Annotated in this window: 52 protein-coding genes, 2 tRNA genes and 1 pseudogene (1 of these 55 only partly in view); 23 read left to right on the top strand and 32 right to left on the bottom strand. The window is 71.0% G+C overall.

The window, feature by feature from the left end:
* Positions 1-9: 9 nt before the first annotated feature.
* Genes WG212_RS07420 through WG212_RS07410 form a run of 3 tightly spaced genes read right to left on the bottom strand, consistent with a single transcriptional unit; the run spans position 10 to position 2,379 of the window.
* On the bottom strand, positions 10-906 hold the full coding sequence (locus WG212_RS07420; RefSeq protein ID WP_337186441.1) for a pirin family protein: 897 nt from the start codon (positions 904-906) through the stop codon (positions 10-12).
* A 29-nt stretch (positions 907-935) separates the two neighbouring features.
* Complete coding sequence (locus tag WG212_RS07415) at positions 936-1,901, bottom strand: hypothetical protein (protein ID WP_337186440.1); 966 nt, start codon at positions 1,899-1,901, stop codon at positions 936-938.
* A complete protein-coding gene (locus WG212_RS07410) occupies positions 1,882-2,379 on the bottom strand; it encodes an Lrp/AsnC family transcriptional regulator (RefSeq protein WP_293382937.1) in 498 nt (165 codons plus the stop codon). Before WG212_RS07410 ends, WG212_RS07415 begins: the two co-directional genes overlap by 20 nt.
* Before the next feature lie 142 nt (positions 2,380-2,521).
* On the opposite strand from WG212_RS07410, the gene WG212_RS07405 reads away from it, so the two are divergent.
* Complete coding sequence (locus WG212_RS07405) at positions 2,522-5,959, top strand: indolepyruvate ferredoxin oxidoreductase family protein (protein ID WP_337186439.1); 3,438 nt, start codon at positions 2,522-2,524, stop codon at positions 5,957-5,959.
* A 389-nt stretch (positions 5,960-6,348) separates the two neighbouring features.
* Here the strand turns inward: WG212_RS07405 and WG212_RS07400 are convergent, their stop codons facing one another.
* The 4 genes from WG212_RS07400 to WG212_RS07385 form a co-directional block, all read right to left on the bottom strand.
* Positions 6,349-6,879 carry a hypothetical protein gene (locus WG212_RS07400; protein ID WP_337186438.1) on the bottom strand — a complete coding sequence of 177 codons (531 nt, stop codon included), beginning with the start codon at positions 6,877-6,879 and terminating at the stop codon, positions 6,349-6,351.
* Between the two features lie 237 nt (positions 6,880-7,116).
* A complete protein-coding gene (locus WG212_RS07395; protein ID WP_337186437.1) occupies positions 7,117-7,602 on the bottom strand; it encodes a YkgJ family cysteine cluster protein in 486 nt (161 codons plus the stop codon).
* Positions 7,599-8,285 carry a spermidine synthase gene (locus WG212_RS07390; protein WP_337186436.1) on the bottom strand — a complete coding sequence of 229 codons (687 nt, stop codon included), beginning with the start codon at positions 8,283-8,285 and terminating at the stop codon, positions 7,599-7,601. The genes WG212_RS07395 and WG212_RS07390 overlap by 4 nt, the downstream gene beginning before the upstream one ends.
* Positions 8,286-8,333: 48 nt before the next feature.
* On the bottom strand, positions 8,334-8,510 hold the full coding sequence (locus tag WG212_RS07385; RefSeq protein WP_337186435.1) for a hypothetical protein: 177 nt from the start codon (positions 8,508-8,510) through the stop codon (positions 8,334-8,336).
* 166 nt (positions 8,511-8,676) lie between these two features.
* Between WG212_RS07385 and WG212_RS07380 the strand changes: the two genes are divergently transcribed.
* Positions 8,677-9,885 carry an acyl-CoA dehydrogenase family protein gene (locus WG212_RS07380; protein ID WP_337186434.1) on the top strand — a complete coding sequence of 403 codons (1,209 nt, stop codon included), beginning with the start codon at positions 8,677-8,679 and terminating at the stop codon, positions 9,883-9,885.
* Positions 9,886-9,888: 3 nt separating this feature from the next.
* Here the strand turns inward: WG212_RS07380 and WG212_RS07375 are convergent, their stop codons facing one another.
* Positions 9,889-10,836, bottom strand: a complete 948-nt coding sequence (locus WG212_RS07375; protein WP_337186433.1) for an alpha/beta hydrolase — start codon at positions 10,834-10,836, stop codon at positions 9,889-9,891.
* A 130-nt stretch (positions 10,837-10,966) separates the two neighbouring features.
* Between WG212_RS07375 and WG212_RS07370 the strand changes: the two genes are divergently transcribed.
* Both WG212_RS07370 and WG212_RS07365 read left to right on the top strand, forming a co-directional pair.
* Positions 10,967-11,746 carry a DUF169 domain-containing protein gene (locus WG212_RS07370; protein WP_337186432.1) on the top strand — a complete coding sequence of 260 codons (780 nt, stop codon included), beginning with the start codon at positions 10,967-10,969 and terminating at the stop codon, positions 11,744-11,746.
* Between the two features lie 229 nt (positions 11,747-11,975).
* Positions 11,976-12,185 (top strand): hypothetical protein, encoded by a 210-nt coding sequence (locus WG212_RS07365; RefSeq protein WP_337186431.1) that lies wholly within the window; start codon positions 11,976-11,978, stop codon positions 12,183-12,185.
* Between the two features lie 82 nt (positions 12,186-12,267).
* On the opposite strand, the gene WG212_RS07360 is transcribed toward WG212_RS07365, so the two are convergent.
* The 3 genes from WG212_RS07360 to WG212_RS07350 all read right to left on the bottom strand — a co-directional run bounded on the left by WG212_RS07360 (position 12,268) and on the right by WG212_RS07350 (position 16,338).
* A complete protein-coding gene (locus WG212_RS07360) occupies positions 12,268-13,740 on the bottom strand; it encodes an amidohydrolase family protein (protein ID WP_337186430.1) in 1,473 nt (490 codons plus the stop codon).
* 76 nt (positions 13,741-13,816) lie between these two features.
* Positions 13,817-14,977 (bottom strand): serine hydrolase, encoded by a 1,161-nt coding sequence (locus WG212_RS07355; RefSeq protein WP_337186429.1) that lies wholly within the window; start codon positions 14,975-14,977, stop codon positions 13,817-13,819.
* Positions 14,978-15,045: 68 nt separating this feature from the next.
* Positions 15,046-16,338: a tetratricopeptide repeat protein gene (locus WG212_RS07350; RefSeq protein ID WP_337186428.1), complete on the bottom strand. Its 1,293-nt coding sequence runs from the start codon at positions 16,336-16,338 to the stop codon at positions 15,046-15,048.
* Between the two features lie 188 nt (positions 16,339-16,526).
* Between WG212_RS07350 and WG212_RS07345 the strand changes: the two genes are divergently transcribed.
* Positions 16,527-17,639 carry an NAD(P)/FAD-dependent oxidoreductase gene (locus tag WG212_RS07345; RefSeq protein WP_337186427.1) on the top strand — a complete coding sequence of 371 codons (1,113 nt, stop codon included), beginning with the start codon at positions 16,527-16,529 and terminating at the stop codon, positions 17,637-17,639.
* Between the two features lie 104 nt (positions 17,640-17,743).
* Positions 17,744-18,700 (top strand): annotated as a pseudogene (locus tag WG212_RS07340) (nitronate monooxygenase); the annotation flags it as partial.
* Positions 18,701-19,012: 312 nt separating this feature from the next.
* Here the strand turns inward: WG212_RS07340 and WG212_RS07335 are convergent.
* From WG212_RS07335 to WG212_RS07325, 3 genes are read right to left on the bottom strand one after another with little or no spacing between them, the layout of a single operon-like run.
* On the bottom strand, positions 19,013-20,251 hold the full coding sequence (locus WG212_RS07335; RefSeq protein WP_337186450.1) for a PQQ-dependent sugar dehydrogenase: 1,239 nt from the start codon (positions 20,249-20,251) through the stop codon (positions 19,013-19,015).
* A 22-nt stretch (positions 20,252-20,273) separates the two neighbouring features.
* Complete coding sequence (gene asnB / locus WG212_RS07330; protein ID WP_337186426.1) at positions 20,274-22,055, bottom strand: asparagine synthase (glutamine-hydrolyzing); 1,782 nt, start codon at positions 22,053-22,055, stop codon at positions 20,274-20,276.
* Positions 22,055-23,083, bottom strand: coding sequence for a glycosyltransferase (locus WG212_RS07325; protein WP_337186425.1), 1,029 nt, complete (start codon positions 23,081-23,083; stop codon positions 22,055-22,057). The genes asnB and WG212_RS07325 overlap by 1 nt, the downstream gene beginning before the upstream one ends.
* Before the next feature lie 116 nt (positions 23,084-23,199).
* Here WG212_RS07325 and WG212_RS07320 point away from each other — a divergent pair.
* A tRNA-Met gene (locus WG212_RS07320) sits at positions 23,200-23,276 on the top strand.
* Positions 23,277-23,450: 174 nt separating this feature from the next.
* On the opposite strand, the gene WG212_RS07315 is transcribed toward WG212_RS07320, so the two are convergent.
* Positions 23,451-23,669: a hypothetical protein gene (locus tag WG212_RS07315; protein WP_337186424.1), complete on the bottom strand. Its 219-nt coding sequence runs from the start codon at positions 23,667-23,669 to the stop codon at positions 23,451-23,453.
* Positions 23,670-23,697: 28 nt separating this feature from the next.
* Here WG212_RS07315 and WG212_RS07310 point away from each other — a divergent pair, with 28 nt between their 5' ends.
* Positions 23,698-24,027, top strand: a complete 330-nt coding sequence (locus WG212_RS07310; RefSeq protein WP_337186423.1) for a hypothetical protein — start codon at positions 23,698-23,700, stop codon at positions 24,025-24,027.
* A gap of 12 nt (positions 24,028-24,039) precedes the next feature.
* Here the strand turns inward: WG212_RS07310 and WG212_RS07305 are convergent, their stop codons facing one another.
* The gene (locus tag WG212_RS07305) at positions 24,040-24,594 is read right to left on the bottom strand and encodes a class I SAM-dependent methyltransferase (protein WP_337186422.1); all 555 of its coding nucleotides are present in this window, start codon (positions 24,592-24,594) and stop codon (positions 24,040-24,042) included.
* An 87-nt stretch (positions 24,595-24,681) separates the two neighbouring features.
* Positions 24,682-25,728: a DUF2125 domain-containing protein gene (locus WG212_RS07300; RefSeq protein WP_337186421.1), complete on the bottom strand. Its 1,047-nt coding sequence runs from the start codon at positions 25,726-25,728 to the stop codon at positions 24,682-24,684.
* 63 nt (positions 25,729-25,791) lie between these two features.
* Between WG212_RS07300 and WG212_RS07295 the strand changes: the two genes are divergently transcribed.
* Positions 25,792-26,331 (top strand): gamma-glutamylcyclotransferase, encoded by a 540-nt coding sequence (locus WG212_RS07295; RefSeq protein ID WP_337186420.1) that lies wholly within the window; start codon positions 25,792-25,794, stop codon positions 26,329-26,331.
* Positions 26,332-26,483: 152 nt separating this feature from the next.
* Here the strand turns inward: WG212_RS07295 and WG212_RS07290 are convergent, their stop codons facing one another.
* From WG212_RS07290 to ftsE, 4 genes are read right to left on the bottom strand one after another with little or no spacing between them, the layout of a single operon-like run.
* The gene (locus WG212_RS07290) at positions 26,484-27,188 is read right to left on the bottom strand and encodes a lysophospholipid acyltransferase family protein (protein WP_337186419.1); all 705 of its coding nucleotides are present in this window, start codon (positions 27,186-27,188) and stop codon (positions 26,484-26,486) included.
* A 25-nt stretch (positions 27,189-27,213) separates the two neighbouring features.
* Positions 27,214-27,840 carry a YdcF family protein gene (locus WG212_RS07285; protein WP_337186418.1) on the bottom strand — a complete coding sequence of 209 codons (627 nt, stop codon included), beginning with the start codon at positions 27,838-27,840 and terminating at the stop codon, positions 27,214-27,216.
* Positions 27,840-28,733, bottom strand: a complete 894-nt coding sequence (locus WG212_RS07280) for an FtsX-like permease family protein (protein ID WP_337186417.1) — start codon at positions 28,731-28,733, stop codon at positions 27,840-27,842. Before WG212_RS07280 ends, WG212_RS07285 begins: the two co-directional genes overlap by 1 nt.
* The gene (ftsE, locus tag WG212_RS07275; protein ID WP_337186416.1) at positions 28,730-29,470 is read right to left on the bottom strand and encodes a cell division ATP-binding protein FtsE; all 741 of its coding nucleotides are present in this window, start codon (positions 29,468-29,470) and stop codon (positions 28,730-28,732) included. Before ftsE ends, WG212_RS07280 begins: the two co-directional genes overlap by 4 nt.
* Positions 29,471-29,527: 57 nt before the next feature.
* Here ftsE and WG212_RS07270 point away from each other — a divergent pair, with 57 nt between their 5' ends.
* From WG212_RS07270 to WG212_RS07260, 3 genes are read left to right on the top strand one after another with little or no spacing between them, the layout of a single operon-like run.
* Positions 29,528-30,337 carry a DUF3426 domain-containing protein gene (locus WG212_RS07270; protein WP_337186415.1) on the top strand — a complete coding sequence of 270 codons (810 nt, stop codon included), beginning with the start codon at positions 29,528-29,530 and terminating at the stop codon, positions 30,335-30,337.
* Positions 30,330-30,857, top strand: coding sequence for a phosphoribosyltransferase family protein (locus WG212_RS07265; protein WP_337186414.1), 528 nt, complete (start codon positions 30,330-30,332; stop codon positions 30,855-30,857). The genes WG212_RS07270 and WG212_RS07265 overlap by 8 nt, the downstream gene beginning before the upstream one ends.
* Positions 30,854-31,315: a GNAT family N-acetyltransferase gene (locus WG212_RS07260; RefSeq protein ID WP_337186413.1), complete on the top strand. Its 462-nt coding sequence runs from the start codon at positions 30,854-30,856 to the stop codon at positions 31,313-31,315. The genes WG212_RS07265 and WG212_RS07260 overlap by 4 nt, the downstream gene beginning before the upstream one ends.
* A gap of 9 nt (positions 31,316-31,324) precedes the next feature.
* Here the strand turns inward: WG212_RS07260 and lysA are convergent, their stop codons facing one another.
* The 3 genes from lysA to argH are packed head-to-tail and all read right to left on the bottom strand — an operon-like array spanning position 31,325 to position 34,352.
* Positions 31,325-32,593 carry a diaminopimelate decarboxylase gene (gene lysA, locus WG212_RS07255; RefSeq protein WP_337186412.1) on the bottom strand — a complete coding sequence of 423 codons (1,269 nt, stop codon included), beginning with the start codon at positions 32,591-32,593 and terminating at the stop codon, positions 31,325-31,327.
* Complete coding sequence (locus WG212_RS07250) at positions 32,590-32,925, bottom strand: hypothetical protein (RefSeq protein ID WP_337186411.1); 336 nt, start codon at positions 32,923-32,925, stop codon at positions 32,590-32,592. Before WG212_RS07250 ends, lysA begins: the two co-directional genes overlap by 4 nt.
* Positions 32,922-34,352, bottom strand: coding sequence for an argininosuccinate lyase (gene argH / locus WG212_RS07245; protein WP_337186410.1), 1,431 nt, complete (start codon positions 34,350-34,352; stop codon positions 32,922-32,924). The genes WG212_RS07250 and argH overlap by 4 nt, the downstream gene beginning before the upstream one ends.
* Between argH and WG212_RS07240 the strand changes: the two genes are divergently transcribed.
* A complete protein-coding gene (locus tag WG212_RS07240; protein WP_337186409.1) occupies positions 34,353-35,024 on the top strand; it encodes a TlpA disulfide reductase family protein in 672 nt (223 codons plus the stop codon).
* A 43-nt stretch (positions 35,025-35,067) separates the two neighbouring features.
* On the opposite strand, the gene WG212_RS07235 is transcribed toward WG212_RS07240, so the two are convergent.
* Positions 35,068-35,511: a helix-turn-helix transcriptional regulator gene (locus WG212_RS07235; protein WP_337186408.1), complete on the bottom strand. Its 444-nt coding sequence runs from the start codon at positions 35,509-35,511 to the stop codon at positions 35,068-35,070.
* Positions 35,512-35,722: 211 nt separating this feature from the next.
* On the opposite strand from WG212_RS07235, the gene WG212_RS07230 reads away from it, so the two are divergent.
* Positions 35,723-35,974, top strand: coding sequence for a hypothetical protein (locus WG212_RS07230; protein WP_337186407.1), 252 nt, complete (start codon positions 35,723-35,725; stop codon positions 35,972-35,974).
* 63 nt (positions 35,975-36,037) lie between these two features.
* Here the strand turns inward: WG212_RS07230 and WG212_RS07225 are convergent, their stop codons facing one another.
* Entirely contained in the window at positions 36,038-37,066 is a 1,029-nt protein-coding gene (locus WG212_RS07225) for an endonuclease/exonuclease/phosphatase family protein (protein ID WP_337186406.1), read from the bottom strand.
* A gap of 316 nt (positions 37,067-37,382) precedes the next feature.
* Between WG212_RS07225 and WG212_RS07220 the strand changes: the two genes are divergently transcribed.
* Entirely contained in the window at positions 37,383-38,273 is an 891-nt protein-coding gene (locus WG212_RS07220) for a formylglycine-generating enzyme family protein (protein WP_337186405.1), read from the top strand.
* 97 nt (positions 38,274-38,370) lie between these two features.
* Positions 38,371-39,111, top strand: a complete 741-nt coding sequence (locus WG212_RS07215; protein ID WP_337186404.1) for an enoyl-CoA hydratase-related protein — start codon at positions 38,371-38,373, stop codon at positions 39,109-39,111.
* Between the two features lie 3 nt (positions 39,112-39,114).
* Here WG212_RS07215 and WG212_RS07210 read toward each other — a convergent pair whose 3' ends face one another.
* Both WG212_RS07210 and WG212_RS07205 read right to left on the bottom strand, forming a co-directional pair.
* Entirely contained in the window at positions 39,115-40,590 is a 1,476-nt protein-coding gene (locus tag WG212_RS07210) for an MBL fold metallo-hydrolase (RefSeq protein WP_337186403.1), read from the bottom strand.
* Between the two features lie 40 nt (positions 40,591-40,630).
* Positions 40,631-41,284 carry a helix-turn-helix domain-containing protein gene (locus WG212_RS07205; protein WP_337186402.1) on the bottom strand — a complete coding sequence of 218 codons (654 nt, stop codon included), beginning with the start codon at positions 41,282-41,284 and terminating at the stop codon, positions 40,631-40,633.
* A 92-nt stretch (positions 41,285-41,376) separates the two neighbouring features.
* On the opposite strand from WG212_RS07205, the gene WG212_RS07200 reads away from it, so the two are divergent.
* Positions 41,377-42,036, top strand: a complete 660-nt coding sequence (locus WG212_RS07200; RefSeq protein WP_337186401.1) for a DsbA family protein — start codon at positions 41,377-41,379, stop codon at positions 42,034-42,036.
* Here WG212_RS07200 and WG212_RS07195 read toward each other — a convergent pair.
* Both WG212_RS07195 and WG212_RS07190 read right to left on the bottom strand, forming a co-directional pair.
* Complete coding sequence (locus tag WG212_RS07195) at positions 42,033-42,926, bottom strand: transglutaminase family protein (RefSeq protein ID WP_337186400.1); 894 nt, start codon at positions 42,924-42,926, stop codon at positions 42,033-42,035. The genes WG212_RS07200 and WG212_RS07195 overlap by 4 nt on opposite strands.
* On the bottom strand, positions 42,923-45,451 hold the full coding sequence (locus tag WG212_RS07190) for a circularly permuted type 2 ATP-grasp protein (RefSeq protein WP_337186399.1): 2,529 nt from the start codon (positions 45,449-45,451) through the stop codon (positions 42,923-42,925). The genes WG212_RS07195 and WG212_RS07190 overlap by 4 nt, the downstream gene beginning before the upstream one ends.
* A 158-nt stretch (positions 45,452-45,609) precedes the next feature.
* On the opposite strand from WG212_RS07190, the gene WG212_RS07185 reads away from it, so the two are divergent.
* Positions 45,610-46,395, top strand: a complete 786-nt coding sequence (locus WG212_RS07185) for a hypothetical protein (protein ID WP_337186398.1) — start codon at positions 45,610-45,612, stop codon at positions 46,393-46,395.
* Here WG212_RS07185 and WG212_RS07180 read toward each other — a convergent pair.
* The gene (locus tag WG212_RS07180; protein ID WP_337186397.1) at positions 46,382-48,004 is read right to left on the bottom strand and encodes a SpoIIE family protein phosphatase; all 1,623 of its coding nucleotides are present in this window, start codon (positions 48,002-48,004) and stop codon (positions 46,382-46,384) included. The two genes, WG212_RS07185 and WG212_RS07180, sit on opposite strands and share 14 nt — an antisense overlap.
* A gap of 130 nt (positions 48,005-48,134) precedes the next feature.
* Between WG212_RS07180 and WG212_RS07175 the strand changes: the two genes are divergently transcribed.
* The 4 genes from WG212_RS07175 to WG212_RS07160 are packed head-to-tail and all read left to right on the top strand — an operon-like array spanning position 48,135 to position 53,530.
* Positions 48,135-50,795 carry a hypothetical protein gene (locus WG212_RS07175; protein ID WP_337186396.1) on the top strand — a complete coding sequence of 887 codons (2,661 nt, stop codon included), beginning with the start codon at positions 48,135-48,137 and terminating at the stop codon, positions 50,793-50,795.
* The gene (locus WG212_RS07170) at positions 50,785-51,888 is read left to right on the top strand and encodes a hypothetical protein (protein ID WP_337186395.1); all 1,104 of its coding nucleotides are present in this window, start codon (positions 50,785-50,787) and stop codon (positions 51,886-51,888) included. Before WG212_RS07175 ends, WG212_RS07170 begins: the two co-directional genes overlap by 11 nt.
* Positions 51,885-52,289 carry a hypothetical protein gene (locus tag WG212_RS07165; protein WP_337186394.1) on the top strand — a complete coding sequence of 135 codons (405 nt, stop codon included), beginning with the start codon at positions 51,885-51,887 and terminating at the stop codon, positions 52,287-52,289. The genes WG212_RS07170 and WG212_RS07165 overlap by 4 nt, the downstream gene beginning before the upstream one ends.
* Complete coding sequence (locus tag WG212_RS07160) at positions 52,286-53,530, top strand: hypothetical protein (RefSeq protein ID WP_337186393.1); 1,245 nt, start codon at positions 52,286-52,288, stop codon at positions 53,528-53,530. The genes WG212_RS07165 and WG212_RS07160 overlap by 4 nt, the downstream gene beginning before the upstream one ends.
* A gap of 22 nt (positions 53,531-53,552) precedes the next feature.
* Here the strand turns inward: WG212_RS07160 and WG212_RS07155 are convergent, their stop codons facing one another.
* Entirely contained in the window at positions 53,553-54,290 is a 738-nt protein-coding gene (locus tag WG212_RS07155) for an SIMPL domain-containing protein (protein WP_337186392.1), read from the bottom strand.
* 115 nt (positions 54,291-54,405) lie between these two features.
* Here WG212_RS07155 and WG212_RS07150 point away from each other — a divergent pair.
* Positions 54,406-54,478 (top strand) — tRNA-Ile (locus WG212_RS07150); it runs 3 nt beyond the window's last position.

Raw genomic sequence — 54,478 nt, 5'->3', positions numbered from 1 at the left:
CGGACTAGGTCAGCTCATCGGATTGGCCGGAGGCGGCGGCTCGGGCAGGGGGATGAATTCCTGGTCGTCGGCGTCGGGCAGCTTCATGCGGCCGGCGCGCCAGTCGGCCTTGGCCTGCTCGATCCGCTCCTTCGACGAGGAGACGAAGTTCCACTCGATGAAGCGCGGCCCCACCGGCTCGCCGCCCAGCAGCATGACGATGGCGTCGGTTGTGGCCGTGAACAGCACCGGCTCGCCGGCCGCGAACACCGCCATCTGGCCGGCGCGCAGGACCCGGCCCGCGGCCTCCACCTCGCCCTCGGCCACATAGGCGGCTCGTTCGGGATACTCTGCCGGCAGTTCGCCCTGGCCGCCGGCCTTCAGGCGCCAGTGGCAGTAGAACATGGGCGACCGGGTCGCCACCCGGGCCTCGGCGCCCCAGCCCTTGCCCGCCACCAGCCGCGCCCACAGCTTGCCGTCCTGGGTCTCGAAGGTGGGCAGGTCGGCCGGGCCGTGGTTGGCGAAGGCGGGGTCGGTCTCCTCCAACGCGTCGGGCAGCGCGACCCAGGCCTGGATGCCGTGCATCTTGCCGCCTTGCGCCCGCAGGGTCTCGAACCGTTCGGAATGGGTGATCCCGCGCCCGGCGGTCATCCAGTTCACCTCGCCGGGATGGATCGCCTGGATCGCGCCCACGCTGTCGCGGTGGGTGATCTCGCCGTCGAAGAGGTAGGTCACGGTCGACAGCCCGATGTGCGGGTGAGGGCGCACGTCGACCTTGCGGTCGAACCCGGCCTGGAAGTCCACCGGCCCCATATGGTCGAAGAAGACGAACGGCCCCACCATCCGCCGCTTCGCATAGGGCAGGACGCGTCCGACCTCGAACCCGCCGAGGTCCTTGCGACGCTGGTCGATGACGAGTTCGATCATGGGTCGGCTCCTTCGCAGCGTGCGGGCTGTCAGGGATTGAGCGGCGCCAACCTCACGAACGCAACCGTGGCCGCGCCGGGATCGGAGCCGCTACGCACGCCCTCGGCGGTCCAGCCCGCCCACTGGCTGCGGGTGACCACGGCGAGGCCGCCGGGCGCCGCGGCGGCGAGGGCGGGATCGGGCAGGGCCTCGCCGGCCAGTACGCTCTCCACCGCCTCCAGCCGCTCGCAGTCGGCGCTGATGCGGAGGCGCAGCAGGCGATACGGCTCGCGGCCGTTGTAGGTGGCCACGACGTCCAGCGTGTCGCGCAGGCCAAGGGTGACCAGTCCATCGAGCCCGGCGATCCGGCCCCCGGCCTTCACGGGCCGGCTGGTCCCGGCGGCCAGGTCCAGGCGGTGCAGGCCGGTGCGGTAGTCGGACACGATCATGGCGTCCAGCGGGCACAGGATCATGCCCTGCGCCGAGGTCGCGCCCTCGGGCTTGCCGACCAACCGGGGCGCCGCGCCGCCGGGGGCGAGGACCCAGACGGCGCCGGTGGCGCTGTCCGAGGCATAGACCGCGCCCGCGGGATCGATCACCACGTCGCCGAAGGTCGTCGCCGGCGCGGGGGCTGGATGGCGGGCCAGGATGCGCCCGTCGGTCAGGGAGACCTCCAGCAGGCCCGTGCGCTTCTCGCCCGACCCGCCGGGCAGGCCGTCGCCCCAGGCCTCCGCGGCCCAGAGCACGCCCCGCCGCGCGTCCACGGCCAGGCCGAACAGTCCGCCGGTCACCGGATCGTGTTGCAGGAACGGCGTCAGCCGGCCGTCCTCGATGCGGAAGATGGTGCGGGCGGCCACCGCGCTCACGAACCATTGGCCGTGGTGGTGCGCGACGCCTTCGATCAGGAGGTCGCGACGTTCGTCCGTGGCCAGGACCTCGACCGCGGGTTCGGCCGCAAGCGCCGCGGTCGCAGTCAGGAACAGTGCGGCGGCGACGCTAGCCCTGGGCGCTGACATAGGGGCTGACGAGGCCCAGGGGCGCGGCCGTGGTGTTCTTGACCGAGCGGATGACGATGCGGCTCTCGATGTTCGAGACCAGCCCCAGCGACAGGATCCGGTCGCGGAGGAAGTCGTCGAAGGCGTGCATGTCGCGGGTGACGATCCGCAGCTCGTAGTCGCAGGCCCCGGTGACGGTCGCGCACTGGACAACCTCGGGCAGCTTGCCGATGGCCGTCTCGAAGGCTTCCAGGTTGTCCTTGGTCGGCAGGCTGAGCTTGACGGTGCAGTAGACCTCGAAACCCAGACCGAGACGCTCGCGGTCAAGGATGGTCACGCGGCGCTGGATGACGCCTGCATCCTCCAGCCGCTTGATGCGTCGCCAGCAGGGTGACGAGGACAGTCCCACACGGTCGGCGATCTCGGCGACGGACAGCCCGGCGTCATGCTGGATGAGATCGAGGATCTTGGCATCCACTGCGTCGAGAGCTTCAGACAACTTTTCCTCCGCCTCACGTCACGAGAGCATATCGTTCTTGCCCCGGAACCACTTCCGGGGGGCATGCTTTTGGCAAGCAATTGCGGCGCTCTTATATGATCGTGCAGGGCGTTAGGGGAGGCCCGAAAGGAAAAAAATTGCGATGCGGCACCAGGATGTGACGCTCGACGACAAATTTCTGCTCACGGACGGTCGAGTCTTCATCACCGGCGTCCAGACTCTCCTGCGCGTCCTGATGGACCAGCGCCGGCTGGACCGGGCCGCGGGCCTGAACACGGCGGGTTTCGTGTCAGGGTATCGGGGTTCGCCCCTGGGCGGGCTGGACCAGCAGGCGCATCGGGCAAGCCGGTTCCTGAAGGACGCGGAAGTCGTCTTCAAGGAGGGCCTGAACGAGGACCTGGCCGCGACCGCCGTCTGGGGCAGCCAGCAGGCGAACCTGTTCCCCGGCGCGCGGTACGACGGCGTCTTCGGCATGTGGTACGGCAAGGCGCCGGGCGTGGACCGCACCGGCGACGTCTTCAAGCACGCCAACTTCGCCGGGATCTGGCCCAAGGGCGGCGTGCTGGCGGTGGCCGGCGACGACCACAACTGCAAGTCCTCGACCCTGCCGTCGCAGTCGGAATACGCCTTCCAGGACTTCGAGATGCCGGTGCTGTCGCCGGCCGACGTGCAGGAGGTGCTGGACTACGGCCTGCTGGGCTATGCGCTGAGCCGCTTCTCGGGGCTCTGGGTGGGCATGATCGCGCTGGCCGACACCATGGACTCGGGCGCGACCATCGACGTCTCCCTCAGCCGTCATCGCTTCGCGGCGCCCGAGGGCTTCCGCCTCCCTGCCGGCGGCCTGGGCATCCGGCTCAAGGACCAGCCGCTGGACAAGGAGCGGCGGCTGCGCACCCAGAAGATCCCGGCCGCCCTGGCCTTCGCCCGCGCCAACCGGATCGACCGGGTGATGCTGGGCGCCTCGCGCCCCCGCCTGGGCATCGTCTGCCAGGGCCAGGCCTACAAGGACGTGATCGAGGCGCTCGCGGCCATGGGGCTTTCGACCGAGGCGGCCGCCCGGCTGGGCGTGGCCATCTACAAGGTCGGCATGCCCTGGCCTCTTGAACCTGTCGGGGTGCGTGCGTTTGCGGCCGGCCTCGAGACCCTGATGGTGATCGAGCACAAGCGCCCGTTGATCGAGACCCAGGCCCGCGCCGCGCTCTACGACCTGCCCGCCCACGCCCGGCCCATGATCGTGGGCAAGGCCGACGAGAAGGGCGCGCCGCTCCTCTCCGAATTGACCAGCCTGTCGGTGGCCGAGATCGCGCTGGCCATCGCCGACCGCCTGCCAGCCGGCCCGCACATGGACGGCGTCTACGACTACCTGAACCGGGTCTCGGCCGCCTCGATGGCCGCGGTCACGCTCTCCAGCGACCAGCAGCGCAAGCCCTTCTTCTGCTCGGGCTGCCCGCACAACTCCTCGACCCGCCTGCCCGAGGGCAGCCGGGCGCTGGCCGGCATCGGCTGCCACTACATGGCCAGCTTCAGCGATCCCGCCACCGACCTGAACAGCCACATGGGCGGCGAGGGCCTGTCGTGGGTGGGCGCCTCGCCCTTCACCGACGAGCCGCACGTCTTCGTCAACCTGGGCGATGGGACCTACAACCACTCGGGCTCGCTGGCGATCCGCGCCGCCGTCGCGGCCGGGGCGAACATGACCTACAAGCTGCTGTTCAATGACGCCGTCGCCATGACCGGCGGCCAGGCGGCCGAGAGCGGCTTCACCGTTCCTCAGATCACCCGCCAGCTCGCCTCGGAAGGCGTGCGGAAGGTGGTGGTCGTGGCCTCCGAGCCCGAACGCTACGCCGACGTGCGCGACCTGGCCCCCGGCGTCGAGGTCTTCCCCCGCAGCGACCTGATGAAGGTCCAGCGCCAGCTCCGCGAGACGCCCGGCGTCACCGTGCTGATCTACGACCAGGTCTGCGCCACCGAGAAGCGCCGGCGGCGCAAGCGCGGCAAGATGGCCGCCGCCCCGATGCGGGTGATGATCAATCCCCTGGTCTGCGAGGGCTGCGGCGACTGCTCGGTGAAGTCGAACTGCGTCTCGGTCGAGCCGCTGAACACCGAATTCGGCCGCAAGCGGAAGATCAACCAGTCCACCTGCAACCAGGACTATTCGTGCCTGGACGGCTTCTGCCCCTCGTTCGTCACCCTCGAAGGCGCCGAGAACGCCCACCGCGAAGCCATGCCGGCGCTGACCGCCGACTCCACCCCGTTGCCGGCGTTCGAGACGCTGTCGGGCGTGCGCAACATCGTCTTCACCGGCGTGGGCGGCACGGGCGTGACCACCGTGGCCTCTATCCTGGCCATGGCCGCCCACGTGGACGGCCGCTCGGCCTCGGTGGTCGACATGACCGGCCTGGCCCAGAAGGGCGGGGCGGTGTTCAGCCACGTGCGCATCGGCGAGACCGAGGCGACGGTGGTGGGCGGCCGCGTGCCGGCGGCCAGCGCCAACGTCCTGATCGCCTGCGACCTGCTCTCGGCGGCCGGCGCCGACGCGCTGGCGCTCTACGCCAAGGACCGGACCGTGGCGGTGGGCAACGCCGACTTCGCGCCGACGGCCGACTTCGTCACCGACCGCGACGTGCGCTTCGACGCCGACGAACAGGGCCGGCGCATCGCCGCGGCCGTGAAGACCTACGACTCCGCGCCGGCCAGCCACCTGGCCGAGACCAGCCTGGGCGACGCCATCTACGCCAACATGATCATGCTGGGCTTCGCCTGGCAGAAGGGCGTGGTCCCGGTCTCCAGCCGTGCGCTCTACCGGGCCATCCGGCTGAACGGCGTCGAGGCCGAGGCCAACCTCCAGGCCTTCGAGCTGGGCCGCAAGGCCGCCCATGATCCCTCTGCCCGGGGGCCGCGGGAGGACGACGTCCCCACGCCCGAGACCATGGGCCTGGACGAGCTGATCGCCCATCGCGCCAGGGAACTCACGGCCTACCAGGACAAGGCCTACGCCGACCGCTACCTGGCGAAGGTGGCGCAGGTTCGCGCGGCTGAAGCCCCCCTTGGGTCGAGCGAGCTGACCCGCGCCGTGGCGGTCAGCCTCTACAAGCTGATGGCCTACAAGGACGAATACGAGGTGGCGCGCCTCTACACCGATGGCCGCTTCGCCGCCTATCGCGCCGAGACCTTCGCCGGCGGCAAGGCCAAGGTCTGGCTGGCCCCCCCGCTGCTGGCCCGCAAGGGGCCGGACGGCAAGCCCGTGAAGATGGCCTTCTCCCCGTGGATGCTGGACCTGGCGTTCCCGGCGCTGGCTAAGCTGAAGGGCCTGCGCGGCGGCCCCCTGGACGTCTTCGGCCTGACCGCGGAGCGCAAGATGGAGCGCGGCCTGATCGCCGACTTCGAGCGGGACGTCGACCGCCTCCTGGCCGACCTCACGCCCGAGCGCCTGCCGCTCGCCGCCCGCATCGCCCGCGTCCCCCAGCAGATCCGCGGCTTCGGCCACGTCAAGGACGCCTCCCTGGGCCCGGCGAAGGCCGAAGCGAAGCGGCTGTGGAAACAGTGGGAGAGCGAGGTGATGGCGCTCGTGGAGACCTAGTAGTCATCCCCTCTTCTGGAAGCCAAGGCGGCGGGGGGCGAGTGGCAGCGACTGATGTGATGATCCCGTCGAGGTAAGGGGCAACACTGGGCCTGCGTCGGGACAGTGACTAGTGGTCGGGGAGGCCTTCGGTCTGTGCTCTTTGCGACGAAGCTTTAAGCGACTCCTGGCGTGCTGCGACCCTTGCAAGCTCCACCCTGAGATCATTGATGGCGGCTTCCGCGCGAACTTGGTTTTGGTAGATTCTTTCCTCAGCTTTGCTGAACATCGTCCAGCCCCCGGCGAGTACGGTAGCGGCCACTCCCACGATCCCGGCCCAAACGCGCCAATCGAGTAGCGCTGCTTCAGGATCGGGATGCTTGCGTTTAGGCATTCGCATGAGTTGGTGCCTAGGCCACTAGCGTAGCTGCGGCACCGGGGTTCGCAGCCTTTGGATTATTGAGCCACTCGAACGTCACCTCGACCGATAATCCTAGATATTGCGCTAGATTCCTGATGGCCTTCCACGCACCATTGGCGTCTTGCTGTTGGAAAGAAATGTCGGCTTCCGCAACAAATCTGTAGCCGTCCTTAGTTTTTTCTCCCGCGACGGCATTGATTCCGATTCGGTTGCAAACCTCCTCAGCAGTGCACCCTCGGCTCGCTGCCTGACGAAGTAGTGCGCGGACAGTGTTGTTCCAATAGGTATCTTCAGCGGGCAGAATTTCGTTTCCGAGCTTCACCTCGGTGACTCTCGTGAATGTTAGATTCGGTGCCGCGGAAGCTAAGTAGCGCGATAGTACCTGGATCTTTGGCGCGGTTATTGCGGGGTGCTTCGCGAGAAGCTTCCGAATCACAGCCTCCGGCGTGATGTCCACAAAAGGCTCCGCGTGAGCCCCCAGTTCCGCCAGCACCTCTTCGGAAATTTCGATCAACGGCATTCTTCGCGCCTGCATCAGAGTGAATGGCTTGTATCATACGAGTGCGCGGATATCCATCGTATCCGTACATATCCGTGCGACTTGGAAGCTGTGGCGAATAGCTCACGCTCACAGCGAGTGCAGGCCCCTGGCGGTTTAGAGGCCCCAGCTCATCAAGTTCGCCATCCGAGGTGCGATGACATCGGAGATAACCCCGGGACTGTGTAGCGCGGAGCGTTGGAGCGCCTGACGTGACCGTCAGCCTTGGCGGACCTCTACGACAATGGAACCATCGGCTCGCTCGATCACCTGGAGCGTCGCTTCTGCGCCCACCTCGCCCAGGTCCACGTCCTCGCGCGGCGCGATCAGCCATGTCCGCCGGCCGGCCACCGCCAGCACGATCCGCCCCGTGCCCCAGGTGTCGGCGGCGCGGCCCTTGAGGGCGGCGTAGATCGGGTTGCGCCGCCAGGCGAGAGGATTGGCGGGGTCGCAGCGGGCGACGAGGCGCTGGCCCCGGGCGTCCTGATCGAGGACCACCTTGGTCTGGTCGGGCCGGAAGCGGTGGGGCATCTCCGGGTCCATGAGCCAGACGCACTCGAAGACGCGGCAACCCTGGGGGCGATGCTCATAGATCCCGCAGCCGGCGCCGGGCTTCGCGTGGGCGCACGGCCGCCCCGCGGGCTTGTCCAGTTCGGCCACGGCCAGGACCCGGCAGCACATCGTGCAGGGGCCGCAGGCCTTCATCGCGACACGCCCACCCAGATCACATGGCGGGGGCCCTTGCCGGAGGGGCTGGCGCCGACCTTGTGCTCGGTCACGTCGAATCCGGCGTGGCCGAACCGGCGGGCGAAGGCGTCGTCGTGGCCGGCCGACCAGACGGCGACGACACCCCCCGGCTTCACGGCCCGCTTCAGGCTGGCCAGGCCCGCTCTGCCGTAGAGGCCGTCGTTGGCGTCGCGGTTCAGGCCGTCGGGGCCGTTGTCCACGTCCATCAGGATCAGGTCGTAGGGCGGCCGGGCCTCGGCCAGCCGGTCAGCCACGTCGCCCTGGACGATGCGGGCGCGGGGGTCGGCCAGGCTGTCGCCGTACAGCGGGGCGAGATGGCCGCCGGCCCAGGCGATCACCTCGGGGACCAGCTCGGCCACCACGACCTGGGCGTCGGCGGGCAGTCCGTCCAGCGCCGCACGGAGCGTGAATCCCATGCCCAGGCCGCCGATCAGGAGGCACGGCGCGGATGGGGTTCCCGCCTTCGCCCCGGCGAGCCGGGCCCACGCCAGCCGGAAGAGGGCGACCTCCGAGCCGTAGAGCCGGCTGTTCATCAGCTCGATCCGGCCGGACATGATCGAATAGTCCTGGCCGCGCCGCATCAGCTTCAGCTCGCCCCCGTCGGGGATCGGGGCGGTGTCGAGGTGGATCCAGGGATTCATCGCCCCAGCCTACAGCGTCAGGGTCTGTGGCGTCGTCAGGACAGATCGTCAGGCGGCGGCGGGCTCGGCCGTCCCTCGCGCCGGGCCGGGTTGCAGGCCGGCGGCGGCCGCCTTGCCCGTGGGCGGGCTGAGGGTCGACGGCGCGCGCCCGGGCGCGGCGTTTTCGGCGCCGCCGGAGACGGTCTTCAGGAAGCAGCGCTGATCCAGTGCGGCGATGGACGGCATGTGGGCTCCTCGGAGCGAGGCTATGGCTCGGTTCGCCGGCCGCGTGAAGTTAAGGTTGCGTAAGTAGGGCGCTCGCACTTGGCGCTTCTCTGCCGCCGCGTCAGCCGCCCTATCCCTTGCCCCACACGCTTCGCTTCGTAAGCTCGTGGAAACGAGGAGCCCCGCCATGGCCGACTTCGGCGCCGACATCGACCTCGAGGCCTTCCGCGAGGAGGCGCGCGCATGGCTGGAGGCCAATTTCCCGGCTTCGCTGAAGGGCAAGGGGGCGCTGGCCTCGGCCGAGGTGCGCTCGAACGAGCCCGACCTGGTGAAATGGCGCAAGGCCATGGGCGAGAAGGGCTGGGGCACGCCCACCTGGCCCACGGAGTACGGCGGCGGGGGGCTGACCTCGCAGCAGGCGCGGGTGCTGGGCCAGGAGATGAGCCGCCTCGGCGCCTTCAACCCGCTGATGTTCGGGATGGGCGTGACGATGATCGGCCCGACGATCATGGACTACGGCACAGAGGAACAGAAGAAGAAGCACATCCCGCCGATCGTGCGCGGCGAGGTGCAGTGGTGCGTCGGCTACTCCGAGCCGAACGCGGGGTCGGACCTGGCGTCGCTCCAGATGCGGGCCGAGGACAAGGGCGACCACTGGGTCTTCAACGGCCAGAAGACGTGGACCAGCGGGGCTCAGTATTCCGACTGGTGCGGGCTGCTGGCGCGGACCGACCCGTCGGCCAAGAAGCATGACGGCATCAGCTTCTTCCTGGTGGACATGCACCAGAAGGAGATCGAGACCCGCCCCATCGGCCTGATCTCGGGCGCCTCGCCGTTCTGCGAGACGTTCCTGACCGACGCCAAGGCGCCGAAGGATGCGCTGCTCGGCCAGTTGAACGTGGGCTGGACCGTGGGCAAGCGGCTGCTCCAGCACGAGCGGGCCAGCCAGACGGGCGCGGCGATGGGCGGCCGGCCGCCGAAGCCGCTGAACGAGATCGCCAAGGCCTATATCGGCCTGGACGAGACGGGCCGCCTGGCCGATTCCGACTTCCGCACCCGGCTGGCGAAGCACGAGATGGACTCCAAGGTCCACGGCCTGACGCTGGCGCGCGCGGCGGCCGAGGCCAAGGGGAACAACAGCCCCGGCAACGCGCCCTCGGTGCTGAAGAACTCGGCCACCTGGAACGCCCAGACCCGCGCCGAGCTGACCCTGGAGCTGATGGGTTCGCAGGGCCTGGGCTGGGAGGGCGACAGCTTCGACCGCGACGAGATCGAGGCGGTGCGCGCCTGGCTGTGGGGCAAGGCGATGTCGATCTACGGCGGCAGCCAGGAGATCCAGTTCAACATCGTCTCGAAGCGCATCCTGGGCCTGCCCGACACCACCCAGAGCACCTGAGGGTCACCCCGGCAGCGCCGCCAGGAACGCCCGCAGGTCGGCGGCCGAGCGGTCGGGAAGCTGCTCCATCGGCACATGGCCGCCGTCGGGATAGACGATCAGCTTCGCGCCCGCGATCGCCCCTGCCAGCCCGCGTGAGTGGGCGGCGGGGATGAGCGCGTCCTGTTCGCCCGTCATCACCAGCGTCGGCGTCCGGATGGCCGCGAAGGTCTGGGGCGTCACCTGTGGCGCCGGGGCTCGATCGCGCGTCAGGATCGCGCGGTGGCCGGGCGCCCGAGCCAGGTCGACGTAGCGGCCCACGACCGCGTCGGTGACCAGGCTCTCGTCCAGATAGGCCTGTTTCAGGCCCTTCTCCGCGAACAGGCCGGGGTCGACGTTGCGCAGCAGCGCGCGCCCCGCCGGGTTGGCCAGTAGGCGGAAGACCAGAGGCGAACCCTCGCGCGACCGCTCGGCATCGGGCCAGCCGGCCGACCCCACCAGGACCAGGCCGTCGAGCCGGTCGGGGTGGGCCAGGGCGTAGTTCCACGCCACGCCCCCGCCCATCGAATTGCCGCCGACGACGAAGCGGGTGAGCCCCAGGCGCCGGGTCAGTTCGTCGACGATCCCGACGTTGGCCGAGGTCGAGGCGACATAGTCGTTCGGCGCGCGGGTCAGGCCGTGGCCGGGCAGGTCGAGGGTGACGATCCGATATTCGTTCGATAGGCGTTCGACCCAGGGTTCCCAGGCGTGCACCGAGGCCGAGAAGCCGTGGATCAGCACAAGCGTCCGCGCCGCGTCCCGCGGGCCTTCGTCGCGATAGTGGACCCGCAGGCCGCCCGGCAGGTCAGTGTAGCGGGAGGCGGGGCTGGCGTATCGGGTTTCCAGCGTCGCGTAGGGGATGTCGCCGGCCAGGCAGCCCGACAGCCCGACTGCCGCCGCGCCCGCCAGCGCCGCCAGGCTCAACCGCCGCATCGTCGATCCTTCCCTTTCGGCGAAGGCTGCGAGGTGCGAGCGCCCGGGTCAAGGTGTGCATTCGCCTCCGGGCTTGCGCCGCGCCGGGCGGCGGCCCACGCTTCCGGCAACGAAACGAAGGGGGAGGATCATGAACGACGTGGGTGCGCCCGATTGGGCCGCGACGACCGCCGACCTGGAGCGGCTGCTCCGGCTGCGCTCGATCCCGTTCGGGATGAAGTTGTTCCGGGACCGGGCCGAGATGGAGGCGATCCCGCGCATCCGCCGCCCGCAGCACGTCCACACGCTGGACCAGGTGGTGGGGCAGGCCGCGCGCCTGGGCTGGACCGTGGGGATCACCGCCGACGACCTCGTCGGCGCCCAGTGCCGGGCCGTCGTCGGGCTGGGCGGGGCCAAGACCGACGAATGGCAGTCGGGTCGCCACATGACCGGCGTCTGGTTCGAGACCCAGGCCGACGCCGGCGCGCACCAGGCGGCCATGACCTGTGTGCCCGACGGTCAGTTCGAGGCGCTGGCGGTCGGGCCGCTGGCCTCGGGCAAGGTGGCGGACTGGGACATCGCCCTGTTCTACGCGACGCCGGGCGCGATGATCTATTTCATCAATGGGCTGCAATGGTCGGGCTACAAGCGCTTCGACTGGAGCGTGGTGGGCGAGAGCGCGTGCGCCGACAGCTGGGGCCGGGCGCTCACGAAGCGCGAGCCCAGCCTGTCGATCCCCTGCTTCGCCGAGCGTCGCTACGGCGGGGTGCTGGACGACGAGATGTTGATGGCCACGCCGCCCGAGCCTCTCGTCAAGGCTATCGCCGGGATGCGGGCGCTGTCCAAGAACGGCTTCCGCTATCCGTTCCCGCAATACGGCGTGCAGCAGGACGTCCGCGCCGGCATGGCGGTGAGCTACGGCGGCCCCTGAGCGCGCCGCAGGCGCTGTCCTTTAGAACCACGAAAACACGAAAGGACGCGAAATGAAGCGGCGGCCTGCTGAGAGGGTCCTTTCGTGTTTTTCGTGGTTCGAATCTTTGGCGCTGGCGCGCCGTACGGACTGAACGGCCGATAAACGCGCACCTCAGGCCGGCCTCAGCCGGGCCGCCGCATCCTGTCGCCATCGTCCGCAATTGCGCGGGCGTCGATGGAGACAGACCATGGCGACCCTGCCCGCCGTCCGCTGGCGGCTCCTGGACCACGCCGCGGCCCGGCCTGTCGAGGTCGGCGACGTGGTGTCGGCCGAGGCCGGCGGCATGCCGATCTTCCGCGTCGTGGGCCTGGCCGGCCCCAACGCCTGGGTGGACGACCCGCGCCGCCCCGTTCGCCGGCTGATGCCGCTGGCCGCCTTCCGGTGGCGAGGGGCGTAGGTGGCCGACCCTGCCGCTTGCCCTCTCTCCCCATCGCTCGTCATGGCGGGCACAAGGCCGGCCATGACGAGCAGGGAGGGGGTTACGGCCCCCCGCCGCTGGCGCGCATGAGGTTCATGAACTCGCGGCGGTTGCGCGGGCCGTAGGTCGCGAACGAGGGATTGGGCCGTTCGGCGTAGTTGGCCTTGTCCCGGGTCACGGCGTCGCGGGCCAGGTATTTCCGCACCGTCGCGGCGTCGAGGTCGTAGGGCTTCACCGCGTTCAGGCCGAACACCTTGGCGCGGAGCTCGGGGGTCATGCGCGGATAGCCGTACGTCGCCTGAAGCTCGTCCGAGATCTGGAACGTCCGGAACGCCTGGATCTGGTCCTGGGGCGAACCGTACCAGATGGAGTCGGTGCCCCAGAGCACGTTGTCCTCGCCCACCGCCTTGAACAGCTTGCCCATCATGTGCGCCGCGCTGGTGGGGTCGCGGGTCGAGACGAAGCGCCAGGTGGAGCCCAACTCGGCGTAGACGTTGCTGTTCGGCGCGATCCCGGCCTCGGCCAGCGAGGTCACCAGGGAGTCGACGCCATCGGTCCGGGCGGGATCGTGGGGACCCTCGGCTTTCCCGGCCACATAGCCCGAGTGGTAGATCAGGAAATTCATGTCGGGGAACTGCCTGGCGATCGGCCCGATGTCCCGGCAGGTCGAGTGCTCGTAGCTCCTGGGGCCGAAGGGCAGCCCCTTGTGGATGGCGATGTTCTTCACGCCCAGCGCGCGGGCCTTCTCGATGAAGGCGACGCCCACGTCGTCGGTCAGCCAGAAGCCTTCGCCGCCGGGCCCCCACTGGGTGTAGGTCTTGAAGGCGGTGATCCCGAAGCCCTTCAGGCGCTCCATGTCCTCCACGTCGCCGGGCTGGTTCGGATTGACCCGGGCGTGCAGCATCAGGCGCTTCGAGCCCTCCATCCTCTCGACGATGGCGCGGGTCGCGGCGGCCTCCTCGATGGTCAGCGGCTCGCCCTCGCGGGTGGAGGGGACGAACGACAGGACCATGATGTCGGTGTCGGAATCGAGGAAGACGTCCTTCACGAACTCCTCGGCCCCCAGGCAGCGCAGGTAGGCGAGGTCGTCCGGTCCTTCGGCCAGCCCGCATTTGGCCTTGTCGAAGTCCGACAGGGGCCGCGCGCCCTTCGGCACGGTCTTCAGCCAGGCGCCGGTCGGGTTCACGAAGTGGCCCTGGACGTCGAAGATGAACTCGGACTTGCCCAGCTGCGCGCTCGCGAGCTGGGGCTCCAGGGCGGCGGCGTCCGCGACCTCGAAATAGCCGCCCGTGCGGCCCGCGGCGGCGTGGGCCGCATTGAAGGCCGCCAGCGTCGAAGCCGCGCCGCAGGTCGAGGTCAGGAACGCGCGCCGGCCCACGCCGAGGCGCTTCGCGAAGGCCTCGGCGCGCTCGGAGGCGAGGTGGTTGGCGTAGATCTCGCTGCGGTCCAGCGGGATCGGGGCGAATTCGCCGTTCGAGGTGGAGTCCAGCTTGATCGGCAGGCGGCGGCCGTATGGGTCGAGGTCGTCTGTCATGGCGTTTCTCCCGTTTCCCCGCGCCCGAAGACTGTCACGGGGAGGTAGGCGCCACAACGAACGGGGGCGTGAAGGCCTACTTCGCCGCCGCCCGGATCGCCTCGTAGAGCGCCAGCCGCGCCGCCCCCAGGTCCTGGCCCACGGCGGTCGGCCAGGCGGAGTTGACCACCACGACCAGCTTCTCCCCGGGCACGATCAGGATGCCCTGGCCGAAGATGCCGCGCGCCTCGTAGCCGCCCTGGGGCCGCATCCACCAGAAGTAGCCATAGCCGGGCGGCGGGGCGCCCTTGACGATCTGGGGCGTGGTCGCCTCGGTGGTCCAGCCGTCGGGCAGGACGGGCGTTCCGTCGGCCATGCCGCCGTCCAGCATGAACTGGCCGATGCGACCATAGTCGCGCAGCGTGATCGACATGCAGCAGCCACCCCGCTCGTGGCCCGCGGGATCGACCATCCAGATGGCGTCGCGCTCCATGCCGTAGGGCCGCCAGATCTTCTCGGAGGCGTAGGCGGCGAGGCTCTTGCCCACGGCGCGCGAGACCAGGATGCCGACGAGGTCGGTCTCGCCGGTGTTGTAGTTGAACAGGGTCCCCGGTTCGTGCGCGCGGGGCAGGCGGGCCATGTAGGTGACCAGCGGGTTCTTGCCCGGTTCGATCGGCAGGCTGACCGAGCGGGCCACGTCGGAGTTCGGGTCGGTGTAGTCCTCGTTCCACTTGACGCCCGAGCTCATCATCAGGAGCTGCCGGACGGTGACGCCGTCGTAGCCCGAGCCCTTGAGTTCCGGGATGTAGTCGGTGACGGGCGAGGCGAGGCTCGCGATCTTGCCCTCGCGGATGGCGGCGCCGGCCAGGGTGGAGGTCACCGACTTGGCGACCGAGAACGAGGTCCACCTGTCGTCCGGCCCGCGTCCCAGGCCGTATTCCTCAAGCAGGATCTCGCCGTCCTTCAGGACCAGGACGCCCGAGACGCGGTGGGCGTCCATGTAGTCGCGGACCGTCCAGGACCTGCCGGCATGCGTCCATGTCGGCGCGATCTGGCGCGCGGCCCTGGGCAGAGGGCGCACCTTGTCGCCACGGGCCACGGTCTCGACCTTGTAGACGCTCTCGATCGAGCGGTACCAGTCCGCCTGTTGCTGCGGAGACCATACCAGGATCGAGGGAATGTCCGGCTTGACCGGAACCTGGGCGGCCGCCGCCCCGCCAAGCGCCAGCGCCGCCGCCAGCCCGAGAACAGTCCGCATATTCGAAACCTCCCCATGTTTTGCCGAGCAGGCTAGGGGGCGTCGTCAGCGGCGCCTAGTCATCGGCCTCACATCACCGTGCGCGCGTGTCCCGGAAGCGGGATCGTCCCGGCGCGCTCGTCCAGCAGCATCGTCTCCAGTCGCGAGTCGCCCGAACGGCGGGCTGCGGCGATGAGGGTGAGATCCAGGACATCGCGCTGGGCGTGACTGCCGCCGAAGCGGTGGAGGCGGTCGCGGGTGTCGCCCAGCAGGCGCGCCGCGCGGGCGTAGTCGCCGTCGCCGAAGGCGCGGACGGCCTCGCAGGCCGGCAGCCCCGCCTCGCGCACGAAGCCGGCGTTGTCGCCCGTCCCCGCGAGCGCAGCCGACTGGGCGTCCAGAAGAGCCGCCGCCTCGGCGTCACGGCCGGCGCCGACGAAGGCCATCATCGCATGCACGTCGACGAAGGCGGACTGGCCACGCGGCTCGCGGGCGAAGTTGTCGGCGAGCGCTTCCCAGCGGCCGCCGGAATCCACACCCAGGAGATGGAGCCGCCAGAGCAGGGCGGCGGCGTCCACCATGTCGAACGCGAAGGTCGACCCCTCGCCGTAGAGCGGCCCGTCGTACAGTTCGAGCGCCGCATCGGTCTCGCCCAGGCCAAGGTGGAACAGGGCCGTGTGCCACCAGTTGTGGACGCCGAGCTGGGCTTGCGGTTGCCACGCGGTATTCTCGTGGCGCATCCAGCGGACGCCGTCGGCGTGGCGGCCCTGCATGACCATGACGTGCGCCACGGCGTGCTGGCCCCAGTTGTTGGTCGGCTCCAGCGCGACGCACCGGCGTCCGGCCGCCTCGGCCTCGTCGTAGCGGCCGGTCTCCTCCAGCCCGAACGCCAGCAATCCCTGGACCGCGTGCCATTCCGGGCGGTCAGGCGACCACGCGGGCAGCGCCGCGGCGATCCGGTCGTGGAGGCCGTGCGCATCGCCCAGCAGGAAGTCCAGGGTCTGGCCCACCTGGAGCGCCAGGACATCGTGCGGATGCTGGCGTGAGACCTCGGTCATGATGCGCGCCGCCGCCTGGACCTCGCCCGCCACCAGGCGATCCAGCGCGGCGACGTGGCCGGCTTCGCGGGCGTTCATCGGCAGGCCGCGGGCCGTCCCCAGGGCCTGCAGGCCCATCGCCGCCACCTCGGTGTTGGCCGCGACCAGCGTCATCCAGGCCTTGAGCGCATGGGCCATGACGAAGCCGGGGCTGTCGGAGAGGGCCGCCTTGAGGGGCGAGAGGCTGTCGCCAGCGTAGCAGTGGAAGCGTTCGCGGGCGGCCTGGTAGAGGTCGGCCGCCGCGGCGCTCGCCCCGGTCATCTCCAGGCCGTGGTGGTCCCTCGTCATGCGCGCGTCCTCGGATCGGGGCCGCATCCTGTGATCGCGCGGCTCAAGGCCCATCCTTGAGGCGCCGGCGCGGCGGCGTCACCGTCAAATGCCGCGCTCGATCCGGCCGCGGAACGGCTCGGCGGGCCGGCGCGCGTCAGCGGGACGGGCCGATTTCCCGGGGGCCGCGTTCCGCGCTATGCCGGGGCATGGCCGAGTTCGATTTCGATGCGGTGGTCGTGGGCGCGGGCGCCGTGGGGCTGGCGTGCGGCCACGCGCTCTCGCGACGCGGCCTCGCCGTGGCGGTGCTGGAACAGGACGCGGCCATCGGCCAGGGCGTCTCGTCGCGCAACTCCGAGGTGATCCACGCGGGTCTCTACTATCCTACCGGCTCGCTGAAGGCGCGGTTGTGCGTGGAGGGCCGGCGGAGGCTGTACGCCTTCTGCGACACGCACCATGTCGCGTACGACCGCTGCGGCAAGCTCGTGGTCGCGACGACCGAGGCCGAATTGCCGCGGCTGGCGGTGATCCTGGCGCAGGCCCGGGTCAACGACGTGGAGGGGATGGCCGAGCTGAGCCGCGACCAGGCCCTGGCGCTGGAGCCGGAGCTGGCCTGCGCCGGCGCCCTGCTGTCGCCCGAGAGCGGCGTGTTCGAGAGCCACGCCTATATGCTGGCGCTGCAGGGAGAGATCGAGGCGGCCGGCGGCGCGGTGGTGCTGTCCACGCCGTTCGAGGGAGCGACGCCGCTGGAGGGCGGTGGGTTCGAGGTGCGCGCCGGCGGCGCCGAGCCCACGACGCTGACCTGCCGCCTTCTCGTGACCGCGCCCGGGCTCTCGGCCCAGGCGGTGGCGGGACGGATCGAGGGGTTCCCCGCGCACCTGATCCCGCCGGCGCACTACGGCAAGGGCGTCTATTTCAGGTTGACGGGCAAGGCGCCGTTCCGCCGCCTGATCTATCCGCCGCCCATCCCCGGCGCGCTCGGCACGCATTATCGCCGCGACCTGGGCGGGCAGGGGGTGTTCGGGCCGGACCTGTCGTATGTCGAGGCGCCGGACTACAGCGTCGATCCGTCGAAGGCGGACGCGTTCTATCGCTACATCCGCAAGTTCTGGCCGGGCCTGCCCGAGGGCGCGCTCAGCCCGGACTATGCCGGCGTGCGGCCCAAGCTGCACGGTCCCGGCGAGCCCCAGCCGGACTTCCGCCTCGACGGGGCGGACATCCACGGCCTGCCGGGGCTGGTCGCGCTGTTCGGGATCGAGAGTCCCGGCCTGACCTCGTCCCTGGCGATCGGCGAAGAAGTGGCGGCGCGGCTGGGACTATGAGGCCATAGGCTCGTCCTTCTTTCGAGAACCGGAATTCTTGTTCATATTAGCCGGCCGTTTGGATTTGACGCCGTCCCGGCGATAGTCCCGGACAGAGGGAGAAACGTCGCATGAAGAACCGCATCACCGAGATCCTGGGCAGCCGGTATCCGATCCTCCAGGCTCCGATGGGGTGGATCGCCCGCGCCCAACTGGCCAGCGCCGTGTCGAACGCCGGCGGGTTCGGGATCATCGAGACGTCGTCGGGCCGCCTCGACGAGCTGCGCGAGGAGTTCGTGAAGATGAAGACCCTCACGGACAAGCCGTGGGGGATCAACGTGGCCCAGGCCTTCGTGCGCGACCCCGACATCGTGAGCTTCGTGGCCGACCAGGGCGTGAAGTTCGTCACGACGTCGGCCGGCGACCCGAACAAATACTGCGAGGCGCTGAAGGGACGGGGCCTGACGGTGTTCCACGTGGTGCCCACGCTGGCCGCGGCGCAGAAGGCGGTGGCGGCGGGCGTGGACGGCCTGGTCGTCGAGGGCGGCGAGGGTGGCGGTTTCAAGAACAGCCGCGACGTGGCCACGATGGTCCTGCTTCCGTTGGTCTGCAGCAAGCTGGGGGTGCCGGTGATCGCGGCCGGCGGAATCACCGACGGGCGCTCGATGGCGGCGGCCTTCGCGCTCGGGGCGGAGGGCGTGCAGATGGGCACGCGCATGGTCTCGGCGGCCGAGAGCCCGGTCCACCAGAACTGGAAGGACATGATCGTGAACGCGAAGGAGACCGACACGGTCTTCCTGAACCGCCAGGGGCCCGGACCGGCGCTCCGGGCGCTGCGCACCGAGCGGACCACGCGGCTGGAGCTGGAACCGCCGGCCAACATCATGGGCGAGCTGGCGAACGCGCTGGACCTCTACTTCGGCGGCGACATGGAGGCGGCGATCGCGCTGTCCGGCCAGGTGGCGGGGCGCATCGAGAGCGTGAAGCCGGTGGCCGAGATCCTGGCCGAGACGATCGCCGAGTTCGAGGCGGTGACCGCGGAACTGGGCGCGAAGTACGGCCGCGTGGGCGAGCCGGCCTGACGTGGCCGGCGTGAGCCTGGCCCTGAACCTGATCACCCGCAGCCGCATCGAGCGGCAGCTCTGGGCGCCGGTGGCGGCGGGACTGCTGGCGTCGTCCCTCTGGGGGGCGCTGAACGGGTAGACCTGCGAGGCCGCGAAGCGGCGCCTCTCGAAATTCAAGGAACCCCGGAAAACACAGAAGGACACGGAGCCGCGATTTCCGTGTCTTCTGTGTGTTCCGTGGTCGCCATGACAGAGCCTCCGCTCGCGCGGAGGCTCGATGGAGGTCCGTCCGTTCGTGATGGTTTTCGTGTGGGTTCGTGGCTCAGCCGCCTACTTCGGCGCGACGCGCAGCACGCGGCCCTTGTCGTTGTCGGTGGCGACATAGAGTGCGCCGTCGGGGCCGACGACGACGTCGCGCAGGCGCTCGCCCACCTCGGTCAGCAGGCGCTCCTCGCCGACCACCTTCTCGCCGTCCAGGGTGAGGCGGGCGAGGTGCTTGGGGGCCAGGCCGGCGACGAACAGGCTGCCCGTCCAGGCCGGGACCTTGTCCGACGTGTAGAAGGCCATGCCGCCTGGCGCGATCACGGGGTCCCAGTAGTAGATGGGCTGCTCCATGCCGGCCTGCCGGGTGATCCCGCCGGTGATGGGGCCGCCGGCGTATTCGATCCCGTAGGCGATGGTGGGCCAGCCATAGTCCTTGCCGGCGCGCACGATGTTGAGCTCGTCGCCGCCCCGTGCGCCGTGCTCGACCTCCCAGAGGTCTCCGGTCCGTGGATGCAGGGCGGCGCCCAGGATGTTGCGGTGGCCGATGGAGTAGATCTCGCCCGGCGCGCCCGCCTTGCCGACGAACGGATTGTCCGCAGGGATCGAGCCGTCGGAATTTATCCGGACCACCTTGCCCAGCGTCCCATCCATCCTCTGAGCCTGCATGCGGCCCTCGGTGATCGAGCGCTCGCCGCCGGTGATGAACAGCGTGCCGTCCCGGGCGAAGACCAGGCGGCCGCCGTAGTGCTTGGTCGAGGCCAGCGCCGGCGTCTGGCGCCAGATCACCTGCACGCCCTCCAGGCGCGGCGCCGCGCCGTCCAGCACCAGTCGGCCCCGGGCGACGGCGGCGTTGTTCTTCCCGCCTTTCGGCGGCTCGGCGTAGAAGAGATAGACGAGGCCGTTCCGCGCATAGTCGGGGTCGATGGCGAGCCCCAGGAGGCCGCCCTGGTCGCGCGCGTCGACGGCGGGCGCGCCCGCGACCGGCGGCGACAGCACGCCGTCCTTGAAGTGGCGGAGGCGGCCGGGCTTCTCGGTGATCAGCAGGCTCCCGTCGGGCAGGAAGGCCAGGCCCCAGGGCTTGGAGATCCCCGTGACGTAGTCGCTGACCTCGTAGGCCACGTTCGCCTTCATCTCGGGCGCGCGGGTCTGGCCGGCGAACGCGGGCTTCTGGTCCCGGCCGTTGGCGGCGCCGGTCTCGACGGGGGCGCCCGCGGTGGCCTTCTCCTGGGTTTGGGCCTGACCGGGGTCGGCGTTGCAGGCGGCGACAAGGGCGGCGGCGCCCGCGGCGAGCATCAGCGATCTCATGGTCATCCTTTGTCCTACGTCCCTACGACAGCGACCCTACAACAGCGGCGAGGGCGTCGTTCGGTTGCGCGCCGTCCAGGTGAATCAGCGCCCAGACGGCGAAGAACAGCAACCGCCATCGCATCGGTCCCCCGGCCAGCATGCGCGCGCCCGCGTCGGGGCCCGCCAGGCGGCGCACGGCCTCGACATCGCCGATCCGGCGGGCGATGTCGGGGGCGCGGGGCGCGATCCAGGCGTCCACCGGCACGGTGAAGCCCTGCTTCCTGGCCCAGGGCCGGGCGGCCGGGCAGGCGCGTTCCAGCCAGCGGCGCAGCAGCCACTTGCCATAGCCACCGCGCACCTTCGCCCGATCGGGCAGGCCCCAGGCGAAGGCGGCCACCTCCCGGTCCAGGAAGGGGGTGCGGCCCTCCAGCCCGTGGGCCATGAGGCAACGGTCCAGCTTCAGCAGCAGGTCGGCAGGCAGCCAGGTGGCGATGTCGGCCCATTGCGCCGCCTGGAGCGGCGAAAGTCCTGCCGGCGTCGCCGCCGCGGCGCGCCAGGCGGCCAGCGTGGCGTCGGCCGCGCCGCGAGGCTCGGCGGGCCGGCCGCCCAGCCAGCGGGGCCGGAGCGCGCGGCGATAGCGGCCATAGCCGCCGAACAGCTCGTCGCCGCCCTCGCCGGTGAGGACGACGGTCAGGGTTCCCTTCGCCGCCTCGGCCAGCGTCCAGGTGGGCAGGACGGCATAGTCGGCCGTCGGATCGTCCAGCGCCCAGGCGACCTGCGGCAACACCCGCCAGAAGTCGGCCTCGCCGAAGGTGGTCTCGCGCCAGTCCAGGTCGAGCGCCCGGGCCACCGCCTCGGCCGCCGCCCGTTCGTCGGCCGCGCCGGGCGCGTCGAAGCCGCAGGTGAAGGCGGTGACCGGTCGCTGGTTCAGACGCGCCATCAGCGTGGCGATGGCCGCCGAGTCGACGCCGCCGGAGAGGAACAGGCCGTAGGGGACGTCCGAGCGCTGGTGGACCCGTACGCTGTCTTCCAGCACCGCGTCGAGGCGGTGGAGCAGATGCTTCTCCCCTGCTTTTGCGGGGGAGGGGGACCCCGAAGGGGTGGAGGGGGCGTCCGGGGCGGCGCCTTGCGCCCCCTCCGTCGGCTTCGCCGCCACCTTCCCCGCCCTGCGGGGAAGGAGCGGGGAGGTTCGCCAGCCGCCGGTGATCCGGCCGTCGCGGACCTCGACCACCTCGCCCGGGACCAGGCGGCGCAGACCCTGGAAGGGCGTCTTCTCGTCCAGCACATAGTTGAGGTCGAGCAACTGCCGGGCCGCCGTCTCGTCCAGCGCCCGCGCCATGAGACCCGCCGCGAAGAACGCGCGCGGCTCGGAGGCGAAGGCCAGGCCGCCGGCGTGCTGCATCAGGTAGAGCGGCTTGATTCCGAACGGGTCGCGCGCCAGCCAGGCGCGGCCGTCGGCGCCGATCAGGCAGAAGGCGTACATGCCGCGCAGCCGGGCGAACGCCGCCTCGCCCTCGCGCGCGTACAGGTGCAGCAGGGGTTCGAAGTCCGAGCCGGTGGAGAGCACGTCCGCCAGGCCGTGGTCGCGGGTCAGCTCGACGTAGTTGTAGATCTCCCCGTTGCCGATGACGGTCGCGCCCGCAGCGTGCAGGGGCTGCCAGCCGCCGTCCAGGTCGATGATCGAGAGTCGGGCGTGAGCCAGCGCCGCGGCGCCGGCGCGTTCGATCCGTATGCCGTCCGGGCCGCGGTGGCCCAGGGCGCGGATCATGGGTTGGGCGGCGGCCTGCCCCTCGCCGCCCAGCGTCCCGGCGATGCCGCACATCAGGCGGCCCCGTGGTCGGCGAACAGGAGCTTCCAGCGGGCGACGACGGCCGCCTCCGAGAACTCGGCTTCGACGCGGGCCGCGCCCGACGCGGCGAAGCGCGCGCGCAGCATGGGCTGGTCCAGCAGTTCGCGGACGCCCGCGGCGAGGCTGTCGGGATCGTCGATGGGGACCAGGCGGCCGTCGTCGCCGTCGCGGATCAGGGCGCGCGGTCCCTGGCTCTCGGCGGCCACGACGGGCAGGCCGTGCGCCCAGGCCTGGATCACCACATTGCCGAGCGGCTCGTAGCGGGAGGGGAAGACACAGATGTCGGCGGTCCGATAGAGGGCCGAGGCGTCGGTCCGCCAGCCCAGGAACCGGACGCGGCCCGCCACGCCCAGCGCCTCGGCCAGGCCCTTCAGCTTGGCCTCGAGGGGGCCGGCGCCGGCGATCCAGAGCCAGGCCTCCGGAAGCTGCGTCAGGGCCTGGAGCGCGACGTCGTGGGCCTTGGCCTCGTGCAGGCGCCCCAGGGCCAGGAGGAGCGGCGCGTCCTCGGGCGTGTCCAGGCTGGCGCGCGCGACGCCTTCGCCCTCGGCCGGGGCGGCGGCGAAATTGGGGATGCAGGTCACCCGGCCGGCCGGCCAGCCCTGACCCACGATCCAGTCGGCGATGTCGTCGGTGTTGGCGACCAGATGGTCGAAGCCCTTGTAGTACTTGAGGTTGTAATATCCGCCGAGGCGGCCGATCCGAGCCCAAGGCCCCCGGGGCGTATGGCGCGCGGCGCGGTTCATCCAGGCCAGCGCGACGCGGGTGCGGTGGATCGCAGCGAAGCCCGCCGCCGCCGGCCGGGTCAGGATGTCGAGCGGGCCGCCGAAACGCAGAACCCGGACCGGGACGCCGGCCTGAGCCAGCCGCGCCTCGCGCGTCGGATTACGGCGGATCGCCGCAGCCTCGTCGACGCCCGCGCGCCGGAGCGCCTGGACCAGGTCGACGAAATAGGTCTCGGCGCCGCCTTCGCCGGCCGTTCCCAGGAGGTGCAGGACGCTCATGCCGGATGCGACCCTAGCGCTTCGCGGGCGCGCGCCCAAGCGCCTGACGTCGGGCGCTTGAAGCCGGACGCCTCTCACCCTATAACCCGCGCCTCGCGCGGCGCGCGGCTCTGAATGGCTGGGTAGCTCAGCTGGTTAGAGCGGTGGATTCATAACCCACAGGTCGGCGGTTCGAGCCCGCCCCCCGCCACCAGAGCCCCGCCGCGCGATCGTTTCCCCGAATCTCGAGAAGCCGTCGCTTCCCCTCAAACGGCGCAAAGCCGATCCTGGGGTCGTGCGGCCAAGGCGCCTCGCGGGATCCTGCGCCGGAGCCGATGCGGCCGTCAGCGGGGGCCGTCGCCCGGACGGCGGCGGTTCGCCCGGTGGCTCAGGCCGCGTCGCGGTCGGTTTCGCCCGCGGCGGGCGCCGCGCCTTCGCTGTTGACGGTCACCATCGCTTCATAGCCCTGGGCTTCGGCCTTGTGGGCCGCCCCGCTCGCAGCGGCGATGGCCGTGTCGAGGCTGGAGTAGGGGCCGAACCGCTTGCCGTTCAAGCCCACCGTCCACACCCCATCGATGAGGTCGACCGTGTAGTTCACCTGCGGCATGCCCATCCTCCGAGCCGGAAGGCCTTCGATGGCGCCCCGATTCGGCGTCCCCGGCGAGGTCGGCAAGGTGAATCTCCGCCTAACCATGCGTCTGGCACGCCACTTGTTGCGTAACACCTCAGACGGGCCAAAACGGCACGTCGGCCGGATGGAGGCAGTGCCGATGGCGTCTTCCGTTGTGGTGGCCCGTTCCAAGCCGGACGGGCTCGAATACCTGGCCCAGGGCGCGCGTATCGCCTGGACCGAAGCGTCCGATCTCGCCCAGCATTTCGAGACCGTGCGCGAAGCGACCCGGGCGGCGATGCGCCTTCCCAGCCGCATGCGTGCGTTCGCGCTGCCGGTGCAGCCGGACGCGTAGGGGCGTAGGGGGTCAGGCCGGTGCGGCCTCGCCCCACTCGTTCCAGCCTGCGAACCGGGGCGTGCCGGGCAGGTACATGCTGTCCTGGCGCGAGATCTCGAAGCCGGCGGCCGCGATCGCCGTGGTCACCGGCCGCGTGAGATGGCAGCCGCCCCCCAGGCGTTTCCAGATCGGTTCGATCCGGCGCTGCCACCTCGCCACGCCGGCGTCGGGCGCCAGTCCATGTTCGCAGAAGAAGAAGCGACCGTTCGGCTTCAGCACCCGGCGGGCCTCGGCGAGCGCCGTCGCCGGAGCCTGGACCGAGCAGAGCGTGAAGGTGCACACGACGCAGTCGAAGCTGGCGGCCTCGAAGGGCAGGTCCTCGGCCGTTCCATCGTCCACCCGCACCTTCAGCGCCGGATCGCGCGGCGCGGCCTCGGCGACGGCCCGCAACTCGCGCGCGGGATCGACCCCCACCACTTCCGAGACCTTCGCCGGATCGTAGAGCGCCAGGTTCAGGCCCATGCCGATCCCGAGTTCCAGAACCCGGCCGTGCGCCTGGGGCACGATCTTGGCGCGCTGCTTCATTATCGGCGGGGCCGAGCAGGCGCATCTGAGGAGGCGCGGAAGGACGAAGCGGTCGTAGAGCGAGGCCATGCCCGGAGGATGGCCCAGCTAGAGCGGATCGTACACCTTCGGCGCCGGCGCGATGGCCACGGGGCCGAGGGTGGTCTGGCCCGCCTCGAAGTGGAGTGTGGCGCGGGCGACGTCGCCGGTCTCTCGGGCCTCGGCCACGGCTGCGGCGGCCGCGGCGCGGTCGGCGGGGATGGCCCCGGCGGCCCCGATCTGGGCCAGGGCCTTGGGGGCTTCGCGCAGCGAGACGTCCAGCAGGCCGCTGACCCGGCCGTCGGCCCCGACGCGCAGGGCGCCCGAATTGACGCCGAGCAGCGCGTCGCCGGCGGTGAGGCCGCCGCGCTTCACCTCCATCCGCCCACCGGCGGCCGACCAGTTGCGGACGACGGTGGGCCAGCTATCGCCCTTCAGCGCGCTGGCCTTGGAGAGGCGGCCGTCCCATTCGATCGAGATCGGCTTGTCGCCCGCGATACGACCCAGGAGCCCCGGGAACTGGCCGCCCTTGCCGTCCTTCACCGAGAGCCAGACGCCGGCCTCGTCGCCCACTTCGGCGGGCGCGCGGCGGACGTGGAACTCCACGCGCTCGGCGGACTGAAGGCTGAAGGGATTGGCGCCCGCCGCCGGCTGGAAGGTGAGGCCCACGCCCTCGAACGACAGGCTGGGCGGGGTGTCGCCCGGATGGCTGACGCTCGCGCGGACGTACTTGCCGGTCACGCGGACCGGCCCGCCGGCGGGGCGTACGAAGGTGAGTCCGTCCGGCGCGGCGATCAGCCAGTGGGTGGGCGCGTGCAGGAAGGCCTGACCCTCCAGGCGCGGCGCGGCCAGCGCCCAGCCCGAACGGTCGCGCATCCGCGCCTCGGTCAGGTCGATGTTGAGCCGGAAGGGATAGCCGCCGATCTTCCGCTCGCGCCAGCTCAGATCGTAGCCGGCCTCGCGCAGCATCGCGGCGCCGCGCTCCAGGCCGGCCTCGGCCTGGCCGCGCGCCCAGAACCAGGCGCCTGACCATCCCGCGATCAGGAGGACGGTGATCGCGGCGACGATGATCGGCGTGCGGCGGCTGTATTTGCGGGGCGGGGACGGATCGGGCACAGACATTCCGGTGAGGTTTGGCCAAGAGGTTTTGGCCAGCGGGCGTGGCCGGGACAATCGGGAATGGCGTCGGAAAGGTGGGTCTTCGGCTACGGTTCGCTGATGTGGCGGCCGGGGTTCCCCTTCGCCGAGCGTCGGGAAGCCACCTTACACGGTCGCCGCCGCGCCTTCTGCATCTATTCGGTGCATCATCGGGGCACCTACGAGCGGCCCGGGCTGGTGCTGGGCCTGGCGCCCGGCGGCGCCTGCCGTGGCGCGGCCTATCGCGTGGAGGACGCCGACTGGGCCGGGACCTATGCCTATCTGGTGGAGCGGGAGCAGCCGACCGAGACCTATGTGGAGGCCCGCCGGCACGTCCGGCTCGACGACGGCCGGCGCGTGGAGGCCCTGTGCTTCCTGTCCGACGTGCGCCATCCTCAGTGGGCGGGCGCGCTGGGCCTGGAGCGGCAGGCGGAACTCATCGCCGGCGCGACGGGGCTCTCCGGCCGCAACGTCGAGTACCTGCGCGACCTCGTCGTCCACCTCCGGCAGATGCGGGTTCGCGACACCGCGATGGAGCGGCTTCTGGGCCTGGTGGAGGCGCTGGAGCGCGGCGCGACCTGACTGTCTGACCCCGAAAAACACGAAAGGACACGAAAGGCCCGCGTAGCGGGCGTTTCTCGGCTCGCACGAAGGGCGATCGCCTGCGAACGGTGGAGGTGGGGCCGCCGCAGGATCTTGAACCTCTGCGCCCGCAGCGCGCAAGGCGAACCTCTTTACAGCGCCAGCAGTTCGGCCGAGCGCGTCTCGATCCGTTCTTCGAGCAGGCGCATGAACTCGGCCCGCTTGAGGCCGGGCTGGATGGGTTCGAGGTATTCGAAGACGATGGTTCCCGGCCGGCGGACGAACCCGTGGGCCGGCCAGTGGACCCCCGCGTTGGTGGCGATGGGACAGACGGGCACGTTCAGTTCGCGATAGAGAGCCGCGATGCCCGGCTTGTAGTCCGGCGTGTCGCCGGGCGCCTTGCGGGTGCCTTCCGGAAAGATCACCACCTGCCGGCCCTGTTTGAACAGTTCGGCGCCCTCGCGGATCACCTGGCGCATGGTGGTGGCGCCGCCCTCGCGATCGATGACGATGGTGCCGACCTTGCGGGCGTACCAGCCGAACCAGGGAATCCAGGCCAGCTCCTTCTTCATCACGAAGGCCGACGCCGGCAGCCAGGTGAACTGGGCGAAGACGTCCAGCATGCACTGGTGTTTGGGCGCTACGATGGCGGCCCCGGCCGGAATATGCTCGCGGCCGCGCACCTCCACCTTGATCCCGCAGATGGCCAGCATGCCGACGACGCCCCGGCCCCAGACGTGGAACAGCGCCAGCGTCCAGCGGGCCGGGCCCAGCAGCACGGGCGTGGCCAGGACCGCGCAGGCGGCGGTCCACAGGTAGAATAGCGCCACGTAGGTCAGCGAACGGACGACGATCACACCGGTCCTCTCACGGTTGGCCTTCTCACGGTTGGGTTGACTTCGGCCGGGGGTCGTCGCGAGGGCCCAGGCTCAGCACCAGCTCACGGATCAGGATGGCCAGGTACTTGCTGTACTCGGTGATCATCAGCCGCGCGGCCGCCGGGTTGCGCCACCAGCCGCGGGCGTTCAGCGCGCGGGTGGGCACGGCGTAGGTCTGCGTCGTCACGCCCGCCGGGCGCAGGACGGCGTTCAGCTCCAGCATGGCGCGCGGCATGTGGTAGTCGGCGGTCACCACGATCAGGTCCTCGTAGCGCATGGCCCGGGCCCAGTCGGCGGTTTCGCGGGCGTTGCCGACGGTGTCGGCCGCGGTGAAGCCGAGATCGACGCAGCAGTCGTAGAGCGGGCGGACCGCGCGCGAGACGTTGCGGATGTCCTCGCGGCTGGCCTGGCGGTTCACGCCAGACACCAGGACGCGACGGCCGTAGCCGTCCTCGAGCAGGCCCATCGCCGCGGCCAGCCGCTGGTTCGAGCCCGCGCCCGTGAGCACGACGATGCCGTCGGCCTTGCGCGGCGCGCGCACGGGCGTCTGGCCCTGGACACGGTCGGCGAAGGCGAGCAGGCCGCAGAACCAGATGAACGCCAGAACCAGGAAGGCGGCGACGGACTTCATCAGAGCCTGTGTATCAGTCGCCGGGCCGTGATGCGCGCCGCAAGCGCGGCCACCAGGGCGGCCAGCAGGGGGCAGGGCAGGACCGACAGCAGGTCGGTCCAGGCTATGGGCAGGGCCGGCGTCAGACCCTGGCCGCCCCCGGCGACGCGCAGCAAGGCCCCCGCGACCGCTGCGCCCAAGGCGCCGACGGCCCCGGCGACCGCAGCGATCTTGGCGAAGCGGATCTCGAAGAGGCCGGCGATCTGGCTGTCCTCGGCGCCGGTGAGATGCAGCACCTCGACCACATCCCGCCGCGCTGCGAGCCCCGCGCGGGTGGCGAAGGCGATCACCGCGGCGGCGGCCCCGGCGATGAGCAGGAAGACGACCGTGGCGGTCCAGCGCACCACCCCTGCCGCGCTCTTGATGTCCTCCAGCCAGACGGAATGATCGTCGACCGCCGCGTCCAGGTCCTGGGCTTTCAGCGCCGCGTCCAGCGCCTCGCCCGTCGCGGGCGTGGCGCGGTCGAGGCTGACGGCGACCAGCCGCGGCACGGGCAGGTCGTCCAGGTCGGCGGTCACGTCGCCCAGCCAGGGCCGTATGAGGGCGTAGGCCTCCTCCTTCTCGAGCGCGCGCGCCTCGGCGACGCCGGGCACGCCGGCCAGCACCTCGGCGGCCCGGGCGGCCGCCGCGTCGGGCGTCTCGCCGCCGCGGGCGCGCACGATGACGGTGGCTTCGCCGGAGATCTCGCTGGCCCAGCCGTCGGCCGCCCGCGCCCCGGCGATGGCCGCCAGGGCGGTGAGGCACGCAAGGAAGCACAGCACGGCCACCACGAAGAGCAGCGCCGGGTCGCGCGCGTCCTTGTCCGGCAGGAAGGAGGCCGGCCGCCAGCGGGCGGGATCGAAGGGCTCGCTCATTCGACCGGAGCCTGTTCCACCGGGCCTTGCGGCGGCAGGGGGCGCAGGCGGCCCTTGTCGAGATGCAGCACGGGCCGCGCCGAGCGGGCGACCAGGTCCTGGTCGTGGGTGGCGATGATGACGGTCGTGCCCAGGCGGTTGAGTTCCACGAACAGGCGGTAGATGCGCAGCGCCATCTCGTGGTCGACGTTGCCGGTCGGCTCGTCCGCCAGCAGGATCTCGGGCCGGCCCACCACGGCGCGGGCGATGGCCAGCCGCTGTTTCTCTCCGCCCGCCAGAGTGGGAGGCAGGGCGTGCATCCGGGCCTTGAGGCCGACCCAGGCCAGGAGTTCGGCCACGTCGTTACGGTATTCGGCGGGCTTGTGGCCGGCGATGCGCAGCGGCAGGGCGGTGTTGTCGAAGGCCGACAGATGGTCCAGCAGCAGCAGGTCCTGGAAGACCACGCCGATCCGGCGCCGCAGTCGCGGCAGGTCGCGGCCGGGAAGGATCCCTACGCCTTCGCCGAACAGGCGGATCGAGCCCGACGACGGCCTGGCCGCGAGATAGATCAGCTTCAGCAGCGAACTCTTCCCGGCGCCGGACGGACCGGTCACGAAGTGGAACGAGCCGCGTGGCAGGGACAGCGACACGTCGCTCAGCACCTCAGGCCCGCGCCCGTAGCGCATGGACACGCCGGAGAAACGGAGGATTTCGTCGGCCGGCGGCTCGACCGCGGCGGTGTGGGCGTTTCTGGACATGGAGGCCGAAATCGGCGACCTCGGAGTGAGGGTGCTGGAGCGTCCGATTCGCCCGTCATGATACTGACCTGTCCAGAGTGCGCCACCAGCTATTTCGTGGACGAACTGCGCATCCCGCGCGGCGGCCGGATGGTGAAGTGCACCAACTGCGGCGCCCGTTGGCGAGCCTTTCAGGATGGCCGTGAGGCGGAGCTGTCGCCGTCCGAGGACGACCTCGTCGTCGAGGGACCGCCGGCCGAGCCCGCGCCGCCGGCGGAGGAAGACTCCATCGTTGCGCCGGAGCCGCGGATGCGGCGAAGGCCTGCGCCGCCTCCGAAACCGAAGCGTTCGCCGGTGCTGGCCATCGGCCTGGGCGTGCTGGCCGTCCTGGCCGTGGGGACCGGCGCGGGGATCCTGCTGCGGCATCAGATCGCCGGCGCGATCCCGGCCACCGCGCCGGTCTTCGCCGCCCTCGGCCTTCCGGTGAACACGCTCGGCCTCGTGATCGAAGGCGTGGCCTCGAAGCCGGGTTTCCAGGGCGGCAGGCCCGTGCTCTCGGTCACGGGGGCCATCCGCAATGTCCGCAAGGACGCCGTCGAAGCGCCGCCGATCCGCGTCAGCCTGCTGGACCGCAACGGCAAGGTCGTGGCGGGTGTCGCGGCCCAGCCGTTGAACGCCAAGGTGCCGCCGGGGGCCACCCGCTACTTCGCACTCTCGCTGCTCGATCCGCCGGCCGGCGCGCACGAACTGGAGGTGGCGTTCGACCCTGCCGCCGAGGCCGTGGTTCCGGCGACGCCACGGGCCGAGGCGCCGCCCGACGTGGCGCCGCCCGCCGAAGCCCAGCCGCTGCCGCCCGGCAGCCCCGACGCCCTGGAGGCGCATGACTGATCCCACGCCCGCCGTCCTGATCCCCGAGGACGAAGTCGCCCGCCGCGTGGACGCCCTGGCGGCCGAGATCGCGCCGCGTATCGACGACGAGACGGTGGTGGTCTGCCTGCTGACGGGCGGCCTCTGGTTCGCCGCCGACCTCACCCGCGCCCTGGCCCGCCGCGGTCGCCTCGTGCGGTTCGACGCCTTGTGGCTGGCCTCGTACAAGGACGAGCGGCAGTCGTCCGGCCGCTGCGAGGTGCGGGCCGACCTCCAGCGGCCCGTCGCGGGGCGCAAGGCGCTGATCGTGGACGACGTGTTCGACACCGGCCTGTCGCTGTCCGAGGCGTACCGGCTGGTCCGCGACTCCGGCGCCAGTGAGGTCCTGACGGCGGTCTTCGCCCGCAAGCCCTGGCCGACGCCCCGGACGCTGGAGCCCGACTTCGTGGCCTGGGAGGCGCCGGGACGGTTCCTGGTGGGCTACGGCCTGGACGTGGCCGGGACCCTGCGCGGGCTGCCATACATCGGGGCGATGGATTGAGTCTTTCCATCCGCGTGGACGACCTCGCGGGCCAGCCGGTGCGTGACCTGCTGGCGCTGCATCTTGCCGGAATGCGCGACAGCTCTCCGCCCGGCCATTCGTTCGCGCTGGACCTCTCGGGGTTGCAGGTTCCCGAGGTGACGGTGTGGAGCGCCTGGCGTGAGGGCGCGGTCGTCGGGGTCGGGGCGCTCAGGATGCTGGGCGGCGGCGTGGGCGAGATCAAGTCCATGCGCGTCCATCCGGACCACCTGGGCCAGGGCGTCGGCGCGGCGATCCTCGAGCACATCCTGGACGAGGCGCGCCGGCGGGGCCTGGGGCGCCTCAGCCTGGAGACCGGCAGCGGCCCGGCGTTCGAGGCGGCGTTGGCGCTCTACCGCAAGCGTGGCTTCCACGAGGGGCCGGCGTTCGGCGACTATGAGAAGAGCCCGTTCAACCAGTTCCTGCACCTGGACCTTTGACGGCCGGCTTTACTGCCAGGGCGGCGCCTGCTCGCGGGCCAGCATCTCGTCGTAGGTCGGCCGGGGACGCACGACGGCGAACTTGTCGCCCTTCACCAGGACCTCGGGGACGAGGGGGCGGGAATTGTACTCGCTGGCCATCGCCGCTCCGTAGGCGCCGGCCGACATGAAGGCCACGAGGTCGCCCGACTCGAACGGCGGCAGGTCCCGATCGCGGGTGAAGGTGTCGCCCGTCTCGCAGACAGGTCCCACGACGTCGTAGGACGCCGGCTCGCCGGGTCGCGGGCGGATGGCACGGATGTCATGGTAGGCGTCGTACATGGCCGGCCGCAGCAGGTCGTTCATGGCTGCGTCCAGCACCAGGAACCGGCGGCCCCCGGGCCGTTCGTGAATGTGGTTCACCCGCGCCAGCAGCACCCCGGCGTTCGCAGCGATCACCCGGCCCGGCTCGAAGGCGAGCTGCACGTCCAGCCCCGCCATGACGCGGCCGATCATGGCCGCGTAGTCGGCCGGCGAGGGCGGCTCGGGCTGGTTGAAGTAGGGCACGCCCAGGCCGCCGCCCAGGTCGAGCCGCTCGACCGGCAGGCCTTCGCGCTTCAGCCGCTCGACCAGGCCGCGCATCTTGGCGAAGGCGGCTTCCATCGGCGCGAGGTCGGTGATCTGGCTGCCGATGTGGCAGGCGACGCCGGCGGGCCGCACGCCGGCCATGTTGGCGGCGTTGGCGTAGAGGCGCTCGGCCTCGGAGAAGCTGACGCCGAACTTGTTCTCGGCCTTGCCGGTGGCGATCTTGGCGTGGCCGCCGGCCGAGACGTCCGGATTGACCCGGACCGCGATCGTGGCCCGCCGGCCCAGGCCCTGGGCCACGCGGTTCACCAGGTGGAGTTCCGGCTCGGACTCCACGTTGATCTCGGCGACGCCCGTCTCGACGGCGAAGGCGATCTCGGCCTCGGTCTTGCCGACGCCGGAGAAGACGATCCGCTCGGGCGGCACGCCGGCCGCCAGGGCGCGGCGGATCTCGCCCTCGGACACGACATCGGCGCCGGCGCCGAGGTCCGCGAGCGTCCGGAGCACCGCCACGTTGGAGTTGGCCTTCACCGCGAACGCGATGAGCGGGTCCTTCAGGCCCGCGGCCAGCAGAGCGTCGCGCAGCACGGTATAGTGCCGCTCCAGGGTCGCGGTGGAGTAGACGTAGACCGGCGTGCCCACGGCCTCGGCGATGCGCGACAGGGGTACGCCTTCACACGCGAGTTCGCCCTCGCGCAGCTCGAAATGGTTCATCGCGGGTTGGCGTAGGGATCGGGCAGCGCGCCCTGGGGCGGCAGGCCGCCGGGGCCGGTGTTGGTGCCCGGGATGGGCAGGGTGCGCGGCGGCGCGGGGTCGGTCGAGCGATCGCGCGGATCGACGGTGTCGACCGGGCGGCTCGGGTCCTGCTGGCGCTGGGCGTCGTCGGCGGCGCGGGTGCTGTTGCGCTCGGCGCCGAACAGCGGGCCGGGCCGTTCGAGCTGGCCCACCTTGCCGCAGCCGGCCAGGCCTCCCGCGAGGGTGAGGCCGGCCGTGAGGATCAGGACGCTCGCGAACGCCCGCTTGCGGAGTGTCATGCCGGGGGTCATGCGAGGGCTTCCTTCCAACGCTCGATCTGCGCCCGGACCTGGTCCGGCGCGGTTCCGCCATAGCTCCTGCGGCTCGCAACCGAGGCCTCGGGAGTCAGCACATCGTAGACGCCCGCGGTGATCCGCGCATCCAGCGCCTGGAGTTCCGCCAGCGGAAGGTCCGGAAGGCCCACGTCCAGGGCCTCGGCCCGCTTCACGGCCGAGCCGGTGATGTGGTGGGCGTCGCGGAAGGGCATCCCCAGTTCGCGCACCAGCCAGTCTGCCAGGTCGGTGGCGGTGGAGAAGCCGGCGCCGGCGGCGGCCTTCATCGTCTCGACGTCGGGCTGCAGGTCCGCGACCATGCCGGCGGTGGCCGAGAGCGAAAGCTCCAGGGCGTCGAACGCCTCGAAGGTGGGGACCTTGTCCTCCTGCATGTCCTTCGAATAGGTCAGCGGCAGGCCCTTCATCACCACGCTGAGCTGGGTGAACGACCCCAGCAGGCGGCCCACCTTGGCGCGGACCAGCTCGGCGGCGTCGGGGTTCTTCTTCTGCGGCATGATCGACGAGCCGGTGGTGAAGGCGTCCGACAGGCGGACGAAGCCGAACTGCGGCGTCATCCAGATCACGATCTCCTCGGCCAGTCGCGACAGGTGCGTGGCCGCGATGGTCGCGGCGGCCAGGGACTCCAGCGCGAAGTCACGGTCGGCCACGCTGTCCAGCGAGTTGGCGGTCGGCCGGTCGAAGCCCAGGGCCTTCGCGGTCTGCGCCCGGTCGATGGGGAAGGGCGATCCCGCCAGCGCCGCGGCGCCCAGGGGACTCTCGTTCATCCGCGCCCGCGCGTCGGCGAACCGCGCCGCGTCGCGGCCGAACATCTCGACATAGGCCATGAGATGGTGGCCGAAGGTGACGGGCTGGGCCGGCTGGAGGTGGGTGAAGCCCGGCATCACCGTATCGGCATGGGCTTCGGCCTTGGCCAGGAGGGCGCCCTGGAGCTCCCGGAGCTGGACGATGGTGCGGTCGCACGCGTCGCGGACCCACATGCGGAAGTCGAGCGCCACCTGGTCGTTGCGCGAGCGGGCCGTGTGCAGCCGCCCGGCCGCCGGGCCGATCAGCTCGCGCAGCCGCGCTTCCACGTTCATGTGGATGTCTTCGTATTCGTCGCGGAACGGGAAGGTCCCGGCCTCGATCTCGGCGGCGATGGCCTCCAGCCCGCCCTGGATCGCGGCGGCGTCCTCGCCGGAAACGACTCCCGTGCTAAATAGCATCGCCGCATGCGCGCGGGAGCCGGCCAGGTCCTGCGCCGCGAGCCGCTTGTCGAAGCCGATCGAGACGTTGATGGCCTGCATCAGCTCGGCCGGCTTCTGGGAGAATCGGCCGCCCCACATGGCCTGCCCCCCGAGGTTCGCCGGGGACGGGCTTGCGGGCGGGTCGGAAGGAGACGAGGTCATATGAGCGAAGGTCCGGAAGCGGGCAGGCAGGGTGTCGAGGAACCCGGCGGTCGGGCGAGGGCGCCCAGAGGCGGGTTCCTCAACTGGGCCCTCTGGGGCGCCGCCCTCGTGGGCGTCGCGGCGGTTGTCTACATCATCGCCCAGGCATCTTCCAACCAGCCCGGAGCATCGTCGGCGCCGGGTCAGCCGGCGGCCAGGGCCGCCGCGGGGTTCGCCGAGAAGTTCAAGCGGCCCGGCCAGCCGACACCGCCGCCCGACTACGTCTTCTACGACGACGCTGGGAAGGCCATGAAGCTGGCCGACCTGAAGGGTAAGGTGGTCGTCATGAACATCTGGGCGACGTGGTGCGCGCCCTGCAAGGTGGAGATGCCGACCCTGGCGAAGCTCCAGGCCGCCTACAGGGGCCAGCCGGTGGAGGTGGTGGCCGTCAGCATCGACACGGTGGAGGATGCGGCCAAGGCGCGGCTGTTCATCGCCCAGAACGACCCGCTGAAATTCTACCACGACCGGGAGAAGAAGATGCCCTTCAAGCTGGTCCCGATGGCGCCCGGCGCGCCGACCACCGTCGTCTACGGCAAGGACGGACTGGAGGTCGGCCGCGTGGAGGGCGAGGCGGACTGGGCGTCACCGGAAGCGCGCGCCGTGGTCGACGCGGCCTTGGCGGCGGGCTGACGCGGGCTCGAGTCGAGGCTCGGGTTCGGGTTCAGGCTCGGGTTCAGGCGGGGACGGTCGTGCGCTCGGCCTTGTCACGCGGCGCCGGGGCCGCCAAGGACCGTTCGGCCGTCAGGGTGCGGACCAGATTGACCAGCGAGCTGCGGACGTCGGACGGCAACCGCTCATAGGCCGACAGCAGCTCGAGCGCGCCCGGCGTGCGCATGCGGGTGAGCAGATCCAGGTCCTCGCCCGTCTCCTTGTCGGCCCCGTCGAAGACGTCCATCAGATCGGTGACGCGGCACTTCAGCGCGCGCGAGATCTGGACCAGCCGCGAGAAGGAGATCCGGTTCGTGCCGTTCTCGTACTTCTGGATCTGCTGGAAGCTGACGCCGCACTGCTCGGCGAGGGCTTCCTGAGACATTCCGATCGTACGGCGCCGAATCCGCACCGCCGCCCCGAGGGCGATGTCCATCGGGTCGGGCGCCTTGGTCGAAATCTCGGACATGTCGTACCTCCATGGTGCGAGTGTCCCCGTCCGACCTCGCAAGCGCTAGTTGCGACTAAAGGCCTTTGTTAACGAAAGGCAAAGCCTTTTCGGCCGCCGCGCGACCGCCGTTCAACCCCTGCGAGGTCTTTCGACAGACTCCCGGTTAAGGTCTTGGTGACCGAAGCACCGCCGAACTGCGCCCGTTCGGAAGTGTGATTCTGCGAAGGCCATGCGCGTCATCCCCCTGCATCCTACCTTCGACCACGGCGCTGCGCTCAGGGTTCCCCCGGCGCACGATCGGAAGAACTGGGCGGTGCTCTGGCAATGGCTGGGCGAGGACGCCCAGTCGGTGGCGGAGGCCGCGGCGGTGCAGGTGCGCACCCCCGAGGGGCCCGTCATCGCCCACAGCGGCGACTGGATCGTTCTGTCGCACTCGGGGGCGTTCCACGTGGCGCACACGTTGCGAACGCTGGATTCCTGAGCCGCGACCATCCCGTCGGGCCGGGGCGGCTGGGGCTTCCTGGTATCCGGGCGATACCTGGGATCAGGGTGTCCAGGAGACCCGGACGCCCAGCCTGTGCGGGCGCACGGCGACGTCGGGCGCCGGACGGTAGGCCGCCTCGACCGCCGCCGTCCAGGACAGCCGGTAGCGGACCAGATAGCCGGGGTGGTCCGAAAGCGCCCGGCCCGGCGCGGCGGTGAAGATCTGCCTGGCATGGACCGGCTTCACCCTTATGTCGCCGTCGCGGAACGCCTGCAGGTCCTGACTGGACAGCCAGGGTTGCGACGCGATGTCGGCGGCGCCGGCGTCGCAACCCGATCCCGGGGCGGCGCAATACTCGCTGACCACCGTGTAGGGCCGCTCCAGGGCTTCGAAGTCGTAGCGTTGCGGCGAGTTGCGGACGTTGAAGTCTCCGCCGACCACCAGCGGCGCGCCCGGCGCGCGATGCGTGGCGAGGAAGGCGGTCAGCTCCCGCACCTGGCCATTGTGGGCCGCCAGGGTGCGGCTGTGCGGCGCGCGAGAGGCTTTGCGGGCGTTCATGTGGGTGTTCACGACGTCGATCGGCGACGGCAGGCGTTCGGGGGCGATCCGCACCAGCATGGCGCCCTTGTTGGCCAGGCAGTCGAAGCCGGCGCAGTTGTTGTAGGCCGCGTGGCGCACCTCGAGGATCGGGGCGTCGCTCAGGACGTGCAGGCCCGCGCCGAACAGCTTGCCCAATCCCTCGCCGCGCAGCGCGTCCCGCGCGCCCAGGACCGCCCCTGCGAAGGGCGTGCGCTCGTCGCGGCCGGGTCCGCGCGCCCAGTAGCGATAGCCACTCTCGCGGACCAGCACGCCGATATCGTGGGTGAATCCTTCCTGGATCAGCACCACGTCGGGTTGCCGCCCCTCGCGGCGCAGGCCGGCCAGTTCCCGGCCGATGTCGCGCAGCGCCTCGTCGCGGCCCAGGGCCAAGGGCCAGGGCAGGCCGCGGATATTGTAGGTCAGGACGCTGAGCTCGATCTCTCCGCCGGAGGCGACGACAGGGGCGGCCGCCTCGTAGATCTGTGGTGCGGGGGGGACATCCGGGTGCATCGCACGCCGCTCCAGGACATGCGGCGACCCTCAGGGCGGGAAGCAACCTTCCCAAGGCGAGGTCCGCTCGCGGTGTTCAAGCGCAGCCCGATGTCTTCTGGTGCGTTGTCCGGGCGGGCGGAGACATGACCCGTGTCGTTCACCGGCGTGTGACACTTGCATCGTCGTTTCGCGACGCGCCGCGGCCCGCCGCCGCATCCCCGGAAAGCGGACGTCGGAAAGGACGGATCGCGGGTGGACATCCGGGGCGCTGCGGAGTCACCTAAGGCGCATGAGCGAAATTGACACTTCCCCTGCCACTTCTTCCGCGAACGGCATGGTGCTGATCCCGGGCGGCGAATTCGCGATGGGTTCGGACCACGCCTATCCCGAGGAGGCGCCCGTCCGCCGCGTGCGGGTGGACCCCTTCTGGATGGACCTGACGCCGGTGACGAACGCCGAGTTCGCGCGGTTCGTGGCCGAGACCGGTTTCGTCACCTTCGCCGAGATCGCGCCCACGCGGGAACAGTACCCCATGGCGCGGCCCGACATGCTGAAGGCGGGGTCGGCGGTGTTCCAGCCCACGCGGGGGCCGGTTCCGATGCACGATTCCGGCGCCTGGTGGGACTACCGGTTCGGCGCCTCGTGGCGCAAACCGCTGGGGCCGGGCAGCTCGCACGAGGCCCTGCCGGACCATCCGGTGGTCCATGTGACCTACGACGACGCCGTGGCCTATGCGGCCTGGGCCGGCAAGCGCCTGCCCACCGAGGCCGAATGGGAGTTCGCGGCCCGGGGCGGGCTGGAAGGCCGGGACTACGCCTGGGGCGACGAACTCGAACCCGGCGGCGCGACGCTGGCCAACTACTGGCAGGGCCAGTTTCCGTACCAGAACCTGCTGACCGACGGGTGGGAGCGCACCTCGCCGGTGCGGAGCTACCCGCCCAACGGCTACGGCCTCTACGACATGATCGGCAACGTCTGGGAACTGACCTCCGACTGGTACGCCATGCCCCAGGCGCCGGCGAGCCCGTGCTGCACCTCGGTCAACCCGCGCGGGCCGGCCGTCAGCGACGACCATGCGAAGCTGGGGCCCCGGCGGGTGATGAAGGGCGGCTCGCACCTCTGCGCCGAGAACTACTGCCGCCGCTACCGCCCGGCGGCGCGGCATCCCCAGATGGCCGACACCTCGACCTCGCACGCCGGCTTCCGCTGCGTGCGCGACGCCTGACGCCGGCCGGACCGGAACCCGCCGAGCCTGACGCAGGGGCGCCGTTGCCCGCGTGCGGTCGCCCGTGCAGGGTCGCCCAAACGCGAGGGAGGCTGCGGTGGGCGACGACATCCTGCTGGTCGAGGACCTGGGCGACGGCGTCCGCCGCCTGACGATGAACCGGCCCGACCGGCTGAACGCCCTCAACCACCCCGCGGCCGAGGGGCTGCTGGCCCACTTCGAGGGCCTGCGCCGGAAGACCGACGTGCGTGTCGTGATCATCCGCGGGGCGGGCCGGGCGTTCTCGTCGGGCGCCGATCTCAAAGCCGGCGGTACGCCCGAGGCCCTGCGCGACGGGCCGAACGGCGACTGGGTGCTGCGCGACCTGATGAAGGCCATGCGGGCGTGCCCCCAGCCGCTGATCTCCACCGTCCGCGGGGCCGCCGCGGGCGGCGGGCTGGCCATCGCGCTGGCCTCCGACGTGATCCTGGCCAGCGAGAGCGCGGCGTTCCACCCCGCCTTCATCAACATCGGCCTGTCGGGTTCGGAACTGGGCGTGAGCTGGCGGCTTCAGCGGATGATCGGTCTGTCCAAGGCGCGCGAGATGCTGCTGGCCGGCCGCCCCCTGCTGGCCCAGGCGGCGCTGGACGCGGGCCTGGTGTCGGCGGTGACGCCGGAAGCCGAGCTGGACGACCAGGGCCTGGCGCTCGCGCGTGACATGGTTCGTGCGGGGCCGGACGCCCTGCGCCTCACCAAGCGGACCCTGGACCTCGCCCTGGAGACGGGCAGCTTCGACGCGGCGATGGAGGCCGAGGAGCGGGCCCAGATGCTGATGATCCGGGCCCGGTCGCGGGGCTGAGTCCTACGGAACCCGCCCGATGTCCACGGAGGTCGTGTTCAGCGGCAGGGTGTAGAGCGTCCCGTCGTCGGCGATGTGCCAGGCGCCCTTGCGCGTCTCGTTCAGACCGCGACGGAAGATGGCCTTCAGCAGGGCATTATCGGGCGCCGGCAGCAGATGGTAGAGGGCGAGCAGCCGCACGCCGGCCTCGTTCGCCGCCTCGGCCGCCTCGGTCGGCGAGATGTGGTAGCTCTGGATGTCGTCCATGATATGGGCGACCCGGTCGCGGCCGGCGCCGCGGGCCTGGCCCTCGAGTGTGCGGATCATCTCGCGGTTCAGGGCTTCGGACAGGAAGATGTCGGCGCCCTTCGACGCCGCCGTCAGCCGGGCGTCGGCGGTGGTGTCGCCGGTGACCACCACGGAGCGGCCCTTGTAGTCGAAGCGGTAGGCGTAGGCCGGATGCACCGGGGCGTGGTTTGTCTCGATGGCCGTGATCTTCAGTCCGTCCTTTTCGAGCACGACCGCGGTGGGCGCCGCCACGCCTCCGGGCATGGCCACCGGTTGGGCGGCGAGCGGCCACGTCGCGGCCGGCATGAGCTTTTCGGTGTGGTGGGCGGTCCGGTAGGTCTGGTCCAGGGCGTAGGCCTCGTTGAAGCCCGCCACGACGCGTTCAACCCCAGGCCCGCCGTACACGGCCAGGGGGCCCGGCCGGCCGCCGACCCAGGTCTGGAGGTTCAGTTCGCCCAGGTCGCCGATATGGTCGGAATGGAAGTGGGTCAGCAGGACGCCGTCCACCTGGCCCAGCGGGAGACCCCACAGCATCAGGTTCTCGACGGACTCCGGGCCCACGTCGACGATGTAGATCTTCCCACCCGCGATGACGGCGACGCAGGACTTGGCGCGCTTGGGGCTCGGCAGTGGGGCCGAGGTGCCGCAGACGGCGACGCGCAGGGCGTCGTCCTTCATCACCGCGGAGACGTCGCGGGCCACGCCCTGGCGGGCGAAGGCGGCCAGCAGGCGGTCCTGGACGCCGGCGTTGTTGAGCGCCGCGCCGGCGGCGAGCACCAGGCCGGCGACGACCAGGGCCGAGACGGCGATGGCGCGCAGCGGCCGGCGCGGCGCCGATCCATCGCCGATGGTCCGGGCGTGCAGCCCCAGCGCCAGGGCGCCGATGGCCTCGATCGGCACGTTCGGGACGACGCCCGCGGCATCGCCGGTGACCGCCCAGGTGAGCAGCCGGCCCGTGACGATCAGGCCCAGAAGGGCCGCGCCGACGCCCAGCAGGGTCTGGCTGCGGCGCCAGAGGCCGACGAGGCACAGCGCCGCGAGGATCAGGAACGCGCCGCCGAAGTCGCCGCGCAGGGTGGAGAGGCCGGCCACCCCGATCGGCTCGACGGCCAGCCGTTCGCCCAGGCGGGCGGGCGCCAGCCAGAAGCCCACGCCCAGGATCGCGAAGAGGACGCCATACAAGGCGACCAGGATTCGGGTGACGACGGCCATGCTTGCTTCCCCCCGGGGCCGTGGCGGCCCCCTTTTTGTCTCAGGCTTCCGGCCTTGCGGTCCGGGCCGGCTTGAAGATCCCGGCGGCGGCCGCTTCGGCGAGGTCGTGCGCCTCGCCCGCCGCGACGCCCAGCCCGCGCAGCAGGCCCTGGGCCAGGTTGCGGGCCAAGGTTTGCGCGTCGTCGGCCGTTCCGCGTTCCAGGGTGCGGGCGACACCGATCTGCACGATGCCCACGGCCAGCAGGATCGCCGCCTCCAGGCCCGGCCCCTCGAAGCGCCCTGTCGCGAGGCCGAGCTGGATGTCGGCCCGGACGCCGGCGTTCATGGGCGCGTCCGGCACCGCCGCGCCGTGGAACAGGCGCAGCATCATGTGCGCCGGCTCCGGGTAGTCCGCGGCGTTGCGGATGAAGAGGCAGAGCGCGCGCGCCACCCGTTCGGCGGGATCGGAAACGCCCTCGCCAGCGATGGCCACGGTCGTTTCGGCGGATCTGCGCGCCTGGTCGGCCAGGGCCCGGGCCAGGGCGTCCTTGTCGGCGAAGTGGTTGTAGAAGCTGCCTTTGGCCACATCGGCGGCCTGGACGATCTCGTCGATGCTGACGCCGTCCACCGAACGCTCGGCGAACAGCGCCTGGCCCGCCTTCAGCAGGGCGGCGCGGGTGCGCTGGCGGCGGCGGTCGGGGCGGGGCTGCGACATGACGTTCACAATTTGACTATATGGTCATTATTGAACTATACAGTCAGAAAATCAAGCCCTGCGAAATCAAGCCCTGCGTCGGGGAGGCGCCGATGGCCCTGCAAGTGGATGTCTTCTGGTCGTTCCGCAGCCCGTATTCGTACCTGGCGACGACGCGCATCGCCGAGATCGCCGCGCGCTACGACGTGGATATGCGCATCCGGCCGGTCTATCCCCTCGCGGTGCGCGTGGACGGGTTCTTCGACCGCCAGGACCCCCGCTGGCTGATGTATCTGGGCCGCGACTGCTATCGGACGGCGCAGATGCTGGGCATGACGTTCGGGCCGCCACGGCCCGATCCCATCGTGATGAACCTCGCCACGCGCGAGATCCCCCGGGAACAGCCCTACATCCGCCGGCTGACCCACCTGGGCCAGGCCGCCTGCGAGGCGGGCCGGGGCATCCCCTTCATCTGCGAGGTCGCCCGCATCATCTGGGACGGCCAGACTGATGGATGGGACCGGGGCGATCATCTGGCCCGGGCGACGGCCCGCGCCGGCCTGGACCTGCCCACGCTGGACGCCGTCGTCGCGGCCGAGGGCGAGCGGCTGGAGGCCGAGGTCCAGGCCAGTCATGCGGCCCTCGACGCCGCCGGGCACTGGGGCGTGCCCACCTTCGTCTTCGAGGGCGAACCGTTCTTCGGCCAGGACCGGATCGACGTCCTGCTGTGGCGGCTGCGCCAGCACGGGCTGGCGGAGAAGCCGGCCGTCTAGTTTGCAGCCTCGGCCTCGGGGATCACGTCGACCTCCACCCGCAGCGTCTGCGGGCCGGAGGCCAGGATGATGCCGTCGATAGGCGCCACGTCGGCGTAGTCGCGTCCGACAGCCAGGATGATGTGGTCGTCCTCGGCCAGGATGGCGTTGGTGGGGTCGAAGCCGATCCAGCCCAGGCCCGCGCCGCACCAGACGCCGATCCAGGCGTGGGTGGCGTCGGCGCCCTCCAGGCGGGGCTGGCCCGGCGGGGGCACGGTGCGCAGATAGCCGCTGACGTAGGCGGCCGGCAGGCCCAGGCCGCGCAGGCCTGTGATCATCACGTGGGCGAAATCCTGGCAAACGCCGTGACGGGCGTTGAAAGCCTCCAGAACCGGCGTCGTCACCTCGGTGGCGCCGGGATCGTAGCGGAAATCGGCGTGGATGCGCCGGTTCAACTCGAGCGCCGCCTCCACGATCGGCCGGCCGGGAGGAAAACTCTCGCGGGCGTAGTCGGTGATGGCCGCGGTGATCGGCGTCCGCTCGGTGGGGTAGATGTAGACGGCCGGCCCATCGGCTTCGATCGAGGGTTCCGCCAGGGCCGCGGCGCGCACCGTCTCCCACGTCGGGCTTCCGCCGGCGTCCGGCGGACGGGGCGAGTGGACGTCCACCCGCGAGACGGCTTCGATGGTCAGCGTGTTGTGCGGGCGGTCGACCACGACGGTCAGCGTGCGTTCGCCGAAGGGGCCGGTCCGGTCCACCGTGACGGACGGCCGGGGCGTCACCTTGAGGTCGGCGGCGAGCACGGTCTGGTGGGCGTTGGACACCGGCGTCAGGCGCAGCACGCAGCGCGCATAGGTCACCGCGGCGTCCCCGTAGCTGTAGATCGTCTTGTGCTTCAGGTCGTAGATCACGCCAGCCCCACCAGCTTGACCGTGGGCACCGCGCTGGCGCCCTGAAGGAAGTAGCGGTCGGCGACGGCGTTCGAGAACCGCATCAGGGCGCGTTCGAACCGGAGGGCCTTGTCGGCGGAGAGTTTTCGCGCGTCCTCGGTCTCCACGTCGGCGACCAGCGTGAGCAGGATGCGCTGCGGCTCCTCCAGCATGCCGTCGTCGTTCAGCGGCGGCAGCACCGACAGGTGCTCCTTGAGCGTCTGGAGCTGGAAGGCCAGGGAGCGGGTGTTGAACGGGTCCAGCATCACCAGGTCGCGCACCGGCGTCAGCGCCAGGCCCGCAAGATAGCGCGCGCGATAGGTGATCTGGCTGTCGTTGAGGTCGAGCAGCAGGTCGAGATCGTCGGTGGTCGCTTCGTCGCGCGCCAGCAGCCGCGAGAGACGGCAGGCGTTGACCCCGCGCTCGATCCGCCGGCCGATGTCCAGGAACCGCCATCCGGCGACCCGGTTCATGTTCTCCTGCGCCAGGCCCGACAGCGCCGCCATCGTCTGCAGGGCCCGGTTGGTCAGGCGCAGCACGTCGGCCTCGGTCTCGAGCCGCCCGGCCTTGGCGAGGCCGCCCTCGATGCCCACGAGCAGCGCCCAGAAGTCGGCCGACAGGCGTTCGCGCATCGAGGCCGCCGTCCGCATCTCGGCCCGGATGGTCGAGATCACCGAGCCCCAGGCTCCGGGGTCCAGCAGCGCGCGTCCGGCGGCGTGCACCACGTCGGCGGCCGGGGCGCGCAACGCGCCCCATTCGGTCAGCAGGAGCTGAAGGCTCTCGAAAGTCTCGCCGGCGGCGTGGGCGGCCGCCTCGGCGGCGATGCTGCTGGTGCAGAGGCTGCGCACGGCGCGCAGGGTGCATTCGGCCCGTTCCATATAGCGGCCCAGCCAGAACAGGTTGTCGGCTGCACGGCTGGGCAGATGGCCCATGATCCGGCGCACCTGCACGCTGTCGGCGCTGGGCATCAGGGTCATGCGCTCGACGGGCTTCTCCCCGATCACCCAGACATCGGCCGCGCGCGCGCCTTCGCCCATCGAGATGGCCCGGACGTCGGGCCGGTCCGACGTCCGGCAGAATCCACCGGGCATCACGCGGATGCCGTCCGGGGTCGAGGCCGCAAAGACCCGCAGGACGAACGGCGCCGGCGAGAGGCGGTCGTCCTTCAGCACCGGCATGGTCGAGAGCCGGACCACCTCCTGGCCCACGAAGTCGGCGGGCCGGTCCTGCAGGTTCCGGATCAGGCCGTCGCGCTCGGCGGGCGTCATGTCGGCCACCATCCGCGACTGGGACAGGATGCTGTCCCCGCCGGGCGCATTGAAGGCGGGCGCGATGGCCAGGTCGTCGAGGCGGCTCTCGACCAGGGCCTGTTCGGCCGGCTGTCCGCACCACCAGGTGGCGACATGCGGCATGGCGAGGTCCTCGCCCAGCAACTCCTGGCAGAGGCGTGGCAGGAAGCCCATCAGGGCGCGGGATTCCAGAACGCCCGAACCCGGCATGTTGAGCACGGTGACACCGCCGGCGCGGATGGCCTCCAGCATGCCCGGCGTGCCCAGCCGCGAGGCGTTGTTCAGTTCCAGCGGATCGATGAAGCCCGAGTCCACGCGCCGCAGGATCACGTCGGCCCGCTTCAGCCCGGCGATGGTCCGCACGTAGACCTTGCCGTCCCGGGCCACGAGGTCATCCCCTTCCACCAGGAGGAAACCCAGGTAGCGGGCGAGGTGGGCCTGCTCGTCGTAGGTTTCGCTGAACTTGCCCGGTGTCAGCAGGCAGATGCGCGGATCACTCCGATCGGCGGCCGAGGCCAGGCCGCGCCGGTGGGCGTCGAAGAACGGCGCCAGCCGATGAACGTTCATCGTGTTGTAGAGGTTCGGGAAGGCGCGGCTGACGGCCAGCCGGTTCTCGAGCGCATAGCCCAGGCCGGACGGCGCCTGGGTGCGGTCGCCCAGGACCCACCAGCGACCGTCCGGTCCGCGACCCAGGTCGGCGGCGTAGATGTGGGTGTGGCGGCCGCCGGGCGGAGCGATGCCGCGTACGGCGCGGATGAAGTCGCCGCTGCCGGTCAGCGCCGCGGCCGGGAGTCGTCCCTCGGCCACCATCCGCGCCGGACCGTAGATGTCGCGGAGCAGGGCTTCCATCAGCCGGGCGCGCTGGGCGACGCCGGCGGAGATCTCGTCCCATTCCGCCTGGGTCAGGATCAACGGCAGGGGATCGATGGGCCAGGTGCGCTCGGCTTCGTCCGCTCCCGGACGGTAGGCGACGCCGGCGTCGCGCAGGTGCCGCGCGGGCAGGGCGAATCGCGCGCCCGGATCGCCGGCCGGGAAAGCGGCGAAATGGCCCAGGAAGTCCAGCCAGTGGTCGCGCGGGCGGCCACGCGCGTCGAACAGTTCGTCGGGGACGCCGGGGATGGGCTCATACGCCCGCAGCCACTCCCGCAGGCGACGGGTCGCCCCCGGCTCGGCCGCGGGCTTCCGGCGCCGCGTCGCGGCGGATGTGTCGGCGGCCACCAGCTTCCCCGATCCTGCGGTCAGAAATCCCACGTTCGGCCGCGGACGGTATCATAGCGCGCGTCCGGGTCGAGCCGTCCGGCGCTTCGCTGGTCGCGCCCGCAAGCCTCTGCTATGGCCGGCCCGCGGACCCAGGGTCCGCGGGGAGGGAAGCCAGAATGCCTCGCCTGTTCCTGTCGGTCGACATGGCCGGCTCGACCGAGTTCAAGGCCCGGTTCACGGGACAGGACGCGGACGGCTGGCTGGAGGTGTTCCGCACCTTCTTCTCCAGCTTTCCGCTGATGCTGGCCGGCCAGATCGGCTTCGAGTTCCTGGACGACGACGCGACGCCGTCGATCGACGTCTGGAAGGTGATGGGCGACGAGGTCGTGTTCGCCACCGAGCCGTCGGGCGCGGAGGAGCTGACCTCGATCCTCCTGGTGCTCCAGCGCACCATGCGGATGTACGAGGCGCGGCATTTCGAGGAACTGCCGCTGCGGTTGAAGGGCACCGCCTGGCTCGCCGATGTGGACGGCCCGAACATCCAGATCGAGATTCCCGAGCTTTCCTCCAAGAACGGGGCGCACATCGACTACATCGGCCCCGATATCGACCTGGGATTCCGCATTTCGAAGTTCTCCCGGCCCGGGTGCCTGACGATCTCCCTCGACGTGCTCGAGACGGTGCTCAGCGCGCGGAACGCAGCCAGCGCCGCGGTCTACATCATGGGCCGCGAGCCGCTGAAGGGCGTGCTGTTCGGCCGGCCCTATCCGATCCTGTGGATGCTCGACGCCGAGACCGCCTTCGACTTCCTGCCGTGGGAGGTCGACGCCGATCCGCTGATGGCGGCGGCCCTGCGCGCCGAGCCGGCGTCGATCGAGGGGCTGCGAAAGATGATCGCCGACATGCGCCTTTACCTGAAGCGCATGCACGGCCGCGACTGGGCGCCGGTCAGCCTGGCCTAGGCGCGCCGTCCCAGCGCACCACCAGGATCGCGATGTCGTCGGACTGCGGCGCCTCGCCCACGAAGACCCGCACGTCGTCGGCCAGGCCCTCGGCCAGCGCGCGCGCCGAACCGCCTGCCCGAGCCTCGGTGAGGGCCGTCTCGATACGGCCCACCGTGAACAGGTCGTCGGCGAGGTTCGCGGCTTCGGACACGCCGTCGGTGAACAGGATCAGGGCGTCGCCTGGCGCGAGCTGGAAGCGCTCGGTGCGGAACGGCATGTCGTCCATGACGCCGAGCGCGATCCCGCCGCCCTTGGCCAGGCGCGAGACCGCGCCGTCGGCCCGGCGGACGAACGGCGCCTCGTGGCCCCCGTCGGCGTACTCCACCTCGCCGGTCCGCAGGTCCAGCACGCCGCAGAAGGCCGTCACGAACATCTGGCCGGCGTTGTCGCGCGCCAGTTCGTCGTTGACCTTGGCCATGATCTCGCCCGCCGATCTCGTGTTGAGCGCGGTCGCCTTGAACAGCGTCATCGTCATGGCCATGAACAGGGCTGCCGGGACGCCCTTGCCCGAGACGTCGCCGACCACGAAGAACAGCCTGTCGCGATCCAGGAGGGCGTAGTCGTAGAGGTCGCCGCCGACATGCTTGGCCGATTCCAGCAGGGCGTAGATGTCGATCTCGCCCCGCTCGGGGAACGGCGGGAAGGTGCGGGGCAGCATGCCGATCTGGATGTCGCGGGCCGCCGAAAGTTCGCCCTCCACCCGCTCGCGCGCCGCCGTCGCGGCCTGCATGTCGACCAGATAGCGCTGGAGGCGGGCGATCATGGCGGTCATGGCCTCGGCCAGGCTGCCCACCTCGTCGCCGCGCCGGCGGCTGATGGCGTGCATCGCCGCGACCTCGCGCTCGTCCGGCCGGAAGTTCCGCTGCCCCATGTTCTCCGTGAATGCGGTAAGGCGCATGAGGGGCTGGACCAGCTGGTCGACCAGCAGCCAGCCGATGGCCATCGATGCGGCGAAGATCATCATGCCGACGGTGATCGCCGTCCGCAGCGCGCCGGCCAACCTCTGGCGCACCATGCCCAGGTCGACGTCGGCCCCGACCACATAGGTCCGCTCGTCAACCCCCCGGACCGGAAGGTAGAGCGAGCGGAAGTGGCCGAACTCGTCGTCGTATTCGTCGAACCGCATCTTGCCGTCGGCGAAGCTCTGGCGCAGCGCCTGCGGCGGACGCTCGTAGAGGGCGAAGAACGGCACCTCGCGCCGCGTCTCCATCTCCCGCTGGGTGGCGCTGGTCGAAACCGTGCGGATCTCGTCGCCGAAACGCATGTAGGTGTAGACGTAGACGAGGTCGGCCCGCTGGGCGAACCGTGACAGGCGGTACTGGAGCCGTCCGTACTCCTCGCGGGGGATGGAGTCGGGACCGATGATGCGGGCGTGGTAGAGGTCGGGGACCATCTCGTTGACCGCCAGCACCGCAGTCGTCAGTCGCCCGTCGATCCCGGCGATGATCTCCCGCCGATCGATCTGATAGAGCACGGTCGAATAGGCGACGGCCGAAACGAGATTCAGGACGCCCAGCAACAGCAGAAGTTGCGTCTTGAGCCGGAATCGCCACCGTCGGTGGCGCACAGATCTCGGGGCGTCCCCTGGGGCGTCGTTCATCGCGCTTGTGGCCCCGCAACGGCTTGGAAGGGAACGTATCGCTAATCATAGGGAATTACGGACAGGCCGTTAACGTGTGACGGATTGGGGGGATCGGGTGCGGGGTCTGGCGAGCCGGCTGTTCAGGGTCGAGGCGGGGGAGTGGTCGAAACTCCTCCAGTTCGGCCTGTTCGGACTCCTGCTTCAGACCGGCATGGGCGTCGGCTTCGCCGCCGGCGACGCCGCCTTCCTCACCAAGGTGGGCGCCGACAAGCTGCCGGTGATCTTCCTGCTCACCCCGGTGGTGATGCTGGTCTACACGGCGGTGTTCTCCTACCTCCTGGTGCGCTTCTCCATAGACCGGGTGGTGGAGGTGACGCTGGGCCTGCTGATCTTCGGCGGCGCCCTGCTGTGGGGCCTGATGGAGCTCGGTCTTCCGGCGCCCTGGAACACGGGCCTCTACTATGCGCTGAAGCTGTATCTGGCCGTCTGGTACATCGGCCTCTATTCGCTGTTCTGGAATTTCACCGACAGCTATTTCGACATCCAGGACGCCAAGCGCCTGTTCCCGCTCTTCGCGGCTTTCTGCGCCCTGGGGACGACCCTCGGGGCCCTGATCGTCAGCGTGCTGGCGAACGTCCTGCCGATGCACGGCTTCATGCTGGTCTGGTCGGGCCTCGCGCTCGCCACGGCCCCGGTCGCGCTCATGCTGCGCCGCCGCTGGCCCAGGATCGCCGACAGCGACGCCGACCTGGACGAAGGAAGCCACGGGGTGCGCGATCAGGCGCGGATGGTGGCCGAGGTGTTCCGAACCTCGCCCTACGCCGTCGCTCTGGTCGGTACGCTGTTCGTCACCCTGCTGATGACGAACCTGGCCGAGTATCAGTATTCCCTCGTGCTCCAGGAAGGGCGGAGCGAGGCTGAACTGGCCGCGCTGTTCGGCCAGCTCTACGCGGCGGCCAGCGCCTTCAACCTGGTCGTCTGCCTCTTCGTGTTCAACCGGCTGGTGACGCGGATGGGCGTGCGGAACGTGGCGCTGATCCTGCCGCTCACCTATTTCGCGGTCTTCGCGGTCTTCTTCCTGGTGGGCGGCGAACTGGCCGCCCTCGGTGCGTTCTTCGCCTACCACGGCGTGCTGACGTCGATCGAATACAACAACCAGAACCTGCTCTTCAACGCGACGCCCTCGCATGTGAAACGGCCCTTCCGGACGGTGGTGGAGGGCCTGTGCGAGCCGCTGGCGAGCCTGCTGTCGGGCGCCTTCCTGCTGCTGCTCGCCAAGCACGTGGACATGCGCGAGCTGTCGGGCATCGGCGTGCTTCTGGGAGCGGCCCTGGTCGGGGTCGTGATGCTGCTGCGCCACACCTATCCCGCCGCGATGGAGGCCAACATGCGCCGCGGCTGGCTGAACTTCGGCGAACTGGCCCAGTCCACGCCCGAGTTCGACGAGGCCGCCCGTGCGGCCCTACAGGCCCGGGTCGACGCGGCGGAGTCCGGGGCCGAGGAGTCCGGGGCCGCCCGCGCCGCGCAGGCGCTGCTCGACATCAGGGAGGGTGGGCCGCCGCCGGGACCGTCCGGGAATGCCGGCGACGGCGAGCCGGCGGAGGTCTTCGCCGCCGGGCTGGCCGATCCTTCGCCGTCGGTCCGCAAATCGGCCCTCGAAGCCCTTTCCGCCCGGGTGGGCGTCGGGGACATCGGCCTGGTCGGTCCGCTGGTGGCCGGCCTGGACAACCTGGACCAGGAGGACCGGCGCACGGTCCTGAACATGCTGGCCACGATCGGCGACGTCGATGCGATCCCGCAGATCCTGCCGGCTGTCGCCCAGCTCACACCACGGGAGCTGCGGGCGGCGGAAGCGATGCTGGTCGGCATGGGCGAGGCGGCGGCGCCGCGCCTGATCCAGGCGATGGCCAACGACCAGGCCCCGTATCGCGCCCGCGCCGTGGCCGCCCGTGCGCTCTGCGTTCTCTCGCACGCCCAGTTCCTCACGCAACTCGATCGCCTGGTGGGGGCGGAACTGGACGACACCGTCCGGCGCCAGGGCCTCGCCGAGCGGTTCGCGGCCCAGGCCGGCCGTTCGCCGGCGCTGGGTCTTCTGGCCGAGGCGGCGCGTCAGCGGATCGCGGAGGCGGTCGACTTCGTGCTGGAGTTGCTGGCCCTCGGAGGGCGGCTGCCCGACTTCGACCTCCTGATCGTGTCGCTGCACTCCGCCAATCCCAAGGTCCGGGGCAATGCGATCGAAGCGATCGCGGCGGGTGTCGATCATCCCACCTGGCGTCGGCTTGAACCCTTGCTGCATCGCGGGCGAGAGAGCGTGAAGGCCGCGGACGCCGGGGATCTGATCGCCGACCTCGCCCGCGCGGCCGCCACGTCCCAGGGCTTCGACGCCGTCGTCGCGGCTCAGGCGCTTCGCGATCTCGCCCCGCCCGAGGCGCTGGCCGCCCTCGCGCGGGGCGCTGTCGAGCCGGGCCTGGCGCCGATCTATCGCGAGAGCCTCGTCCGCATCCTGGCCGGCGGCGATGACGAACCCACGCTGGTGGATCTGGTCGGAGCGATCCGCGCCCGGCCCGATCTGTCCGCCGCCTCCATCGACGCCCAGGCGGCGCTGGCCCGGCGGGTGGTGCGCGAGAAGCCCGCGGGGGCGTCCCTGGAGCTCGTTCTGGCTGACGGCCGGTCCCGCTGGCTGTCGACATCTGTGGTCGAAGAGGTGGCGGCGCGTCGTCCGGACCTGGCGCTTGCGGTCCTCAAGGCCGGAGACGGGCGCGCCTATGCTGCGTGACGCCAGCCCCATCAAGACGCTGCTGTGGCGGACGTTCACGCCGGCGATCGTCGTGCTGGCGATCGGGCTGGGCGGTCTGGTCTACACCCGGCTGTACGACACCATCCTGGACGGCTTCTCGCGCAAGCTGGTGACGACCAGCGCGCTCACCGGGGCGCTGGTCGATCCCGCCGACCACGACTTCCTCATACAGGCGGCTTCGGTGCGGGCGCCGGCCGAGTCCGTCGAGGCGATGCCGCAGTATCTGCGCAACGTCGAGCCGATGCGGCGGATCCGGGAGGAGCTGGATCTCACCTATCTCTACACCCAGGTGCTCGGCGGCCTTAAGGACGTGATCTACATCCTGGATTCCACGGTGGGTGACGAGCATTCGCTGCTGGGGTCGGAGGACGAGCTCACCGAAGAAACCCGCACCGGCCTCCGTCGCACCACCGAAGGCGGGCCGATCTATGTTTCCCCCATCGAGTTCCAGGAGCAGTGGGGCCTGCTCAAGACCGCCGCCGCGCCTGTGGTGGACCGATCGGGCAGGATCGTCGCCACGGCGGGCGCCGACGTGAACATCTCGGTGATCGAGGTGGCGACCCAGAACGCCCTGTTCGCCAGCGCGCTGATCGGCCTGGCCTCGCTGATGGCGAGCGCCCTCGTCACCGTCCTGATCGTACGGTGGGTGGCCGCGCCCATCGAGGTGCTGAAGGCCGAGGCGCTGCGCATCGCCGCGGGCGATCCCGCGCCTCCGGCGGACACGCCGGCGCCGCGGGAAGTGCGACGGCTGCGTCTGGCGCTGACGGAACTGGCGGCCAGGCTGACGGCCGACATGCGGGACGCCTGGAGCCGCACCAAGGCCGAGGATCGCCAGCGCGACGAGGCGCTGTTGGCCGCAGCGCTTCCGCCGGCCGCGCCGGTACTCCTGATGCGGGGGAAGGCCGGCGACGTCGTCTGGCGACCGGCCAGCGATGGGCTGGAGGCGCGCCTCGAGCATCGCGCGATGGTCGCCCTGGCCGGCCGCCTCGCCGGCGATCCCGCCCTGGCCGGCCGCTGGCGCGAGCTGGCGGTGGCGCGCCAGGGCCTCCTGTCGGTGGAGGCGGGCGCATGATCGGGAGCGACGTCATCGACCGCCTCTTCGCGTTGCGCGCGGCCGAGCCGTTCCGGAGACTCGAGACCGCCGAGCTCCTGCTGATCGCCAGCCATGCGCGGGCGCGCCACTACGCGCCGGGGCGGGTGATCCTGGCGGCGGGCGCCGTCGCCGACCTCCTGGTGGTGCGGGTGGCCGGCGCGGCCCGCCTGGGACAGGGCGAGGCGCCCGAGGTCTTCGATGCGCCGGGCCTCCTGTTCGGCCTCCCCGCGGCCGCCGACTATGTGGCGGGCGACGCGGGGCTCGACGCCCTGGTGATCGCCAAGCCGCATGTGTTCACCATCGCCCGGGAATGCCCCGAGTTCGTGGTGGGCCTGCGGGCGCTCTCCCTCGCGTCGCCGGACGCGGGGCGGGCGGCGTGAGCATCCGGCGGATCTTCCTGGCGCTGGTGGCGCCCCTGTTCGTGTTGCTGGCGGCGGTGAACGGCGGTCTCCTCTACGTGTGGGAGAAGGCCGAGGCCGAAAAGGGCCTGGAGGGCGAGGCGATCGCCGCTGCCGTGACGGTGGCGGCTTTCCTGTCGACGCCAGAGCGCACGCGGGCCGCGCTCTCCGATGCTGTCCGGGCGCAGGCGCTGGAGCAGGCCGTGGCCCGTTCGCCCGGCCTGGAGGGTGTTTGGATCGTCGAGTCGGGCCGACCGGCGCTTAGGCTGGCGGGTGAAGGCGGTGTGGCGGGACTCGGGCCGGTGGCGGCGGGGCCGCCACGCGCCCTGCCCGTGCGGCTCGACCAGGGCGGACCGCATGTCCTGGGCCTGGCCGACGCCGGCGCGGGCCGCACCGTGGTGGCGCGGATCGACGCTGCGCCCCTGTTCGAGCGGGTGGCCGGGCTGCAGCGCCTGATCGCGGTGCTGATCGCGGGGGTGGGAGGTGTCGGCCTGGTGCTGGCGCTGGTGATCGCGCGCATGATCGGGCGCGAGCTGGCGCGGAACAGCGCCCAGGTGGCGGCGGAGGACGGGGCCTCGGCGCCGGACCAGGCCGTCTTCCGCATCCGCGAGACCCGCGACCTGGGCGCCGCCGTCCGCCTCATGCGGGCCAGCGTGTCGGGCCGGATGGCCCGGGGCCGGCGCGAACTTCTTCGGCGTGATCGGAGCCGCACGTCGGCCACCAGCGTGTCGGCCCTGCGCCCTTCGCTGTCGCCGCCGGTCGCGGCGGACGCGGCCGGGCGGCGGGTGGCGGCCCGGCTTGTCGGAGCGCCCGGGCCCGGCGTCTTCGTCGCCTTTTCCGCGCGTGATGGGCGCGCCGGCGTCGTCCTCGCCGAGGCGGCGGCGGATTTCCCGCCCGACGCCCTGGCACTGGCGCTCGCTGCGCGCCGGGCGCTCGAGGCGACGCTGCTGGACGGCGATCCGGCGCAACGGGTGGACGAGGCCCGCGCGGCGTTCGGCCTGACGCGCACGACCTGGACGGTCTGGTCGATCGACGAGGCCGCGCCAGGCCTCGAGGTGCTCGGCCTCGCGGAGGACCCCGGCGCCCTGTCCAAGGCGCGAACCTATGCCGGGCGCGCCCGGGGGCTGGGGCCCGGCGAGGTGCTCGACGACCTCGAGGCGTTGCTGGGCGTCGACGGCGCGATCGCGGTGATCGGGCCGTCGACTCCCCTCGAGGCTCAGTAGGCGGGACGGCCGGAGCCGCCGGTCAGCGGGCCAGTTCGTAGAGACCCGTCACGTCGATGCGGACCCGCAGTTCGCCGCCCGATACCGGCGAGCCGACATCCTTCATCTCGGCGCGCATGGCCATCATCTGCATCGGAGGCTGGGGCGTGTAGCCGCCACCTTCGCTGAGCGACACCAGGCGCTGGATCCGGTGGCTCGTGGCCCGCGCGTAGAGGTCGGCCTTGGCCGCCAGGGCCTTCACCGCTGCTTCCCGCGCCGCGTTCTCGGCCGCGGTCGGGTCCTTCAGGCCGAACGCGATGCCGTGCACCTGATTGGCGCCGGCGTTCACAGAGGCGTCGACGGCGGCGCCCAGGCGCTTCAGGTCCTGCACTTGGATCGTCACCTGGTTCGACGCCTGATAGCCCACCAGCATCGGCGGTTGGTTCTCCTGGTAGCGGTACTGGGGCGACAGGTTCAGGTTCGAGGTCTGGATGTCGCGCTCGGCGATCCCGGATTTCCTCAGGCTGGCCATCACGGCGTTCATGCGCTGGGCGTTGGCGGTCATGGCCTCGGCGGCGGTCTTGCCCTCGGTCATGACGCCCAGGGTGATCGTCGCCATGTCCGGCTCCACGCGCACCTCGCCATAGGCGGCCAGGTTCAGGGTGGTGGCCCGGAACAGGCTGTCGGCCGCAGGCGGCGCGGTTTGGGCCAGGGCGGCAGGCGCCGCCGCAGCGGTCGCGATCGCCAGGCCCAGGCCCGCGGCGCGCATCAGATTGTTCATCGGGGAAAACTCCAGTCCGTGTTGGGGATGGGCAAGCGTCGCAGGCCCCACCTGAACGCAAGCTTTAAGCGACGTGCAGGCCATGGTAACGCGCAGGCCGCCGCAAACGCTGCAGGGGCCTGTAGCTCAATGGTTAGAGCCGGCCGCTCATAACGGTCTGGTTGCAGGTTCGAGTCCTGCCGGGCCCA

Source organism: Phenylobacterium sp. (assembly GCF_037189685.1).
Classification (GTDB): Bacteria; Pseudomonadota; Alphaproteobacteria; order Caulobacterales; family Caulobacteraceae; genus Phenylobacterium.
This window is presented reverse-complemented; position numbering and strand designations above follow the sequence as displayed.

What these genes read in the sequence shown, in the direction of transcription:
- WG212_RS07420 (WP_337186441.1), bottom strand. Translation starts at nt 906, where the DNA reads ATGATCGAACTCGTCATCGACCAGCGTCGCAAGGACCTCGGCGGGTTC.
- WG212_RS07415 (WP_337186440.1), bottom strand. Translation starts at nt 1,901, where the DNA reads ATGTCAGCGCCCAGGGCTAGCGTCGCCGCCGCACTGTTCCTGACTGCG.
- WG212_RS07405 (WP_337186439.1), top strand. Translation starts at nt 2,522, where the DNA reads ATGCGGCACCAGGATGTGACGCTCGACGACAAATTTCTGCTCACGGAC.
- WG212_RS07400 (WP_337186438.1), bottom strand. Translation starts at nt 6,879, where the DNA reads ATGCCGTTGATCGAAATTTCCGAAGAGGTGCTGGCGGAACTGGGGGCT.
- WG212_RS07395 (WP_337186437.1), bottom strand. Translation starts at nt 7,602, where the DNA reads ATGAAGGCCTGCGGCCCCTGCACGATGTGCTGCCGGGTCCTGGCCGTG.
- WG212_RS07390 (WP_337186436.1), bottom strand. Translation starts at nt 8,285, where the DNA reads ATGAATCCCTGGATCCACCTCGACACCGCCCCGATCCCCGACGGGGGC.
- WG212_RS07385 (WP_337186435.1), bottom strand. Translation starts at nt 8,510, where the DNA reads ATGCCGTCCATCGCCGCACTGGATCAGCGCTGCTTCCTGAAGACCGTC.
- WG212_RS07380 (WP_337186434.1), top strand. Translation starts at nt 8,677, where the DNA reads ATGGCCGACTTCGGCGCCGACATCGACCTCGAGGCCTTCCGCGAGGAG.
- WG212_RS07375 (WP_337186433.1), bottom strand. Translation starts at nt 10,836, where the DNA reads ATGCGGCGGTTGAGCCTGGCGGCGCTGGCGGGCGCGGCGGCAGTCGGG.
- WG212_RS07370 (WP_337186432.1), top strand. Translation starts at nt 10,967, where the DNA reads ATGAACGACGTGGGTGCGCCCGATTGGGCCGCGACGACCGCCGACCTG.
- WG212_RS07365 (WP_337186431.1), top strand. Translation starts at nt 11,976, where the DNA reads ATGGCGACCCTGCCCGCCGTCCGCTGGCGGCTCCTGGACCACGCCGCG.
- WG212_RS07360 (WP_337186430.1), bottom strand. Translation starts at nt 13,740, where the DNA reads ATGACAGACGACCTCGACCCATACGGCCGCCGCCTGCCGATCAAGCTG.
- WG212_RS07355 (WP_337186429.1), bottom strand. Translation starts at nt 14,977, where the DNA reads ATGCGGACTGTTCTCGGGCTGGCGGCGGCGCTGGCGCTTGGCGGGGCG.
- WG212_RS07350 (WP_337186428.1), bottom strand. Translation starts at nt 16,338, where the DNA reads ATGACGAGGGACCACCACGGCCTGGAGATGACCGGGGCGAGCGCCGCG.
- WG212_RS07345 (WP_337186427.1), top strand. Translation starts at nt 16,527, where the DNA reads ATGGCCGAGTTCGATTTCGATGCGGTGGTCGTGGGCGCGGGCGCCGTG.
- WG212_RS07335 (WP_337186450.1), bottom strand. Translation starts at nt 20,251, where the DNA reads ATGAGATCGCTGATGCTCGCCGCGGGCGCCGCCGCCCTTGTCGCCGCC.
- asnB (WP_337186426.1), bottom strand. Translation starts at nt 22,055, where the DNA reads ATGTGCGGCATCGCCGGGACGCTGGGCGGCGAGGGGCAGGCCGCCGCC.
- WG212_RS07325 (WP_337186425.1), bottom strand. Translation starts at nt 23,083, where the DNA reads ATGAGCGTCCTGCACCTCCTGGGAACGGCCGGCGAAGGCGGCGCCGAG.
- WG212_RS07315 (WP_337186424.1), bottom strand. Translation starts at nt 23,669, where the DNA reads ATGCCGCAGGTGAACTACACGGTCGACCTCATCGATGGGGTGTGGACG.
- WG212_RS07310 (WP_337186423.1), top strand. Translation starts at nt 23,698, where the DNA reads ATGGCGCCCCGATTCGGCGTCCCCGGCGAGGTCGGCAAGGTGAATCTC.
- WG212_RS07305 (WP_337186422.1), bottom strand. Translation starts at nt 24,594, where the DNA reads ATGAAGCAGCGCGCCAAGATCGTGCCCCAGGCGCACGGCCGGGTTCTG.
- WG212_RS07295 (WP_337186420.1), top strand. Translation starts at nt 25,792, where the DNA reads ATGGCGTCGGAAAGGTGGGTCTTCGGCTACGGTTCGCTGATGTGGCGG.
- WG212_RS07285 (WP_337186418.1), bottom strand. Translation starts at nt 27,840, where the DNA reads ATGAAGTCCGTCGCCGCCTTCCTGGTTCTGGCGTTCATCTGGTTCTGC.
- WG212_RS07280 (WP_337186417.1), bottom strand. Translation starts at nt 28,733, where the DNA reads ATGAGCGAGCCCTTCGATCCCGCCCGCTGGCGGCCGGCCTCCTTCCTG.
- ftsE (WP_337186416.1), bottom strand. Translation starts at nt 29,470, where the DNA reads ATGTCCAGAAACGCCCACACCGCCGCGGTCGAGCCGCCGGCCGACGAA.
- WG212_RS07270 (WP_337186415.1), top strand. Translation starts at nt 29,528, where the DNA reads ATGATACTGACCTGTCCAGAGTGCGCCACCAGCTATTTCGTGGACGAA.
- WG212_RS07265 (WP_337186414.1), top strand. Translation starts at nt 30,330, where the DNA reads ATGACTGATCCCACGCCCGCCGTCCTGATCCCCGAGGACGAAGTCGCC.
- lysA (WP_337186412.1), bottom strand. Translation starts at nt 32,593, where the DNA reads ATGAACCATTTCGAGCTGCGCGAGGGCGAACTCGCGTGTGAAGGCGTA.
- WG212_RS07250 (WP_337186411.1), bottom strand. Translation starts at nt 32,925, where the DNA reads ATGACCCCCGGCATGACACTCCGCAAGCGGGCGTTCGCGAGCGTCCTG.
- argH (WP_337186410.1), bottom strand. Translation starts at nt 34,352, where the DNA reads ATGACCTCGTCTCCTTCCGACCCGCCCGCAAGCCCGTCCCCGGCGAAC.
- WG212_RS07240 (WP_337186409.1), top strand. Translation starts at nt 34,353, where the DNA reads ATGAGCGAAGGTCCGGAAGCGGGCAGGCAGGGTGTCGAGGAACCCGGC.
- WG212_RS07235 (WP_337186408.1), bottom strand. Translation starts at nt 35,511, where the DNA reads ATGTCCGAGATTTCGACCAAGGCGCCCGACCCGATGGACATCGCCCTC.
- WG212_RS07230 (WP_337186407.1), top strand. Translation starts at nt 35,723, where the DNA reads ATGCGCGTCATCCCCCTGCATCCTACCTTCGACCACGGCGCTGCGCTC.
- WG212_RS07225 (WP_337186406.1), bottom strand. Translation starts at nt 37,066, where the DNA reads ATGCACCCGGATGTCCCCCCCGCACCACAGATCTACGAGGCGGCCGCC.
- WG212_RS07220 (WP_337186405.1), top strand. Translation starts at nt 37,383, where the DNA reads ATGGTGCTGATCCCGGGCGGCGAATTCGCGATGGGTTCGGACCACGCC.
- WG212_RS07210 (WP_337186403.1), bottom strand. Translation starts at nt 40,590, where the DNA reads ATGGCCGTCGTCACCCGAATCCTGGTCGCCTTGTATGGCGTCCTCTTC.
- WG212_RS07205 (WP_337186402.1), bottom strand. Translation starts at nt 41,284, where the DNA reads ATGTCGCAGCCCCGCCCCGACCGCCGCCGCCAGCGCACCCGCGCCGCC.
- WG212_RS07200 (WP_337186401.1), top strand. Translation starts at nt 41,377, where the DNA reads ATGGCCCTGCAAGTGGATGTCTTCTGGTCGTTCCGCAGCCCGTATTCG.
- WG212_RS07185 (WP_337186398.1), top strand. Translation starts at nt 45,610, where the DNA reads ATGCCTCGCCTGTTCCTGTCGGTCGACATGGCCGGCTCGACCGAGTTC.
- WG212_RS07170 (WP_337186395.1), top strand. Translation starts at nt 50,785, where the DNA reads ATGCTGCGTGACGCCAGCCCCATCAAGACGCTGCTGTGGCGGACGTTC.
- WG212_RS07165 (WP_337186394.1), top strand. Translation starts at nt 51,885, where the DNA reads ATGATCGGGAGCGACGTCATCGACCGCCTCTTCGCGTTGCGCGCGGCC.
- WG212_RS07155 (WP_337186392.1), bottom strand. Translation starts at nt 54,290, where the DNA reads ATGAACAATCTGATGCGCGCCGCGGGCCTGGGCCTGGCGATCGCGACC.